Annotated in this window: 52 protein-coding genes and 1 tRNA gene (1 of these 53 cut by a window edge); 31 read left to right on the top strand and 22 right to left on the bottom strand. The window is 65.0% G+C overall.

What is annotated here, in order from left to right; genetic code table 11:
- Positions 1–1313, top strand: the 3' portion of a protein-coding gene (locus tag I6F09_RS23445) for a hypothetical protein (RefSeq protein ID WP_225189138.1). It extends 226 nt beyond the left edge of the window; 1313 of the gene's 1539 nt are visible here — the last part of the coding sequence; its start codon lies off the left edge, out of view; its stop codon occupies positions 1311–1313.
- Between the two features lie 79 nt (positions 1314–1392).
- On the top strand, positions 1393–1557 hold the full coding sequence (locus I6F09_RS23440) for a hypothetical protein (RefSeq protein WP_167361650.1): 165 nt from the start codon (positions 1393–1395) through the stop codon (positions 1555–1557).
- Positions 1558–1754: 197 nt separating this feature from the next.
- Here I6F09_RS23440 and I6F09_RS23435 read toward each other — a convergent pair whose 3' ends face one another.
- The 3 genes from I6F09_RS23435 to putA all read right to left on the bottom strand — a co-directional run bounded on the left by I6F09_RS23435 (position 1755) and on the right by putA (position 6880).
- Positions 1755–2402 (bottom strand): glutathione S-transferase family protein, encoded by a 648-nt coding sequence (locus I6F09_RS23435; RefSeq protein WP_225189137.1) that lies wholly within the window; start codon positions 2400–2402, stop codon positions 1755–1757.
- Between the two features lie 157 nt (positions 2403–2559).
- Entirely contained in the window at positions 2560–3765 is a 1206-nt protein-coding gene (locus tag I6F09_RS23430) for a CoA transferase (RefSeq protein ID WP_225189136.1), read from the bottom strand.
- Between the two features lie 115 nt (positions 3766–3880).
- Complete coding sequence (putA, locus tag I6F09_RS23425; RefSeq protein ID WP_225189135.1) at positions 3881–6880, bottom strand: bifunctional proline dehydrogenase/L-glutamate gamma-semialdehyde dehydrogenase PutA; 3000 nt, start codon at positions 6878–6880, stop codon at positions 3881–3883.
- Positions 6881–6993: 113 nt separating this feature from the next.
- On the opposite strand from putA, the gene I6F09_RS23420 reads away from it, so the two are divergent.
- Positions 6994–7455, top strand: coding sequence for an Lrp/AsnC ligand binding domain-containing protein (locus I6F09_RS23420; RefSeq protein WP_036009699.1), 462 nt, complete (start codon positions 6994–6996; stop codon positions 7453–7455).
- A 172-nt stretch (positions 7456–7627) separates the two neighbouring features.
- On the opposite strand, the gene I6F09_RS23415 is transcribed toward I6F09_RS23420, so the two are convergent.
- The 4 genes from I6F09_RS23415 to I6F09_RS23400 all read right to left on the bottom strand — a co-directional run bounded on the left by I6F09_RS23415 (position 7628) and on the right by I6F09_RS23400 (position 11505).
- On the bottom strand, positions 7628–7828 hold the full coding sequence (locus tag I6F09_RS23415; protein ID WP_008563500.1) for a cold-shock protein: 201 nt from the start codon (positions 7826–7828) through the stop codon (positions 7628–7630).
- A 208-nt stretch (positions 7829–8036) separates the two neighbouring features.
- A complete protein-coding gene (locus I6F09_RS23410; protein WP_036009702.1) occupies positions 8037–8345 on the bottom strand; it encodes a cytochrome c in 309 nt (102 codons plus the stop codon).
- Between the two features lie 12 nt (positions 8346–8357).
- Positions 8358–9557: a molybdopterin-dependent oxidoreductase gene (locus tag I6F09_RS23405; protein WP_225189134.1), complete on the bottom strand. Its 1200-nt coding sequence runs from the start codon at positions 9555–9557 to the stop codon at positions 8358–8360.
- Between the two features lie 220 nt (positions 9558–9777).
- Positions 9778–11505: an adenylate/guanylate cyclase domain-containing protein gene (locus tag I6F09_RS23400; RefSeq protein ID WP_225189133.1), complete on the bottom strand. Its 1728-nt coding sequence runs from the start codon at positions 11503–11505 to the stop codon at positions 9778–9780.
- Between the two features lie 192 nt (positions 11506–11697).
- Here I6F09_RS23400 and I6F09_RS23395 point away from each other — a divergent pair, with 192 nt between their 5' ends.
- Positions 11698–13260, top strand: coding sequence for a glycosyltransferase family 39 protein (locus tag I6F09_RS23395; RefSeq protein WP_225189197.1), 1563 nt, complete (start codon positions 11698–11700; stop codon positions 13258–13260).
- An 8-nt stretch (positions 13261–13268) separates the two neighbouring features.
- On the opposite strand, the gene I6F09_RS23390 is transcribed toward I6F09_RS23395, so the two are convergent.
- Entirely contained in the window at positions 13269–14396 is a 1128-nt protein-coding gene (locus I6F09_RS23390) for a threonine synthase (protein ID WP_225189132.1), read from the bottom strand.
- Positions 14397–14720: 324 nt separating this feature from the next.
- Here I6F09_RS23390 and I6F09_RS23385 point away from each other — a divergent pair, with 324 nt between their 5' ends.
- From I6F09_RS23385 to I6F09_RS23370, 4 genes are all read left to right on the top strand, one after another.
- Positions 14721–15977 (top strand): GTP cyclohydrolase II, encoded by a 1257-nt coding sequence (locus I6F09_RS23385; RefSeq protein WP_036009713.1) that lies wholly within the window; start codon positions 14721–14723, stop codon positions 15975–15977.
- Between the two features lie 5 nt (positions 15978–15982).
- A complete protein-coding gene (locus I6F09_RS23380) occupies positions 15983–17221 on the top strand; it encodes a URC4/urg3 family protein (RefSeq protein WP_225134813.1) in 1239 nt (412 codons plus the stop codon).
- 167 nt (positions 17222–17388) lie between these two features.
- A complete protein-coding gene (gene upp, locus I6F09_RS23375) occupies positions 17389–18018 on the top strand; it encodes a uracil phosphoribosyltransferase (RefSeq protein WP_036009715.1) in 630 nt (209 codons plus the stop codon).
- A gap of 68 nt (positions 18019–18086) precedes the next feature.
- Positions 18087–18299 (top strand): hypothetical protein, encoded by a 213-nt coding sequence (locus I6F09_RS23370; RefSeq protein WP_036028638.1) that lies wholly within the window; start codon positions 18087–18089, stop codon positions 18297–18299.
- A gap of 18 nt (positions 18300–18317) precedes the next feature.
- Here I6F09_RS23370 and I6F09_RS23365 read toward each other — a convergent pair whose 3' ends face one another.
- Together I6F09_RS23365 and I6F09_RS23360 are read right to left on the bottom strand one after the other, a co-directional pair.
- A complete protein-coding gene (locus I6F09_RS23365; protein ID WP_225189131.1) occupies positions 18318–19427 on the bottom strand; it encodes a M48 family metallopeptidase in 1110 nt (369 codons plus the stop codon).
- 3 nt (positions 19428–19430) lie between these two features.
- Positions 19431–20576, bottom strand: a complete 1146-nt coding sequence (locus tag I6F09_RS23360; protein WP_193374982.1) for a DUF898 family protein — start codon at positions 20574–20576, stop codon at positions 19431–19433.
- 309 nt (positions 20577–20885) lie between these two features.
- Here I6F09_RS23360 and I6F09_RS23355 point away from each other — a divergent pair, with 309 nt between their 5' ends.
- Both I6F09_RS23355 and I6F09_RS23350 read left to right on the top strand, forming a co-directional pair.
- Complete coding sequence (locus I6F09_RS23355; RefSeq protein ID WP_225189130.1) at positions 20886–22151, top strand: cytochrome P450; 1266 nt, start codon at positions 20886–20888, stop codon at positions 22149–22151.
- Positions 22152–22175: 24 nt separating this feature from the next.
- A complete protein-coding gene (locus I6F09_RS23350; RefSeq protein ID WP_225189129.1) occupies positions 22176–23450 on the top strand; it encodes a cytochrome P450 in 1275 nt (424 codons plus the stop codon).
- Between the two features lie 230 nt (positions 23451–23680).
- Here the strand turns inward: I6F09_RS23350 and I6F09_RS23345 are convergent, their stop codons facing one another.
- Positions 23681–24601, bottom strand: a complete 921-nt coding sequence (locus I6F09_RS23345) for a LysR substrate-binding domain-containing protein (RefSeq protein ID WP_225189128.1) — start codon at positions 24599–24601, stop codon at positions 23681–23683.
- 126 nt (positions 24602–24727) lie between these two features.
- On the opposite strand from I6F09_RS23345, the gene I6F09_RS23340 reads away from it, so the two are divergent.
- The 4 genes from I6F09_RS23340 to mdlC all read left to right on the top strand — a co-directional run bounded on the left by I6F09_RS23340 (position 24728) and on the right by mdlC (position 29641).
- Complete coding sequence (locus I6F09_RS23340) at positions 24728–25897, top strand: acyl-CoA dehydrogenase family protein (RefSeq protein ID WP_225144228.1); 1170 nt, start codon at positions 24728–24730, stop codon at positions 25895–25897.
- Between the two features lie 10 nt (positions 25898–25907).
- Entirely contained in the window at positions 25908–27008 is a 1101-nt protein-coding gene (locus I6F09_RS23335) for a CaiB/BaiF CoA-transferase family protein (protein WP_225189127.1), read from the top strand.
- A gap of 15 nt (positions 27009–27023) precedes the next feature.
- On the top strand, positions 27024–27875 hold the full coding sequence (locus tag I6F09_RS23330; protein ID WP_225189126.1) for a MaoC family dehydratase N-terminal domain-containing protein: 852 nt from the start codon (positions 27024–27026) through the stop codon (positions 27873–27875).
- A 143-nt stretch (positions 27876–28018) separates the two neighbouring features.
- Positions 28019–29641: a benzoylformate decarboxylase gene (mdlC, locus tag I6F09_RS23325; RefSeq protein WP_225189125.1), complete on the top strand. Its 1623-nt coding sequence runs from the start codon at positions 28019–28021 to the stop codon at positions 29639–29641.
- Positions 29642–29737: 96 nt separating this feature from the next.
- Here mdlC and I6F09_RS23320 read toward each other — a convergent pair whose 3' ends face one another.
- Positions 29738–30514: a glucose 1-dehydrogenase gene (locus I6F09_RS23320; RefSeq protein WP_057027781.1), complete on the bottom strand. Its 777-nt coding sequence runs from the start codon at positions 30512–30514 to the stop codon at positions 29738–29740.
- Between the two features lie 75 nt (positions 30515–30589).
- Here I6F09_RS23320 and I6F09_RS23315 point away from each other — a divergent pair, with 75 nt between their 5' ends.
- The gene (locus I6F09_RS23315; RefSeq protein ID WP_109145220.1) at positions 30590–31048 is read left to right on the top strand and encodes a MarR family winged helix-turn-helix transcriptional regulator; all 459 of its coding nucleotides are present in this window, start codon (positions 30590–30592) and stop codon (positions 31046–31048) included.
- Positions 31049–31211: 163 nt separating this feature from the next.
- Here the strand turns inward: I6F09_RS23315 and I6F09_RS23310 are convergent, their stop codons facing one another.
- On the bottom strand, positions 31212–32006 hold the full coding sequence (locus tag I6F09_RS23310; RefSeq protein WP_036009739.1) for an SDR family oxidoreductase: 795 nt from the start codon (positions 32004–32006) through the stop codon (positions 31212–31214).
- A gap of 41 nt (positions 32007–32047) precedes the next feature.
- On the bottom strand, positions 32048–32743 hold the full coding sequence (locus I6F09_RS23305; protein ID WP_036009743.1) for a hemolysin III family protein: 696 nt from the start codon (positions 32741–32743) through the stop codon (positions 32048–32050).
- 185 nt (positions 32744–32928) lie between these two features.
- Between I6F09_RS23305 and I6F09_RS23300 the strand changes: the two genes are divergently transcribed.
- Both I6F09_RS23300 and I6F09_RS23295 read left to right on the top strand, forming a co-directional pair.
- Positions 32929–34398: a YcjX family protein gene (locus tag I6F09_RS23300; RefSeq protein ID WP_225189124.1), complete on the top strand. Its 1470-nt coding sequence runs from the start codon at positions 32929–32931 to the stop codon at positions 34396–34398.
- Complete coding sequence (locus tag I6F09_RS23295; RefSeq protein ID WP_225142092.1) at positions 34395–35423, top strand: TIGR01620 family protein; 1029 nt, start codon at positions 34395–34397, stop codon at positions 35421–35423. Before I6F09_RS23300 ends, I6F09_RS23295 begins: the two co-directional genes overlap by 4 nt.
- 19 nt (positions 35424–35442) lie before the next feature.
- Here the strand turns inward: I6F09_RS23295 and I6F09_RS23290 are convergent, their stop codons facing one another.
- Together I6F09_RS23290 and I6F09_RS23285 are read right to left on the bottom strand one after the other, a co-directional pair.
- Positions 35443–36258 (bottom strand): DUF2927 domain-containing protein, encoded by an 816-nt coding sequence (locus I6F09_RS23290; protein ID WP_225189123.1) that lies wholly within the window; start codon positions 36256–36258, stop codon positions 35443–35445.
- A 71-nt stretch (positions 36259–36329) separates the two neighbouring features.
- On the bottom strand, positions 36330–36908 hold the full coding sequence (locus tag I6F09_RS23285) for a L,D-transpeptidase (protein ID WP_036009766.1): 579 nt from the start codon (positions 36906–36908) through the stop codon (positions 36330–36332).
- 255 nt (positions 36909–37163) lie between these two features.
- Here I6F09_RS23285 and I6F09_RS23280 point away from each other — a divergent pair, with 255 nt between their 5' ends.
- The 6 genes from I6F09_RS23280 (at position 37164) to I6F09_RS23255 (ending at position 41874) form a co-directional block, all read left to right on the top strand.
- The gene (locus I6F09_RS23280; RefSeq protein ID WP_225148004.1) at positions 37164–38711 is read left to right on the top strand and encodes an acetolactate synthase large subunit; all 1548 of its coding nucleotides are present in this window, start codon (positions 37164–37166) and stop codon (positions 38709–38711) included.
- A 152-nt stretch (positions 38712–38863) separates the two neighbouring features.
- On the top strand, positions 38864–39382 hold the full coding sequence (locus I6F09_RS23275) for a hypothetical protein (protein ID WP_036009755.1): 519 nt from the start codon (positions 38864–38866) through the stop codon (positions 39380–39382).
- Positions 39383–39558: 176 nt separating this feature from the next.
- Complete coding sequence (locus I6F09_RS23270; RefSeq protein WP_225189122.1) at positions 39559–39897, top strand: hypothetical protein; 339 nt, start codon at positions 39559–39561, stop codon at positions 39895–39897.
- A gap of 136 nt (positions 39898–40033) precedes the next feature.
- Complete coding sequence (locus tag I6F09_RS23265; protein ID WP_225144323.1) at positions 40034–40537, top strand: hypothetical protein; 504 nt, start codon at positions 40034–40036, stop codon at positions 40535–40537.
- Positions 40538–40592: 55 nt separating this feature from the next.
- A complete protein-coding gene (gene greA / locus I6F09_RS23260; protein WP_036009784.1) occupies positions 40593–41075 on the top strand; it encodes a transcription elongation factor GreA in 483 nt (160 codons plus the stop codon).
- Positions 41076–41199: 124 nt separating this feature from the next.
- Entirely contained in the window at positions 41200–41874 is a 675-nt protein-coding gene (locus I6F09_RS23255; protein WP_225126682.1) for a hypothetical protein, read from the top strand.
- A gap of 48 nt (positions 41875–41922) precedes the next feature.
- Here the strand turns inward: I6F09_RS23255 and I6F09_RS23250 are convergent, their stop codons facing one another.
- A complete protein-coding gene (locus tag I6F09_RS23250; RefSeq protein ID WP_225189121.1) occupies positions 41923–42696 on the bottom strand; it encodes an SDR family NAD(P)-dependent oxidoreductase in 774 nt (257 codons plus the stop codon).
- 288 nt (positions 42697–42984) lie between these two features.
- Between I6F09_RS23250 and I6F09_RS23245 the strand changes: the two genes are divergently transcribed.
- The 5 genes from I6F09_RS23245 to I6F09_RS23225 all read left to right on the top strand — a co-directional run bounded on the left by I6F09_RS23245 (position 42985) and on the right by I6F09_RS23225 (position 50416).
- Positions 42985–46017: a GAF domain-containing protein gene (locus I6F09_RS23245; protein WP_225189120.1), complete on the top strand. Its 3033-nt coding sequence runs from the start codon at positions 42985–42987 to the stop codon at positions 46015–46017.
- 14 nt (positions 46018–46031) lie between these two features.
- On the top strand, positions 46032–46421 hold the full coding sequence (locus I6F09_RS23240) for a response regulator (RefSeq protein ID WP_036009791.1): 390 nt from the start codon (positions 46032–46034) through the stop codon (positions 46419–46421).
- A 118-nt stretch (positions 46422–46539) separates the two neighbouring features.
- On the top strand, positions 46540–47379 hold the full coding sequence (locus tag I6F09_RS23235) for a universal stress protein (protein WP_225189119.1): 840 nt from the start codon (positions 46540–46542) through the stop codon (positions 47377–47379).
- 298 nt (positions 47380–47677) lie between these two features.
- Positions 47678–49597 carry a diguanylate cyclase gene (locus I6F09_RS23230; RefSeq protein ID WP_225189118.1) on the top strand — a complete coding sequence of 640 codons (1920 nt, stop codon included), beginning with the start codon at positions 47678–47680 and terminating at the stop codon, positions 49595–49597.
- A gap of 276 nt (positions 49598–49873) precedes the next feature.
- Positions 49874–50416, top strand: coding sequence for a 2'-5' RNA ligase family protein (locus I6F09_RS23225; protein WP_225189117.1), 543 nt, complete (start codon positions 49874–49876; stop codon positions 50414–50416).
- Between the two features lie 59 nt (positions 50417–50475).
- Here the strand turns inward: I6F09_RS23225 and I6F09_RS23220 are convergent, their stop codons facing one another.
- From I6F09_RS23220 to I6F09_RS23205, 4 genes are all read right to left on the bottom strand, one after another.
- Positions 50476–50880, bottom strand: coding sequence for a hypothetical protein (locus I6F09_RS23220; RefSeq protein WP_225189116.1), 405 nt, complete (start codon positions 50878–50880; stop codon positions 50476–50478).
- A 297-nt stretch (positions 50881–51177) separates the two neighbouring features.
- A tRNA-Val gene (locus tag I6F09_RS23215) sits at positions 51178–51252 on the bottom strand.
- Between the two features lie 159 nt (positions 51253–51411).
- Complete coding sequence (locus I6F09_RS23210) at positions 51412–52710, bottom strand: hypothetical protein (protein WP_225134796.1); 1299 nt, start codon at positions 52708–52710, stop codon at positions 51412–51414.
- A gap of 120 nt (positions 52711–52830) precedes the next feature.
- Positions 52831–53436 (bottom strand): DUF1134 domain-containing protein, encoded by a 606-nt coding sequence (locus tag I6F09_RS23205; protein WP_036009799.1) that lies wholly within the window; start codon positions 53434–53436, stop codon positions 52831–52833.
- A gap of 139 nt (positions 53437–53575) precedes the next feature.
- Here I6F09_RS23205 and I6F09_RS23200 point away from each other — a divergent pair, with 139 nt between their 5' ends.
- The gene (locus I6F09_RS23200) at positions 53576–54061 is read left to right on the top strand and encodes a YHS domain-containing (seleno)protein (RefSeq protein WP_036009801.1); all 486 of its coding nucleotides are present in this window, start codon (positions 53576–53578) and stop codon (positions 54059–54061) included.
- Positions 54062–54071: 10 nt separating this feature from the next.
- On the opposite strand, the gene I6F09_RS23195 is transcribed toward I6F09_RS23200, so the two are convergent.
- The gene (locus tag I6F09_RS23195) at positions 54072–54902 is read right to left on the bottom strand and encodes a 3'(2'),5'-bisphosphate nucleotidase CysQ (protein WP_225189115.1); all 831 of its coding nucleotides are present in this window, start codon (positions 54900–54902) and stop codon (positions 54072–54074) included.
- Positions 54903–55100: 198 nt separating this feature from the next.
- On the opposite strand from I6F09_RS23195, the gene I6F09_RS23190 reads away from it, so the two are divergent.
- Together I6F09_RS23190 and I6F09_RS23185 are read left to right on the top strand one after the other, a co-directional pair.
- Positions 55101–55754: a histidine phosphotransferase family protein gene (locus I6F09_RS23190; protein ID WP_036009803.1), complete on the top strand. Its 654-nt coding sequence runs from the start codon at positions 55101–55103 to the stop codon at positions 55752–55754.
- 196 nt (positions 55755–55950) lie between these two features.
- On the top strand, positions 55951–56797 hold an 847-nt coding region (locus tag I6F09_RS23185; RefSeq protein ID WP_225189114.1), incomplete at its 3' end, for an Hpt domain-containing protein.

The following is a 56797-nucleotide window of genomic DNA, read 5'->3' as shown; positions in this document are numbered from 1 at the left end:
CGCAGCTGAAAGACATTCTGCCCGCGATCGATGCGGAATTCGACCGCTATATCGCATGGTTCAGGGCGACCTATCCGGGCGAGACCATCGGCGTCGGCGAGGGTTTTGACGCGCAATTGTTCGATCGGGCCAATCTGAAATCGCGCGAGGCGCGGTTCGTGCTGGCCGGCATCGTCAATCGCATGGACCGTGCCTATGTCTCGGAAGAATCCTGTGGCGAGATCCGGCTGATCTATCGTCTGGCGCGCTTCGACAGCGGGCCGAATGGCGGCAAGACCGCAACGCGCCTGCCGATGACGTTCAACCTCGTGCTGAAGGCGCGCGATGGGCGCCAGACGGATGCGAACGGCAAGCCGATCAGCTGCGCCGAGATCGCGCGGCGCTGGCTCGACAATGGCGACTGGCAGGGCTTGATCGGCGGTCGCGCTCCGCCTGACGACGCCATGCTCGACAGCATCGAGACCAACATCCAGGTCTCGGTCGCGCCGAAATCGGCGCTGCACGATTTCCGCTCCGACTATCTTCTCAAGGTGTTCAAGTACAATGCCGCCACCAGGACATTCGTGGAATCGACGCTGGAGAACCAGATCGACCGCGATCGCATTCTTGCTGACGATGCGCTGCGGCGCGACTTCAAGGCCTGGCTGCTCGCGCCCGAGAACTTGCGTGAATTCGATCGCGGCACGGTGTTGATCCCCGAGAAATTCCTGGCCAGGGCCGCAATTGTGCCGACCCCCGCCGGCCTCGACGCCTCGACCTTGCAGCCGGAGTTCGGCATGATGCAGGGGGAGGGCAAAGGCGATCCCGTCTTCACCGACAATGACGTGGTCGGCGCGCTGAAGCGGGCGGCGGCACGCGGCCTCGACATGCAGAACGTCCGTTCGGTCGCAGGCTTCCAGCGCCGGCTCAACGACGTCACCTGCACCGGCTGTCACCAGACCCGTGGCATCGGCGGCTTCCATTTCCCGGGCGTCGATTGGCTTGCGGACAGACCGTCGAATGCCGCCATCGTGGCGGCCTCGCCACACTTCTTCGGCGACCAGCTCCGCCGCCGCGACATCCTGACCGCGTTCGCGGCCGGAAAGATCCCTGATTTCTCACGCGGATTTGCCAGTCGGCCGCAGACCCGCGGCAGTCGCGAGCTCGCCGGCAGCGAATATCAGGACGGCTGGGGCGCGCATTGTTCCCTGCAAGATCCGGGATCGGGAACGCCGGACAGGAGTTTTACGTCATGGAGCTGTGCTAGCGGTCTGACCTGCCAGGCCGCCGCGGCCTCGCGCCGCATCGGCATGTGCTTCATCAAGACGCGTTAGCGCGCGATCCAGGAAAAGTGTGGAGCGGTTTTCCGAAGGATCACGCGCAAGATAAAGTCTCAAGCGATTTGGATGACCCATGACGGATACCGGCAACGCCAACAAGGCGCGCAATCGCGAGATCGCGCGGAACGAGGAAGTCAAGCAGGTCACCGGCAGCGCCCGCGTCAGCATCTGGGCCGTCGCGGTGGCCGTCATCATCGGCGGAATTCTGTTCACGCTGGGCTGGCTGTCGCTGAGATAGCTTCGAAAACTCTTTCGATCGAAGGCCCGGAGCGAGCCGCGGGTTTACCTCTCCCCGCTTGCGGGGAGAGGTCGGATTGCATCGAAGATGCAATCCGGGGGAGGGGGTACAGGTCTCACGATAATCTCAGGTGTGGAGAGAAGCCCCTCACCCAACCCTCTCCCCGTAAGAACGGGGAGAGGGAGAAGAGAGAGTCCTCACGTCGCGTAGTTGGTCATCCGTTTTCCCGGCAGCAGCTCGTAGGCCGGCTTCCAGCCCGGCAGCGCGGCCATGCGGCCGAGCCAGGCATGAATGGCGGGATGGCTCGCCGCGAAATCAAAGCCATGCTCGTCGCTCGGATAATGCAGATAGGCCATCATCGAGATGTCCGCGACCGTCGGCCTTGCGCCGATCGCGAAATCATTGTGCTGGAGATGGCCGTCGAGAATGCCGAGAAAGTCCTCGAGCCGCCGGCGAAAATGCTTCAGCACCTGCGGATCGTTCTTCTCGGTGAAGGCGCGCATGAAGCGGTAGGTCGCCATATAGCCGGTGAGCTTGTGGTTGTCCCAGAACAGCCAGCGCAGCAGCTCGAACTTCTCGTCCTCCGTCTCGGCGCCGAAACGGCCGTATTGCTCGGCCAGCTTCAGCAGCAACGGCGCAGTCTGCGTCATCTTCACGCCGTCGATCTCGAGCACGGGAATCTCGCCCATCTCGTTGACGGCCTTGCGCCACTCCGCCGTGCGCGTGACGCCGCCGGCAAAATCGGTCCAGACCGGCTCAAACGTCTCGCCGCAGAGCGTCAGCATCAGCGCCAGCTTGTAGCTGTTGCCGGATTCGGGGAAGTAGTGCAGGCGGTAGCTAGGCATAGGACCTCGCGGCATCGGTGTGTTGCCGATCATTATAGCGAGATAGTCCGGCATCGTCATTGCGAGCGCAGCGAAGCAATCCAGCAATGCATCCGCGGGCAGACTCTGGATTGCTTCGCTGCGCTCGCAATGACGGAGTTTGTGGATCGACCGCGACTTACCCCACAGCTCCCGACCCCCGCAGCGCCTTGATCGCCGCCTCGTCAAATCCCGCCCCGCGCAAAATCTCGTCACTGTGCTCGCCGACGGCTGGCGGCTTGCGCGGCTGCACCTTCTTGGCGCCGTCGATCCAGATCGGACTGTTGATGGTGAGCATGGTGTCGTTCTCGAACGGCACCAGCACCTCGTTGTCGAGCATCTGCTTGTCGTTGGGGATGTCGTCCAGGATGGCGACGACGCCGAACACGAGGCCGTTGCCGTCGAGGATTCTCCGCCATTCGGCGAGATCTTTCGTGGCGAAGGTTTCGTCCAGGATCCTGATCAGCTCGACCGAGCGGGCGTGACGGTCGGCCTTGGTGACGAAGCGGGGGTCGTTGATCAGATCCTCACGGCCCAGGCATTTGGCCAGCGTCGGAAACTGCTTCTCCTCATTCAGCAGCGACAGGATCAGCCAGCGGCCGTCCTTGCACTGGTAATGATTGGCGACCGCGTTGAGCGCGCGCTCGCGCGGGCGCCGCTCGCCAAACTTGGCGCCGCAGAGTTTTGCCTGGGCCAGCACGCTCGCGGCCCACACCCCGTTCGCCATCAGGTTGGACGCGACGTGCGAGCCCTTGCCGGTCTTCTCGCGCTGATAGAGCGCGGTGACGATCGCGCCGTAGAATGCCATGGCGCAAGGGTGGTCGCCCATGCCCGCGACCGAGCGCGCTGGCGTGGTGTCAGTGTCGGCGCGGACGAGGTCCATCAGGCCGGAGCGCGCCCAATAGGCATTGCTGTCGAAGCCGGGCTTGTTGGCTTCCTCGCCCTTTTCGCCATAGCCGGTGAAGGAGGCGTAGATCAGCCGGTCGTTGAGATGGGCGAGGTGGTCATAGGTGATGCCGAGCTTGGCCCGCACCGGCGGCGGCATGTTGGTGATGAAGACGTCGGCCTCCGCCACGAGCTTGTAGAGCACGGCTTGCGCCTCCGGCTTCGACAAGTCGAGCGCGATGCTCTTCTTGTTGCGCGCCTCCAGCAGCCAGGCGAAATTGTGCTCGCCTGAGGGATAGCCCGGCAGGTTCGGCAGGTTGCGATAGGGGTCGCCAGTGCCGGGCGGCTCGATCTTGATGACGTCTGCGCCGAAATCCGACAGCACGGTCGCGGCCGCGGGCGCTGCGATGAAGCTCGCGCAGTCCAGCACCTTCAGGCCTGCAAAAATGCCCTTCTCCATCGCGGCGTCGCTCCCTCGCTTCAGTCGTTTCCCGCGCGCTGGAATTGGCGCGGGCGCGTGATGAGAGCATTAGACCGATGTTTTGCCGGGATGCAACGGCGCCTGGCGCAGGGCCTCACTCCTCCCCCGCAAGCAACGCAGCATTGCCGCCGGCCGCAGCCGTGTTGATCGTCACGGTCTGCTCGGTGGCAAAGCGCGCGAGGTAGTGCGGGCCGCCGGCCTTGGGGCCGGTTCCGGACAGGCCGCTGCCGCCGAACGGCTGCACGCCGACCACGGCGCCGATCATGTTGCGGTTGACGTAGATGTTGCCGACCTGGACGCGGTCGACGATGGCCTCGATGGTGTCGTCGATGCGCGAATGGATGCCGAGGGTGAGCCCGTAGCCGGTGCGCGCAATGGATTCCAGCACACGCGCCAGGTTCTCGGCGCGATAGCGCACGACATGCAGGATCGGGCCGAACACCTCTTCGGTGAGCTGACCGGCCTCCTTGAGCTCGAAGATATGCGGCGCGACGAAGCAGCCGTCCGGCGCGGTGCCCGCAAAATGCAGCCGCGCCTCGCGCTTCATCCGCGCGATATGCGCATCGAGGCGCTGCTTGGCCTCCTCATCGATCACCGGACCGACATGGGTCGCGACATCCGCGGGATCGCCGATCTTCAGTTCGCGCGCGGCGCCCGCGATCATCTCGACCATGCGGTCGGCGACATCCTCCTGCGCGAACAAAAGCCGCAAGGCCGAGCAGCGCTGGCCTGCGGAGCGGAACGCAGAGGTCACGACGTCGTCGGCGACCTGCTCGGGCAGTGCGGTCGCATCCGCGATCATGGCATTGATGCCGCCGGTCTCCGCGATCAGCGGCACGATCGGCCCGTCCTTGGCCGCCAGCGTCCGGTTGATCTGGCGCGCGACCTCGGTCGAGCCGGTGAAGACTACTCCGGCGACATCAGGATGCGCGGTGAGGACGCCGCCGATGCGGCCGTCGCCGGTGACGAGATGCAGCGCGCTTCTGGGGATGCCGGCCTCGTGCAGCAGGGCAACGGCCTCGCGCGCGATGCGCGGCGTCTGCTCGGCGGGTTTCGCCACCACGCTATTGCCGGCCATCAGCGCCGCGGTCACTTGGCCAAGGAAGATTGCGAGCGGAAAATTCCACGGCGAGATCGCGACGAACACGCCGCGGCCGCGCAGGCTAAGCACATTGCTCTCGCCGGTCGGGCCGGGCATGGCGGCATCGTTTCCGAACAGCTTGCGGCCCTGCGCGGCATAGTAGCGGCAGAAGTCAGCGGCTTCGCGCAGCTCGGACAGAGCGTCGTCGAGCGTCTTGCCGCCCTCGGCTTGCAGCAGCGCGATGAAACGGGCGCCGCGGGTTTCCAGGAGATGCGCGGCCTGCTCCAGCGCCGCCGCGCGTGTGCCTGCAGGTGTCCGGCTCCAGGCAGTAAAGCCGGCGCGCGCAGTCGTCACCGCCGCGTTGGCCTGATCCCGTGTTGCGTCAGCGACAGGCTTGAGGTCGGCCGCCGCGGCCTTCACGTCCGTCAGCAGCTGGTCGAGGGCGGCACGCTCACCGAATTCGACGCCGCGCGAATTGCGCCGCTCCGGCGCGAACAGATCTGCCGGCAACGGAATCTTGGCATGAGGTGCCTGCAATGCCTGGCCGATGGCATTCGCCGGGCGCTGCAGCAGCGCCGAAACCGGCACGCGATAATCGGCCGCCTGCGCCACGAAGGACGAGTTGGCGCCGTTCTCCAACAGGCGCCGCACCAGATAGGCGAGCAGGTCGCGATGGCTGCCGACCGGCGCATAGGTGCGATAGGCGATGTCAGGATGATCCTTTGCGAGTTGCTCGTAGAGCGCTTCGCCCATGCCATGCAGGCGCTGGAACTCGAAGCCGCCGCCATCTGCTGCGAGCTCCAGCACGGTCGCGACCGTCAGCGCGTTGTGGGTGGCGAATTGCGGGAAGATGCGCGGCCGCAAGGCGAGAAGCTTCGTCGCGCAGGCGACGAAGTTCAGATCGGTCATCGCCTTGCGCGTGAACACGGGATAGCCGTCGAGCCCGCGCTCCTGGGCGCGCTTGATCTCGGTGTCCCAATAGGCGCCCTTGACCAGGCGCACCATCAGCTTGCGGTCATGCGCGCGGGCGAGTTCATCGACATAGTCGATCACCGCGCTAGCACGCTTCTGATAGGCCTGGATCGCGAGGCCAAATCCGTCCCAGCCGGAAAGCGAGGGATCGGCGAGCGTCGCCGCGATCACGTCGAGCGACAGCTCCAGCCGGTCGGCTTCCTCAGCATCGACGGTGAAGTTGAGGTCATGCGTCTTGGCGCGCTGCGCAAGGTCCAGCAATAGCGGCACCAGCTCGGCCATCACGCGGCCGCGGCTGATCGCCTCGAAGCGCGGATGCAGGGCCGAGAGCTTGACCGAGATGCCGGGCCGGTCGGGCAGGGGATGGTTGCCCGAAGCCTTGCCGATCGTGTCAATCGCGCTGGCATAGGCGTCGAAATAGCGCTTGGCATCGGCGGCCGTGCGCGCGCCTTCGCCGAGCATGTCGAAGGAATAGCGCGGCTTCTGGCCCGAGCGCGGCCGAGCCCGCTCCAGCGCCTGCTCGATCGTCTCCCCTAACACGAAATGGTTGCCCATCAACCGCATCGCCTGGCGCGTCGCGGTGCGCACCGCCGGTGCGCCGAGCCGCTTCACCAATCGGCCGATGGTGCCGTCGGGCGTCTCGCCGGGCTGGATCACCCGCGCCGACAGGCCGAGCGCCCAGGCCGAAGCGTTGACCAGGAACGCGGTGGACTTGGTCTCGTGATGGATGAAATCGCCCTCGCCGAGCTTGTCCTCGATGAACTGGTCGGCCGTGCGCGCATCGGGCACGCGCAGCAGCGCTTCCGCCAGCACCATCAGCGCCAGCCCCTCCTTGGTCGAGAGCGCGAACTCCCGCAGCATGTCCTCGACCCCGCCGAGCCGGTCGTCGCGCTTGCGGATCGCCTCGATCAGCCGCGTCGCGATGCGGTCGATCCGGGCATCCCGTGCCGGCATGAGATGCGAGGCCGGCAGAACCTTTGCGGCGATCTCGGAATCATCGGGGGCGTAAGGCGCGGAGAAGGGGGGCGGGATGTTCGGCATGGCGTGTCCTGTGGCTGAAATCAGGATAAGGCCCGCGTGACCGTAGTTCGATAGACAATTTAGCCAGTTTGCCTTAGAAAATGAAGAGGGTTAGCCCTTTGGCCGGATAAGATATGGAACTCGATCGAACAGACCGGAAAATCCTCTCGATCCTGCAGGAGGATGGGCGCATCGCCAATGTCGAGCTCGCCGAGCGCATCGGGCTGTCGCCGACCTCGATCGGCGAGCGGTTGAAGCGCCTGCAGCGCGAGGGCTTTGTCGAAGGCTATGGCGCGCGGCTCAACCCGCACCGGCTCGGCCTTGGGCTCCTGGTGTTCGTCGAGGTGCTGCTCGACAAGACCACGCCCGACAATTTCGAGCGGTTCGCCCGAGCCGTGAGGCTCGCCCCTGAAGTGCTGGAGTGTCACATGGTTGCCGGCGGCTTCGACTATCTTGTGAAGGCGCGGCTTGCAGACATGACCGCCTATCGACGCTTTCTCGGCGAGACCCTGCTGTCGATGCCGGGCGTGCGCGAGACGCGAACTTATGCGGTGATGGAGGAGATCAAGCGCGACGCACCGCTGCCGGTGGGTTAGCGAAGTGCAGTCGCGATTGTCATTGCTGTGGTTCGATGAGCGGTCTTCACAAGGAAAAAATAGCTATCCTTGTGCAATCGCAACGCCTGTCGTCGAATGCACCGGCCGTCTTCTTAAATTTTCTTGGCCCGCTCCCGGACAAATCCGGGAGGCAGCAAAGGCTGGCGCGGGCTTATACTTTGAGGTTTTCCGCGGAGGTCTTGCCCCGGTTTGCGATCTCTTCGTATTCCACCGTCTGTCCCTCGTTGAGGGTCGACAGACCGGCCTTCTGCACTGCCGAGATATGCACGAACACATCCTTGCCACCCGACGCAGGCTGGATAAATCCATAACCCTTCGTCGGGTTGAACCACTTGACCGTACCTTTAGCCATCACGACTTCTCCGCGGGTCTTCCTCCGAGATCTCGAACCGCCAGTCCCCGCCAACCGGCCGGTTCGGTCCTAACAGGATACGCGGAATGTGGCAGGCTTGGTAGCTCAAACCACATCGCCATTTCGCCGAATTCCGCTCAACTTCGCGGCGTTTTTGCCGGTTTTGCCCGTTTCGCGGTCAAATGGCAGGGGCGCGTGATGCCATCCGTCAGTAGGTCGCGGTCAGATAATCGACGATCTTGCCGACATCGGCATCGTCGATCGGTGCGCCATAGACCTTGATCATCTTAGTCACCTCGGCCTGCCAGAACGCCCTCTTGTCCTTCATCGGCGGCTGCGTGGCGACGTAGTCGGACGAATGGCAGGCGCTGCAATTGCCCTGCACGACCTCGAGATTGGGACCGGGCTTGAAGGCGGCGACTTCGTCGGGGGTCTTGTAATTGACGGGCGCTGCAAGTGACGAGCCCATCAATGCGGCGACGGCGAGCGTGATGGCGAGGAGAACGATGCGCTGCATGATCAGTCTCCTTCAGGCCACGCTGACGCGAACGGTTTCGACGACGTTGCGCAAGTAACCCGCCGGGTTCCAGCGCGGCATGTCCGGCTGGGTCTCGCCGCCATTGCCGGTGGCGCGGACCTTGAGCTCGTGGCTGCCGGCCGCGAGCTTCACCGGCAGCTTCCATTCGCGGAAGGCGTACTTGCCGAGATCCTTGCCGAGCTTGGCGCCGACCCAGCTCTTGCCGCCGTCGGTGGAGACCTCGACCTGCTTGATGCCCTTGCCGCCATCGAACGCGATGCCGCGCAGGGTCACGGCTCCCGCCTTCAGCTTGGCGCCATCGGGGACGCTGGTGATGAAGGAGCGGATGGTGAAGCGGTTGATCGGGATCGTCGCCTTTGGCGCGGTGCCCGGCTCGACCGCATTGTTCGGCGTGTCGGGGATGCGGTAGGCCGACTTCATCCAGAAGCCGTCATAGACGTTGTCGATGACGGTGATCTCGTTGAGGTGCTTGACCCAGTAGGTGCCGAAATAGCCGGGCACGATCAGGCGCAGCGGAAAGCCGTTGAGGAACGGCAGGTCCTCGCCGTTCATGCCATAGGCCAGCATCACCTCGCCGTCAGTGGCGTGATCGATGTCGAGTGCCTTGATGAAATCCGGCGTCTTGTCGTTGACCGGTCCATCCATGCCGTTGAAGGTGACCTGCCTGGCGCCGCTGTGCACGCCGGCCATCTCCAGCACGTTCTTCAGCGGCACGCCGCGCCAGCGCGCGCAACCCATCGCGCCGTTGGCGAGCTGACCGCCGGCGACGCGCGGCTCGAAGAAGCCGCGGCTGTTGCCGGAGCACTGGTTGACGGCGACGATCTCCGTCGCCTTCATCTTGCGGATGTCCTTCAGCGACAATTTCAGCGGCTTGTCGACCTTGCCCTTGACCTCCAGCGTGACCTTGTCGGGGTTGAGATCGTAGGGCAGGTCGGAGAGGTGGTAGCGCACGAAGAACGCGTTGTTCGGCGTGATCGGGCCGTCGTTGAACACCGCAAACGGGGTCTCGAGCTGCGGCGGCCGGCTGGTCAGGCCGATCATCGGCCGCTTCTGCGGATATTTCACCAGCGGCCGTTCGCCATTGGCGAAGGGCAGGGTCACCGTGTCGAGGGCCAGCGCCTTGGTGGAATTCAGTGTGGCCGCCATGGCGGCAAGGCCTGCTCCCTTGAGCAGGTCGCGTCGATCGAACATTCTTTCTCCTCCCGGAGCTTCTCGTTGGATCGGCGGTCATCAGCACGATCCTGCGCTCATCTGTCGCAACCATTTGCGTGAAGTCAATTCGCGCTTTCGCAGCAAGCCCATGCCGCTGCGTTGCAGCAGGCCGGTGTTGTGCTCGTAACGAGATTGACGAGCAGTAGGCCGCGACGACGGTGCGCTCCCTCGCCCCGTTCTTACGGGGAGAGGTAAAGAATCACGCCGCCACGCGCTTGCTGCGATCGACCAGCGCCGCCAGCTCCCTCGCATTCGCCACCACGCGCACTGCGAGCGGCTGGTCGCGGCCGCGGATGGCGACCTCCTGCTGCGGCAGTGCGTCGTCGGCAATATCAGCGGTACGGCGCACTTCGTCCGAGACGATCGCCTCGCAGGCCAGCGTCTTGGTCATGTCCTGCAGGCGGGCGGCGACGTTGACGGCATCGCCGAGCGCGGTGAAGACGATGTGATCGCGATAGCCGATGTCGCCGATGATGACCTCGCCGCCGTGGATGCCGATGCCGAAGCGGATCGGCTGGCGCAGATCGTGGCTCAGGAGATCGTTGAGCTCGTCGATATGCGCAGCGATTCCCGCGGCGGCCTTCATCGCCTGCCGGCAGGCGGTTTGCGGGTCGGCCGCGAGTCCGAACAGCGCCAGCATGCCGTCGCCGACGAACTGGTTCGGCTGGCCGCCGTTCTCGATCACCGCTTGCGACACCGCGCCGAGGAAGCGGTTGACGATGAAGACCGTGTCGAACGGCAGGCGCTTCTCGGCCAGCTGCGTCGAGCCGCGCATGTCCACGAACAGGCTGACGAGATAGCGCTCCTGGCCGATACTGGCCGATGTCGAGGCTCCGTCCGTTGCATGCGTGTGAGCTGCGAAGAGCTGGAAGAACGAGAGATCGGAGGTCGGACGCAGCTGACAGGCCAATCTGATCGAGGGATCGGCGGTGCCGACGCGGGTGAGCACGAAAGCCTCGCGCTGCGACGGGGTGGGCAGGGCATCATGATCGCCGATGATGCGGATGCGGCAGGTCGAGCAGCGGGCGCGGCCGCCGCAGACGCTGGCATGCGGCACGTTGTGGCGCAGGCTCGCCTCCAGCACCGACAGGCCCTTGGGGACCCGCACCGTCTTGCCGTTGCCGTAGGACAGCGCGATCATTCCGCCGCGCCGTTCGCGTAAGGCGCGCACGCCGCGCGCCGCCAGCACCAGTCCCAACAGACCGAAATAGCCCATGGTGAGACCGCCCGCGATGCGTTCGAGCGTGTTGCCTTCCGCAACCGTGCCGACTTGGCGGCGGGTGAGATGCTGCTTGCGCCATTCGCTATCGTCACTGTCGACGGCGACGCTGCGGCCGCCCTGGTAGACGCCGAGCAGCGATAGCGTCGGGATCAGCACGGCGGCCGCGAGCAGATAGGGCGCCGCGCGCGTGAAGAACGGCTTCAGCCGAAGCCAGAAATAGACGCCGATGCAGCCGTGCACCCAGGCGATGAGAAGCAGGATCGTCATCTGCCAGATTAGGCCCGGTGCCGCGACGAAGAACAAATAGAGCTCCTGCGGATACAGCTTCTCGTGTCCGAACAGCGTCTGCGCGAGCCGTACGCCGATGACGTGGCCCATGACGAGGACGGGGATGCTCAAGCCGAGCACGAGCTGGAGCGGCTCGATCGTTCGCCAGCGGAACTGGCGGCGCTGATACAGCGCGTAGACGCCGAGCCCCATATGGGTGAGGGCGGCTGTATAGAACACGATCGCGACCGGGAGGAACTGCCAGAACAGCGTGTGGTAGTAGACCCCGGTCTCCATGGCATCGACCGAGATGTTGCCGAGCGCGTGGTTGAGGAAATGACTGACCACAAAGGCGAACAGGATGATGCCGCAAACGAGTCGCACCTGCCGCACGCCGGCGGCGCGGACGACTGACATCTGTGTGGGAGCGGTGGCCATGATTCGGTTGTGTCAGGTCATGGAGGAGACCAGCCAGCGTAGCCTTTAATTCCCGATATGGACAGCCAGCAGGATCGCCGAGACGACAGCCCCACATTGACTCCCCCTTCCAAGTCGGGGAAAAGCGCCGCCGTGACGATCGCTCCCGACATCTCTGCGCAGCCAGCCGGCGCCGAACGCCGTCTCATTCTCATGGCCGCAGCGATCATCGCTGCGATGACGCTGCTCCGCATCGTCTACGCCTCGGCCATCGAGCTGCGCACCGACGAGGCCTATTACTGGACCTGGTCCAAGGAGGCTGCGCTCAGCTTCCTCGATCATCCGCCCGGCATCGCCTGGCTGATCCGCTTCGGAACCGCGATCTTCGGCGACACCAATCTCGGCGTCCGCTTCGGCGGCATCGTCGCGATGCTGGTGACGCAGCTATTGCTCGCCGACATCGTCCGCCGCCTCACCCATGATGCGCGCGCGATCGTGTTCGCGGTGCTGATGCCGGAGGCCGCGCTTTATTACGGCCTGTTGATGGCCAAGGTTGCGCCCGATGTCGCGATGATCCCGTTCGCGGTCGCGATGATGTGGTCGCTGGTGCGGCTGGCGCAATGCGGCGACGGCCGCTGGTGGCTGGCGGCCGGCCTGTTCGCGGGCCTCGCGATGCTGTCGAAATTTACTGTGATCATGTTCGCGCCGGCGGTCGCCGCCTTTCTGCTGGTGCCGGATTGGCGCTGGCGCTGGCTGCGCAGTCCTTACCCGTATCTCGCCGTGCTGGTCGCGCTAGTGGTGTTCTCGCCGGTGCTGATCTGGAACGCACAGCACGACTGGGCCTCGTTCCGTTTCCAGGGCGTGCGCGCCACCGCCAATTACGGCGTCTCGCTGCGTACGATCGGCGATTACATCGGCCTGCAATTCGGCCTGGTCGGCTTCGTCTTGCTGCCGGTGGTGCTAACGGGCCTGGTGCTGACGGCGTGGCGCGGCTATCGCACGCGCGAGCCGGTCGCGATCCTTTTGTCGAGCGCGGTGCTGGTGCCGTTCGCCTACTTCTTCTTCAAGTCGCTGACGCTGCGCGTCGGCGACACCTGGCCGATGTTCATGTGGCCGGTCGGTTTTGCCGCCACCGCGGTCAACCTCGTCACGATGAGGAAAGAGGGATGGTCCGCCCGGATGCTGAGGTCCTCGCTGTTCTGGGCCAGGACAGCGATCGTCTTAGGCATTCCCTTCGTCATCATCGTGTTCCTCTACTACGTTGCCGCGCCCTGGAATCTGCTCGGCAAGATCGACCCGATCGGCGCCGAGGCCGGCTACGAGCAGGTCGCCGCGCGGACGCAAGCGGCCCTCGACGTAACAGGCGCGACCTGGATCGCAACCACGGACTACCGCACCTACGCCATGATGCGCTGGCTGTTCCGGGGCCGCGTGCCCGTGATTGAGATCAACGAGCGCGGCCGATTCCAGGACTTCCGCGATCCCGGCATGGACAGGATCAAGGGCCATGCCGGCATCTATGTCGGGCGCGAGCCGGACAACCGCGCATCACTGTGGGAGCACATTCCGGCGCAGCGCGAGCAACTCGCCACGGTCGAACGCCGCTGGCGCGGCGTCGTGGCTGATACTTATGTGATCGAAAAGCTCACCGGCTGGACCCCGCAGCTCTCGCCGCCAAAGGACTCGCCGCTGTTCCAGTGGAAGGTGCTGGCGGACGCCGGCGGGCGCTCGCGTTCTCTCTCCAAGCCTCTCCAGGAGCCTGGAGCGGGAGGGTAAGCGCGAGACTACTGCACGAGGTCAGCGACGGTGGTTGCGGCCTTGAGGCCGGTGCCGGTGAGAACGGCGACCGTTGTCTCGTTCGCATTGATGGCGCCGGTTGCGGCGAGCTTGTCGAGCGCCGCAGCCGCGCTGGCGCTGGTCGGCTCGGCAAACAGGCCCTGGCGCGCGAGGCGGCGCAGGGCGGCGACGATCTCGTCCTCGGTGAGCGCGATGGTGGCGCCGCCGCTCTCGCGCAGGGCGGCGATGATCTCACGCAGGCGGAGGGGAGTCTTGATCGCGGTGCCCTCGGCAACGGTCTTGCTCACCCCGCGCGCGACGGGCGTATCGACACCGGCCTTGAAGCTTGCATCGATCGGCGAGCAATTGAGCGGCTGCGCCGCGAACAGGCGCGGCAGCTTCGAGATCTGCCCGGCCTTCATCAGCTCGCGGAAGCCGAAGGCGCAACCCAGCAGACTGCTGCCGGCGCCGACGGGAATGATGACGTTGTCGGGCGCGCGGAATCCCAGATCTTCCCAGATCTCGTAGGCCAGCGACTTGGTGCCTTCGAGGAAGAACGGCTGCCAATTGTGGCTGGCGTAGAAGGTCTGGCTCGACTGCCGGATGGCCTCGGCCTCGGATTCCTCGCGCGGGCCCTCCACGAGCTGCACGGTCGCGCCGTAGGCGCGCACCTGCGCGATCTTGGCCGGCGACGTCGAGGCCGGCGCCAGAATCTTGACGCGCATGCCGCCGGCCGCACCCAGCCCCGCCATGGATGAGCCGCCGTTGCCGGAGGAATCCTCCAGAATGGCGTCGACACCGATCTGTCGCAGGAACGACAGCATCACCGCCGAACCGCGGTCCTTGAAGCTGCCAGTGGGGTTGAACCATTCGAGCTTGAACAGCGGGCGCAGCGCGCCCCAGTCCTGCTGGACCAGCGGCGTGCAGCCCTCGCCGAGCGTGATCGGGTTCTCGATCTCGACCGGCAGCGCCGCCCGGTAGCGCCAGAGCGACCGCGTCCGGCCATCGATGTCCTCGCGTGAGATGCCCGCCCCCGGCGTCACCAGCAGCGGCGTGCGCTCGTCCGAGCACCAGCGCGGCTGGTCCAAGGGATAGAGCTTTCCGTTGCGGGGATCGATGTAGCTGGCGGCAGGCATAGCAGTCTCCAGGGCGGGGGCGGCGCAGTGCACCGGACTTGAAGCCGGCCGCACGAAGCAACGCCTCCTTGAAAACACGAAAAACGAAACTACTTCAATTCCTTAAACCGGCCTCACCGGCAGGCGGCGAGCGCGATGAGCGGCGTCGGCAGGCCCGATGACGGGAATTTGGCCCCGAACGGCCCCTGCGCCCGGCCACGATTAACTTGTCTGTCGTCGCGGGCCGCTACAATATGTTGGATTGAGCTTGCGCCGCCGGTTCGGCGTCGCAAGTGAGCCAGGCCCGTCCGAGCGGCGGGCCGTTGGCTTTTTGGGAGCCTGGACATGAGCCGTGCCAACCGTACCGACCACATCCGCCTGACCTCCCATCCGGAGCCGGGCAGGAAGGCCGCCTTTCCCATCCATTGGGGCGCCGCTGATGCGCGCGCGCGCGGGCCGATCATCGGTACGGTGTCGCGCGCCGGGGATCGCAACGTGATCGGCAGCCATGGCGGGTCCTACGCGATGTACCGCGCGCTCGCGGTCTCCGCCGGGGCGCTGGACCCGATCAGGCGTCCTGACCTCACCAATACCTTTCCGGCCGCCACCATCGGTCCGTTCGAGCAATGGACCGATCCCACAAAAATCGTCGCGCTCGATCCCTGGGGGCATCTGGTCGCCGAGAACTTTCGCCAGGAGATCGCCGAGGGCGCGGACATCCGCCCGAGCATCGCGGTGACTCGGGCGCGGCTCGACCTGCCGGAGATTCGCGATGCGCTCGCCGCAAAGCGGCTGCGCGCCGATGGCGAGGTCGTGCACGCCAATGGCAGCGTGTCGGTGGTGAAGATCGCGATCGATCCGGTGTGGTACCTGCCGGGCCTTGCGGCGCGCTTCGGCACCGGCGAGACCGAGCTGCGGCGCACGCTGTTCGAGCAGACCGCCGGGATGTTCCCGGAGCTCGTGACGCGCCCGGACATGAAGGTGTTCCTGCCGCCGATCGGCGGCACCACGGTCTACCTGTTCGGCGACGTGACGAAACTGCCGGACCATCGCACCAGGATCACCTGCCGCGTGCATGACGAGTGCAACGGGTCCGATGTGTTCGGCTCCGACATCTGCACCTGCCGGCCCTATCTGATCCACGGCATCGAGGAATCCGCGCGCGGCGCGCAGGAGGGCGGGCTCGGGCTGGTCGTCTACAACCGCAAAGAAGGCCGCGCGCTCGGTGAGGTCACCAAATTCCTGGTCTACAATGCGCGCAAGCGGCAGGAGGACGGCGATGCGGCCGCCGCTTATTTCGAGCGCACCGAGTGCGTGGCTGGCGTCCAGGACGCGCGCTTCCAGCAATTGATGCCGGATACGATCCACTGGCTCGGCCTCAAGCGCATTGACCGCTTCCTGTCGATGAGCGACATGAAATACGACGCGTTGACCTCGCAAGGCATCGACATCGTCGAGCGTGTGCCGATCCCGCTGGAGCTGATTCCCGCCGACGCCCATGTCGAGATCGCCGCCAAGAAGGCCGCGGGCTACTACTCGACCGACATCGCACCGGAAAAGGACGTGAACGGCGTGGTCGGGCGTTCGCTGGAAAAATACTGATCGCGATGGCGGACGCTTTGGAATCGCAGGCACGCGCGCTGCTCACCGCAAAGGCGGTGCGCGCGCGCGCCGGGCAGATGCTCGAGCTCGGCCTTGCCGGCGGGCTCACCCATTTCACGGTCGATCTCGACCGCATCGATGGCGTTGCCGATGCCGTGCTCGCGGTGACCCGTAAAGCCTATCCGACGCTTGACATTCCCTTCCATGCGCGCTGGCGGCACTTCGTGCTCGGCGGCGTCGACCGCTGGGCCCGGCTTGCCGATGCTGCGTCCTGGCCGGATCGCGCGGCGCAAGCGCGCGCCGAGTTCGACCTCGCCATCGTCAGCGTGCTGCTCGATGCCGGCGCCGGCGCAGCTTGGCGCTATCGCGACAGCGTGACGGGAGCAGACGTAGGGCGATCGGAAGGGCTCGCGATCGCGAGCCTCGACATGTTCGCGAGCGGGCTGTTTTCGCGCGATGCGCGTGCGCCGTTCAGGGCCGATGCGGAGGTGCTTGAAAGACTGCCTCTTGGCTCACTCACCTCCGCCTTTCAGGTGACCGAGGCCAATCCGCTGCTCGGCCTGGAGGGACGCACCGACCTGCTGCGGCGTCTGGGCAGGCAGGTCTCGGAGCGTGCGGACGTGTTCGGCTTGCACGATACGCCGCGGCCGGGCGGGCTGTTCGATCATATCGCAGCGCATGCGATCGGCGGCGCCGTCGCTGCGCCCGCGATCCTGTCCGCGGTGCTGAACCGGCTCGGGCCGATCTGGCCGTCGCGACTTGAGCTTGCGGGCGTGCCGCTCGGCGATTGCTGGCGACATCCGGCGATCAAGGCGGACGACGGCACGGCAGGCCTCGTGCCGCTGCACAAGCTGTCGCAATGGCTGAGCTATTCGCTGATCGAGCCGCTGCAGCGCGCCGGCTTTGAGGTGACCGACATCGATGGCCTGACCGGGCTCGCCGAATACCGCAACGGCGGTCTGTTCGTCGATCATGACGTGCTGCGCCTGCGCGATGCCGCCGATGCCGCGCGTGCGCATGAAGTGGATTCGCTGCTCGTCGTGGAGTGGCGCGCGCTGACAATTGCATTGCTCGACAGGTTGGCGGAGCGCATTCGCGCCAAGCTCGGCCGCACCCCTCGGACCTTGCCGCTTGCGAGCATCCTCGAAGGCGGCACGTGGGCGGCGGGCCGCGCCATCGCATTTGCACGCCGTCCCGATGGATCGCCGCCGCTCAAGGTGATCAGCGACGGCACGGTATTTTAAACCCTCTCCCCTTGTGGGAGAGGGTGGCTTCGCGAAGCGAAGCCGGGTGAGGGGTTGTCGCCGCGGGCACATCTCTCAGTTGGAGTTCGCGGAGAGATACCCCTCATCCGGCGCTTCGCGCCACCTTCTCCCACAAGGGGAGAAGGGAAAAGCAAGAGCATCTCATCATGGAAGGCGTCACGATCGTCGATCATCCGCTGGTGCAGCACAAGCTGACGCTGGTGCGGGACAAGTCCATCTCGACCAAGTCGTTCCGCGAGCTGATCAAGGAGATCGGCATGTTGCTGTGCTATGAGGTGACGCGCGACCTGCCGCTCACCGACACCGTGATCGAGACGCCGCTGGCGACGATGCACTCGGCCAAGATCGCCGGCAAGAAGCTGGTATTCGTGCCGATGCTGCGCGCCGGCACCACCTTCGTCGACGGCATGATGGATCTGGTGCCGACCGCGCGCGTCGCCCATATCGGACTCTACCGCGAGCCGCACAGCTTTGCCGCCGTGGAGTACTTCTTCAAATCGCCCTCCGACCTCAGCGAGCGCCTCGCCATCGTGGTGACGCCGGTGGTCGCCACCGCCAACACCGCCGTCGCCGCCATCGACCGGCTGAAGGAGCGCGGCGCCAGGGACATCCGCCTCGCCTGCCTGATCGCCGCACCGGAAGGGCTCGAACGGCTGCGCGGATTGCACCCGGACGTGCCGATCTGGACGGCGGCGGTGGATGAAGGGCTCGACGACAACGGGTTCATCCTGCCGGGCCTCGGCGATGCCGGCGACCGCGCCTACGGAACGCGGTAAGTGCTGGGCGCGTTTTAGGAACAGCTTCCACCGCGCGAGGTTCTCCTGCTTTGCGATGGAGAGCAACGATGACCTATCAGAATGAGGACCGCAGGGCCGACAGAGCGCGCCGCAACAGCCCGGTCGGCTGGGCAGTCGGCGCGATCTTCGTGATCGCCGTGGTCGCGGCCGTCTTCTTCTACAATGGTCGCGAGTTCGGTCCCCAGACCACGACCTCGAACCCGAACACGGCGCCGAACGTCACCACCGGATCGAATCCACCGGCTGCGCCGGCGAAGTGATGCGCCAGGAGCGGGCCGTCACACCTTCCCGCTGCCGCAAATGCCCTTCAGTGCCTGCCACTCCTTGTCGGTCAGCAGCGGCGGGCCGCTGGCGGGCCGGTCCTCCTTCGTCATGCGCGCGAGGCGGTCCTCGGTCAGCGGATGGCTGGCGAGGATATTCGTCAGGCCGGAGCCGCCCTCTTTGCCGGTGATGCGGAACATCAGCTGGGCGGCGGGCTTCGGCGACCGGCCGAGCGCATGCATGATCTCGATCGCGAAAGTGTCGGCGCCGGTCTCGGCTTCGCGCGAATAGGACGCTTCGACCAGGCTGCGCGAGGCGAAGATCACGGCCGAGGAGCCGGTGATGTCGCCGAACAAGAGGCCGATCAGGAACGAGGTGCCGCCATTGTAGATCAGGCCGCGCATGTTGTCGTAATGCTTGAGATGGCCGAGCTCGTGGGCGAGGATGCCGGCGAGCTCGTCGGGACTCTCGGCCTTGTCGAGCAGGCCCTTCAGCACGAACACCTTGCCGCCGGGCAGCGCGAAGGCATTCGGTATCGAGCTCGGCAGCACGCCGGCCGTCATTGTGTCGTCGAGGCCGGCCGCATCGCGCAGGCGGTTGACGATCTTCGTGAACGCGGCCTTGCCCGCGGGGTCTTCGCACACGCCGCGGCCGAAGATGGTCTTCATCTGCACTTCGGCGGCATCGCCGATGCGCCGTTCCACGGGCTTCGGCACCAGCGGCGCGAGTCGGTCGGCGGCGAGCGGAACGCCGAACAGGACGACGCAGACGATGGAGACGGTGGCGGCAACCGACCAGCCCACGATTTTCGCGACGCCGCTGCGCGTCGTCTGGTGCTCGTCGAGGCGCGTGCAGCGCGCGGCTATGTCCGCGGCGAGCACGGCATCGCGGATCTCCAGCCGCGCCAGAGGCGGTGCGGACGTCGCAGCCAGGCGCAGGATTCCGGGGGGACTGTCGGCGCGGCGAACGTCGGCATAGGCCCAGCGAACAGGCGTTGCGCCGTCCTCGGCGATCTCGAGCGCATCACTGAGCGTCAGCGTCACCTGCCGTCTGCGGCTCGACACGCCGTCGAAGAAGATGGTCGGGCTCTCCGACTGCGCCGGGGTCTTTGCAAACACGTCACTCACAGCTCAGAATCCCGCGACATCGAGTCCGTCGGCAAAGCCTTCGCCGAGCGCGCCGGCAAGCTGACCGCTGCCGCGCACGTCCGCCGCGGCCCAGATGTTGTGCACCTCGACGGTCTCCAGCACCTTGGCCCAAAGATCGCGTTGAAGATAGACCCGCATGACGATGTTGATGGCAAGAGCGAGCGCGAAATAGCCGATCACCATCATCGCCACCATCGGGATGCTCTTCGTCGCATTGTCGCCGGCGAAGATCTCCTCGGCGGAAACGCCTGTGAGCGAGACGACCAGGAAGGCGCTGCCGCCCATATAGGCTGCGAACGCGACCGTGAGCAGCATCCACCAGCCGATCACTTTCCAGTACAGGCCGTAGAAGGCATCATGAGGCAATTCCGAGGACAGGCTGACGCCACCGATGCGGATGCCATCGAGCCACCAGCGCCATTCGCGCGCCTTGAACTCGGCATAGAAGAACGGTGCGAGCGGGAAGATGATCAGCGCGATCGGGCTGAGCAGCCAGAGCCACCAGCCGCGCTTGAAGAAGGTCCAGCCGTCGGCGTCGAAATCGCCGCGGAGATCGCCGTAATGGGTGTGCCGCATCTTGTAGCGTTCGAGCGCCGCCGCGCGCCAGGGCAGCGCGAGACCGAGCGTCAGGAGCACCAGCAAGCCCCATAGCATGGCGCGAAACGCGTAAGCCCAGCCGGAGCCGTCCATCCAGAAGCGGACGCCGCGCCAGACCGTGCGGGTCAGGCGGTAGCGCCGCGCGCGAAAAATCGCGAACTGGCCGAAGGCGTAGAAGGCGATGAATAGCGGCGTCGAGGCAAAGGCCTGCCAGCGCTCGAACTCGATGCCAATGAGAAAATAGGCGAGATAGATCGGCACCAGGATCGCGAGCGCGAACAGGAAGCCGACCAGGAGCTCCTTGGCCCGTCCGGTGTATTCGGCCGCATCGCCATCGATCGCGGTGTGCGTCCACAGATGACGGCGGATGTCGGTGACGAGCCAGAACCGGTAGAAGCCGAAGGTCACGAGCTCGAGCATGGCACCCTTGGTGACCATTTTGCGGAACTCGGAGCGGCTGCCGGAGAAATCGACCCGCGTCGCCGGCAGCGGCGGGGGCAAGGGTTCGGACCCGATCGGGGTCCATTGCATGTCGTTCACGGCGGCAACCTCGGGATGCGGATCTGTTCCGGCCAAACTATAGATCAGAGATTAGTCGATCCCCAAGATGAGCGGGTTCGATTTAGCTCGATTCCAGCGGGTTTCTCGCACGATTCTCTGTCGTTCGGCGTGCGGGAGGTCACGTTCTCGTGGCGCCGTGACGATCGTGCAACGCGCTCGTGAAGGCTGGATGAGGCAAAACTCTCCCTTGCCCCGGCGCAGACAACCGGCTGTAATTGCAAATCAAATACCGCAGCGCAGAATTCAACGACGCGCGGTTCATATTCAGGGAGAACGGTCATGCATGGGACCATCGAAAGCGCGGCCAAGCTCGACGCCTTGCGCGAGCGCGCGATGTCGCTGCCGCTGGAGCAGTTCGATCCCGGCGACCCCGAATTGTTCAGGACCGATACGTTCTGGCCCTATTTCGACCGGCTGCGCCGCGAGGATCCCGTGCATTACTGCAAGGACTCGATGTTCGGGCCGTACTGGTCGGTGACGCGCTACAATGACATCATGGAGATCGAGACCAACCATGCGGTGTTCTCCTCGGCCTCCGCGCTCGGCGGCATCACCATCCGCGACATCGATCCGGATCTACGCCGTGAGAGCTTCATTTCGATGGACCCGCCGCGCCATGCCGCCCAGCGCAAGACCGTGGCGCCGATGTTCACGCCGACGCATCTGGACAATCTCGCCATCAACATCCGCAAGCGCTCGGCCGAGTGCCTGGACAACCTTCCCCGCGGCGAGGTGTTCGACTGGGTCGACCGCGTCTCGATCGAGCTCACCACGCAGATGCTTGCGGTGCTGTTCGATTTCCCCTGGGAGGATCGCCGCAAGCTGACGCGCTGGTCCGACGTCGCCACCACGATTCCCGGCCCGGACGGTCTCGTCGCCACCGAGGACGAGCGGATGGCCGAACTCGCCGAATGCGCGGCCTATTTCTCGAGGCTGTGGAAGGAGCGCATCGAACAGCCGCCGAAGAGCGACCTATTGTCGATGATGGCGCATGGCACTGCTACGCGCGACATGGATGCGAAGAACTTCCTCGGCAATCTTATCCTCCTGATCGTCGGCGGCAACGACACCACGCGCAACACCATGTCGGGCTCGCTTCTCGCGCTGAGCCAGCATCCGGAGCAATATCGCAAGCTGCGCGAGAACCCTGACCTGCTCGACAGTTTCGTGCCGGAGGTGATCCGCTGGCAGACACCGCTGGCGCATATGCGCCGCACGGCGCTGTCCGATTTCGAGTTCCGCGGCAAGCAGATCAAGAAGGGTGACAAGGTCGTGATGTGGTACGTCTCGGGCAACCGCGATGAGGAGGCGATCGACAGGCCCTACGAGTTCATCATCGACCGCGCCCGCCCGCGTACGCACCTGTCCTTCGGCTTCGGCATCCATCGCTGCGTCGGCCTGCGGCTCGCCGAGCTCCAGCTCAAGATTATTTGGGAGGAAATTCTCAAGCGGTTCGACCATATTGATGTGGTCGGCGAACCCACTCGGGTCTATTCGAGTTTTGTAAAGGGTATCGAAACGCTGCCGGTGAAGATTGCTGCGTGAGTCGAACGCAACGGAGCCACGATCATGAACATCCAAGCGCCGGTTAAAGTGGACAAGGCCGAACGCATGCGGAAGGCGCGCGAGGAGGCCTATGCGACGCCGTTGTCGCAATTCCACCCCGGCGCGCCCCGGCTGTTCCAGGACGACACGCTGTGGCCCTGGTTCGAGCGGCTGCGTAAGGAAGAGCCGGTGCATTACTGCACCAATGCGCCGATCGAGCCGTATTGGTCGGTGGTGAAGTACAACGACATCATGCATGTCGACACCAATCACGGCATCTTCTCCTCGGATTCCAAGCTCGGCGGCATCTCGATCCGCGACGTGCCGGAAGGCTACGACTATCCGAGCTTCATCGCGATGGACCAGCCCCGGCATTCGGCGCAGCGCAAGACGGTGTCGCCGATGTTCACGCCGACACACCTGAACGAGCTGGCAAAGCTGATCCGACAGCGCTCGCAGACCGTGCTGGACAATCTGCCGCGCAACGAGACGTTCAACTTCGTCGAGCGCGTCTCCATCGAGCTGACCACGCAGATGCTGGCGACCCTGTTCGACTTCCCCTGGGAGGAGCGGCGCAAGTTGACGCGCTGGTCCGACGTTTCCACCGCGCTGCCCAAGAGCGGCATCGTCGCCAGCGCCGAAGAGCGCCGCCGCGAGATGGACGAGTGCTACGCCTACATGTCCAAGCTCTGGAACGAGCGTGTCAACTCCGCGCCGCGCAACGACCTGTTGTCGCTGATGGCCCACAACGAGGCCACGCGCCACATGGACCCCGACAACCTCATGGGCAACATCATCCTGCTCATCGTCGGCGGCAACGACACCACGCGCAACACCATGACCGGCTCGGTGCTGGCGCTGAACGAGAACCCGGAGCAGTACGACAAGCTGCGCGAAAATCCGGAGCTGATCGATTCCATGGTGCCGGAGGTGATCCGCTGGCAGACGCCGCTGGCGCATATGCGGCGTACTGCGCTCCAGGACACCGAGATCGGCGGCAAGCACATCAGGAAGGGCGACCGGGTCGTGATGTGGTACGTCTCCGGCAATCGCGACGAGGAGATGTTCGACAAGCCGAACGAGTTCATCATCGACCGCCCCCGCCCGCGCACGCACCTCTCCTTCGGCTTCGGCATCCACCGCTGCGTCGGCATGCGGCTCGCCGAGCTGCAGCTCAAGATCGTCTGGGAGGAGATGCTGAAGCGCTTCGACCGCATCGAGGTGGTCGGCGAGCCCAAGCGGATCTATTCGAGCTTCATCAAGGGATATGAGACGCTGCCGGTGCGGATTCCGGGCTGAGCTCTCTCCTACCGTCATTGCGAGGAGCGAAGCGACGAAGCAATCCAGACTGTCACCGCGGAGGGATTTCTGGATTGCTTCGCTGCGCTCGCAATGACGGGGTCCTGGACACACCTGCTCGTCACGCCCGCACCGGCAGGCACGGCACTCCCCAGCTATAAAATTCCGGCATGACAGCTCGCGCCAGATGCGAAGGCACGACCGCGCGCGGCTGTTCTACCACACGCCATCTAACTCAGCCTGATGTCCCACACGCCGTCCTTGCGGCAGGCGGCGACTTCCTCGCGCAGCAGCGCGGTGATGGCGAGCGAGGCCGTCGAGGCCGGGCGGTCGATTGGAGAGGCAAAGATGAGCTCGCGCGTCATCGGCTTGGATACGGGGGCGGTTTCCAGCCGCCCGTCCGCGACCTCGCCGTGGACCGAGGACGGCGGCAGCAGCGCGAAGCCGAGGCCCTCCTCGACCAGGCTCGTCAGCACGCGAAACGAATCCGCCTCCAGTTGGACGTCGAGCTTGATTTTGCGCTGGGCCGCGGCGTGCTCGATCAGCGCCCGAAGGCCGTGGGAATGAGAGGGCAGCACCAGCCGTTGCCGCAGCAGCCAGCCGATGTCGACGCTCTTCTTGCGCGCCAAGCCGCAGCCGCGCGGACCGACCGCGACGATGTTGTCGCGCCCCAGGCTCTGCACGTTGAGATGCAGGTCGGCCGAGCGGCCGTACAGGATGGCGAGATCCATCTCGCCGCGATGCAGCCATTCGACCAGATGCCCGCTGTAGCTCTCGACGATGCGCAGCGAGATGCCGGGAAATTTTTCGACACAGCGCCGTGCAAAGCGCGCCGACAGCACGCAGCTCACGGTCGGAACCAGGCCGAGCACGACATGGCCGGACGGCGGCCCCTTGGCCGACTGGATGTCGTCGCGGATCTGGTCGATCTGCCGCACGATGCCGGAGGTGCGTGCGAGCAGCAGGCGGCCGGCCTCGGTCAGCACCATGCCGCGGCCGTTGCGCGTGAAGAGTTCGGTGCGCAGCTCGTGTTCCAGGAGCTTGATCTGCCTGGAGAGCGCCGGCTGCGCCACGCGCAACGTGTCGGAGGCCTTGGACAGGCTGCCGAGCTCCGCCACGCAACTGAAGGTCCTGAGCTGCCGGAAATCCATGCTTGCCAATCCTGGAAGGCTACTCCATACGCTATAACAAATGAGCATAGGGGGCGGGCATTGTTTTCACAACGCCCGTGGGTTGGCCGGCGTTATCTTTAACTGCCGCTGAGAATTGGAAACGCCATGAGTCAAGAACACCACGCCGAAGATTACGCCGACATCCGCGAGGCCATAGCCAAGCTCTGCGCCCAGTTCCCCGGCGAATATTGGCGCAAGCTCGACCGCGAGATGGCCTACCCCAAGGCGTTCGTCGATGCGCTGACCGAGGCCGGCTATCTCTCGGTGCTGATTCCCGAGGAATATGGCGGCGCGGGCCTGAAGCTGTCGGCGGCCGCCGCGATCCTGGAAGAGATCCAGCGCGCCGGCTGCAACGGCGGCGGCTGCCACGCCCAGATGTACACGATGGGCACGGTGCTCAGGCACGGCAATGCCGAGCAGAAGGCAAAGTACCTGCCGAAGATCGCGAGCGGCGAGTTGCGCCTGCAGGCGTTCGGCGTCACCGAGCCGACCAGCGGCACCGACACCTCCTCGCTGAAGACGTTCGCGCGCAAGGACGGCAACGACAGCTACATCGTCAACGGCCAGAAGATCTGGACCAGCCGCGCCGAGCATTCCGATCTGATGGTGCTGCTGGCGCGCACCACGCCGAAGGACCAGGTCAAGAAGCGCACCGACGGCCTGTCGGTGTTCATCGTCGACATGCGCGAGGCCAAGAACAACGGTCTCGAGATCCGCCCGATCCGCACCATGATGAACCACGCCACCACCGAAGTGTTCTTCACCGACATGAGGGTGCCGGCGGAGAATCTGATCGGCGAGGAAGGCAAGGGCTTTCGCTACATCCTCTCCGGCATGAATGCCGAGCGCATCCTGATCGCGGCCGAATGCGTCGGCGACGCCAAGTGGTTCATCGCGAAGGCGACGAACTACGCCAAGGAGCGCGCCGTGTTCGGCCGGCCGATCGGCCAGAATCAAGGCATCCAGTTTCCGATCGCCAAGGCCTACGCCTCGATGCGCGCGGCCGAGCTGATGGTGAAGGAAGCCACGCGCAAATACGAGGCCGGGCTCGATTGCGGCGCGGAGGCCAACATGGCCAAGATGCTGGCGGCGGATGCGTCCTGGGAAGCGGCGAACGCCTGCATCCAGACCCATGGCGGCTTCGGCTTTGCCGAGGAATATGACGTCGAGCGCAAGTTCCGCGAGACGCGGCTCTACCAGGTGGCGCCGATCTCGACCAACCTCGTGCTGTCCTTCGTCGCCGAGCACGTGCTCGGCATGCCGCGCTCGTACTGAGGTTGCGGTCATGGGAGCATTGGACGGGATCAGGGTGATTGCGGTCGAGCAGGCGGTGGCGGCGCCGTTCTGCTCGTCGCGCCTGGCGGATGCCGGCGCGGAGGTGATCAAGATCGAGCGGCCCGAAGGCGATTTCGCCCGCGGCTATGACGCAGCGGCCAAGGGCCAGAGCAGCTACTTCGTCTGGCTCAACCGCGGTAAGCAATCGCTCGTGGTCGATCTCACGACGAAGGAAGGCCGCGCCGAGCTGGAGAAGCTGATCGCGAGCGCGGACGTGCTGATCCAGAACCTGAAACCCGGCTCGATGGACAAGCTCGGCTTCTCGCGCGAGCGGCTCCTGAAGGACTATCCCAAGCTGATCTCGTGCACCATCACCGGCTATGGTGACGAAGGTCCCTATGCTCATCGCAAGGCCTATGATCTGCTGATCCAGGCCGAGAGCGGCCTCGCCTCGATCACCGGCAATCCCGACGGCGCCTCGCGCGTCGGCATGTCGATCGTGGACGTCGCGACCGGCGCCACCGCGCATGCCGCGATCCTGGAGGCACTGATCGCGCGCGGGCGCACCGGCAAGGGCGCCGACATCCGCATCTCCATGTTCGACGTGATGGCGGACTGGTGCACCGTGCCGCTGCTCAATGCCGAAGCCGGCAATCCGCCCAAGCGGATGGGCCTGCGGCATCCGTCGATCGCACCGTACGGCGTTTTCACCTCCAAGGATGGCAAGGACATCCTGATCTCGATCCAGAGCGAACGCGAGTGGAAGACGCTGTGCGCGAAGGTTCTGGATCAGCCGGACCTGCCGGCCGATCCCCGCGTCGCCAACATGGTCGAGCGCGTGCGCAACCGCGACTTCACCGACACGATTGTGGCCGAGATCTTCGGCAGGATGACGCGCGACGAGCTGTTGAAGCGGCTCTCGGACGCCGACATCGCATTCGCCGAGGTCAACACCATGGCCGACCTCGCCAACCATCCGCATCTGCGGCGGATCGAGGTCGACACGCCGAACGGCCGCGTCAGCTATCCCGCGCCGGCGCCGATCATCGTCGGCGAGACGCGCAGCTACGGCGCCGTGCCCGCGATCGGCGAGCGTCCCCAGTCCAAATAAAGAGAGCGAGGCGTCATGACCGAGAAGCTCGACATCGATCATCTCAGGCAATGGATCGGCCGCAGCCAGGAGGCCACCGACATCGTCACCGCGCAGCTTGTGAAGGGCCTGCGCGCGACATTGTTCCAGGAGGTCGGCGAGCCCAAGACGGGCGATGCTGCGCCGTTCACGGTGCATTGGTGCCTGGCGCAGCCGGTGTTCCCGATGTCGATGCTCGGGCCCGACGGCCACCCGACCCGCGGCGGCTTCCTGCCGCCGGTGCCGCTGCCGCGCCGGATGTGGGCGGGCGGCGAGATCGAGTTCTTGCAGCCCTTGCGCGTCGGCGATGAATCGACGCGGACCTCGCGCATTGCCGACGTGCAAGTGAAGACGGGCTCGACCGGCACGCTGTGCTTCGTCTCGGTCGAGCACAGCATCTCCTCACCGAGGGGCACGGCGATCCGCGAGCGGCAGGACATCGTCTATCGCGAGATGACCGGCGGCGCGCCGGCTGGCGGCAAGGCGTCGCCTCCGCCGCCGCAGGCGCAGCATCGCGAAACGCATGTGTCCGATCCCGTGCTGCTGTTCCGCTACTCCGCGCTGACCTTCAACGGCCACCGCATCCATTACGACCGCGACTACGTCACTGAGGTCGAGGGCTATCCGGGCCTGATCTTCCACGGTCCACTACAGGCAGCGCTGATCGTCGAGATGGCGGCCAAGCTTCGTGGCGGCAAGGCGCCGAAGAAGTTTTCGTATCGCGGCGTGCAACCGCTGTTCGAAGGCACGGAGTTCTCGGTCAACGCCAACGAGACCGAGGCGGGCATGGAGCTGTGGACCGCGAATGCGGAGGGGCAGCCGACGATGAAGGGCACGGCGGTGTGGTGATAGTCTCTCCTCGTCATTGCGAGGAGCGAAGCGACGAAGTAATCCAGACTGGCTCTCTGCGGAGAGATTCTGGATTGCTTCGCTTCGCTCGCAATGACGGGTGGGGCTGCTACGTTCAATCAATAAACGCAGGGACGGAACCAATGGCCAGGAACGGCAAGACCGGCAGCAAGCCCGTCACCGTGAAGCAGGCGACGCTCGATCTCTTGCGTGCCTTCGGCATCGACAGGGTGTTCGGCAACCCTGGTTCGACCGAGCTGCCGTTCCTCAGCGACTGGCCCGACGATCTCGACTACGTGCTGGCGCTGCAGGAAGCTTCCGCCGTCGGCATGGCCGATGGCTATGCGCAGGCGACGCGCAATGCCGGCTTCGTCAATCTGCATTCGGCGGCCGGCGTCGGCAACGCGCTCGGCAACATCTACACCGCGCATCGCAACCAGACCCCGCTAGTGATCACTGCAGGCCAACAGGCGCGCTCGATCCTGCCCTTGCAGGCGTTTCTCTATGCCGAGCGCGCCTCCGAGTTTCCGCGACCTTATGTGAAATACAGCGTCGAGCCGGCAAGGCCGGAGGACGTGCCCGCCGCGATCGCGCGGGCCTATTACACCGCGATGCGGCCGCCGTGCGGGCCGACCTTCGTGTCGATCCCGATCGACGACTGGGCCCATGCCTGCGCGCCGGTCGAGGCGCGCAGGGTCAGCCGCGAGATCGGCCCTGAGCTGGAGCCGATGAAGGCGCTGGTTGCGGCGCTCGCCTCAAGCAAACACCCCGCGCTCGTCGTCGGCCCGGGCGTCGATCGCGCCGGCGCGGTGGATCTGATGGTGCGCGTCGCCGAGAAGAGCAAGGCGAGCGTCTGGGTTAGCCCGTTCTCGGCACGCTGCTCGTTCCCCGAGAGGCATCCGCAATTCGCAGGCTTTCTGCACGCCTCGCCGGCGCAGTTGTCCGATGCGCTGCGCGAGCACGATGTCGTCGTCGTCATCGGCGCGCCGGTGTTCACCTTCCATGTCGAGGGCCATGCCGCGATCTTCGACCGCGGCGCGACCATCTTCCAGATCACGGATGACGCGGATGCCGCCGCAGTGACGCCATCGGGCACCAGCATCATCGCGACGATGAAGCCAGCGCTCGGCCTGCTGCTCGACCTGCTGCCGGAGAGCAAGCGCGCGGCGCCAAAAGGCCGCACACTGCCGCCGGCGCCGCAGCCCGCCGATCCGCTGCCGGTCGAATTCCTGCTGCATTCGCTGTCGCAGGCGATGCCGGATGACGCATCACTTGTCGAGGAAGTGCCCTCGCACCGGCCGGCAATGCAAAAATTCCTGCCGATGCGCGGCCAGGACAGTTTCTACACCATGGCGAGCGGCGGCCTCGGCTATTCTCTGCCCGCCGCCGTCGGTATGGCGCTCGGCAAGCCGAAGCAGCGCACGGTGTGCCTGATCGGCGACGGCTCGGCGATGTACTCGATCCAAGCGCTCTGGACCGCCGCGCAGCGCAAGCTGCCGCTCACAATCGTCGTCATCAACAATTCCGGCTACGGCGCGATGCGCTCGTTCAGCCAGGTCATGCAGGTGCGCAACGTGCCGGGGCTGGAGCTGCCGGGGATCGATTTCGTCCGGCTTGCCGAGGGCATGGGCTGCCGTGCGGTGCGGGTGACGAAGGCTGCGGAGCTGGGCGAAGCGCTGAAGCGCGGCATGGCGTATGCGGGCACGAGCCTCGTTGAGGTCGTCGTGGATTCCGCAGTGCCTGTGCTGTACGGGCAGAAGCATTGACCGTGTCGTAGCCCGGATGGAGCGCAGCGTAATCCGGGAATCCTGCCACAGGCGAGTCGGCCCTGGATTGCGCTGCGCTCCATCCAGGCTACGACATCACGACGCCAAAAAACCTCCGTCGGCCGCGAGCACATGCCCGACGACATACGACGACGCATCCGACGACAGCCACACCACGGCCTCGGCGACCTCCTCCGGGCTGCCCATCCGCCGCAGCGGCAGGCCTGCGCTGACCGTCGCCACATCGCCGACGCCGGCGCGCAGCATCATGTCTGTGACGACGCGGCCGGGCGCGATCGCATTGATGCGAATGCCGCGCGGCGCGTTCTCCATCGCCGCCGAGCGCGTCAGCGAGATCGCGGCGGCCTTTGAGGCCGAGTAGAGCGAAAAGCCTGGATTGGGATTGCGCACCCCGCTGACGGAGGTGTTGACGACGATGCTGCCGCGCCCCTGCGCCAGCATCGCCGGCAATTGATGGCGCAGGCAGAGGAACAGCGCGCGGACATTGGTGTCGAACACGCTGTCGTAGATCTCCGTGCCCTGCTCCTCCAGGGGCGCGCGGCGCTCCTGGAAGCCGGCATTGTTGAAGGCAACGTCGAGCCGGCCGCAGCGCCCGACGGCTGTGCCGACGAGGCGCGCGACCTCGTCTTCCTTCGTGATGTCGGTCTGAAGCGCGATCGCCTCCGTGCCGAGCTCGCGGCACGCGGCGGCGGTGGCCTCGATCTCGGCCTCGCGCCGGCCGGCGACGACGATCGCTTCCGCCCCTTCGGCCGCCATCCTCAGCGCCGTTGCGCGCCCGATGCCGCTGCCGCCGCCCGTGATCAGGCAGACCTTGCCGCTCATGCGCTGACCGGTCGGCAAGGCTTCGCTCATGGTCCACTCCAAACACTTGCGCGCGCCGTTGCGCCCATATAGTTGTATGATACAACTATATGGTCGAGTCAAGCCATGGCCGAGCTTTCGCTGATTGACGACATCCGCGCCGCCTCGCGCCTGATGGTGCGCGAACTCGGCTTCATGGACGCCACGGTGGCGGCCTCGGGCTATCCGCCCTCGGCGGTCCACACCATCCTGGAGATCGGCATTCGTGGCCCCATGACGTCGGGCGAGCTCGGCGATTTCCTGCGGCTGGAGAAATCCAGCGTCAGCCGTCTGGTGCGCAAGCTCATCGATTGCGGCGAGCTCAAGGAGACGCCGGACGAGGCGGATGCGCGCAGCAAGCTGCTGTCGCTGACGGCGAAGGGCCGGCGCACGCTGGAGGCCCTCCACGCGTTCGGCCGGCAGCAGGTCCGCGGCGCGCTGGCGGCGCTGACGCCGGCCGAGCAGCGCACGGTGTGCGAGGGCATGATGCTCTATGCGCAGGCGCTGCGCGCGAGCCGGGTGGGGGAGACGGTGGCGGTGGTGTGATGCGCGAGGTTGCTGAAGCTGCTTCTACACGCTCGGTGTCATCGCCCGCGAAGGCGGGCGATCCAGTACTCTGAGACGGTTGTGGTTGAGCCGACAGGGGCGGCATACTGGATGCCCCGCCTCCGCGGGGCATGACAGCGTCTAGCGTGGGAGCACCTAACGGTCACTTCCCGAACTCCTCCCGCATCTTCGCCTGGATCTTGGCCATGCCGCCGATCCAGCGGTCGTAATTCTCGGTCTTCTTGCGCATGTAGCCGAGCACTTGCGGGTGCGGCAGGATCAGGAACGTCTCCTGCTCGAGGCCGGCGAGCACGTCTTTCGCCACTTGCTCGGGCGTCAGGTCGCCGTCGCCGGATTGCGGGCCCTTGGGAATCGAGCGCAGCATGTTGGTGTCGACACCCTGCGGACACAGGATCGAGACCTTGATGTTGTGGGCCTTGTGCGAGATCGCGAGATTCTCGGCAAAACCGACCGCCGCGTGCTTCGTCGTCGAATAGGCCGGGCTGCCGACCTGCGACAGCAGGCCCGCGGCCGAGATGGTGTTGAGGAAATAGCCGCCGCCGCGCGCCCTCATCCGAGGGACGAGATGCCGCGCCGCATAGACATGCGCCATGACGTGGATCGCCCAGCTGCGCTGCCACGGCTCGTCGGAAGCGCCGCCGGCATTCTCCGACATCGGGTCGAAGCCGCCGCCGATGCCGGCATTGGAACAGAACAGCGCGATCGGGCCGAACTGCCGCTCGGTCTCCTCGATGACGTGGACGATGTCCTTTTCCTGCGCGACGTCGCATTTGAACGCGGCGCCATCGACCATGGCCGCGACCGCTCGCGCATTGGCAGCGTCCATGTCCGCCACCACGACCTTGGCCGCACCCGCATTGTGAAAGGCCTCGCACAGCGCCTTGCCGATGCCGTTTGCGCCGCCCGTGACGACCACGACCTTGCCGGTCACCTGCATGCGACGTCTCCTCTCGTCTTATACCGCTTCGCGGAAACTTCTCAGCTCAACACGAGGTCGAGCACCGCGGTATAATGACATGCCGCGCCGGCCAAGACAAAGCCGTGCCAAATCGCATTCTGAAAGCGCAGCCGCCGCCAGGCGTGGAAGATCACGCCGAAGCTGTAGAGCAGGCCGCCGGCAAGAATGAAGCCCAGCACCAGCGTGGGCAACGCCCTGACCACGGCATCGTAGAGCATCATGCCGCTCCAGCCCATCGCGAGATAGATGCCGACCGAGACGCGGTCGAACCGGCCGGGATAGAGCAGCTTCAGCACGATGCCGAGGATTGCGACGCACCAGACGCCGGCCAGCAGCACCAACGCGAACACGCTGTCCTTCAGCTCCAGGATGAACGGCGTGTAGGTCGCGGCGATCAAGAGATAGATCGCGGAATGGTCGAAGCGGCGCAGCAGCCATTTGGCCGGCGAGACCGGCCAGAGATTATAGGTCGCCGACAGCACCAGCATCGAGAGCAGGCCGGCGACATAGACGGAGACGCCGACGATGTCGGTGGCGTCGGCATAGACCGCCGTCAGCACCACCAGCACCGTCGCGGCAATGATGCCCGCGAGCACGCCGATCCCGTGGACGATGCCGTCGGCGATCAGCTCGGCGCGATCGTAGTCCCAGCCGATCGCGTCGGCTGCGGCGTGGACGGAAGAGGATGCAAGCTGCTTCAACTGGAAGACGGTCATGGCAATCCGCAAAGGCTCGAGGCAATGCCCTCTAGATGGGTGTTTCAGGACCGGCGGGTCGTTCAAACGGCTGATTTGCCGAGAAAGGCGGTGGAAGTATGAAAGCTTGAATTTCTTCAGGCAATTGCCACTTTTGTGACTAATCCGTTTTGCGTATCCCTCGCCCGAGATCCCCTCACGTTCATATGGCATTCAGTTTCCAGGATATGGTCGAGGAAGCGCGGCTGTCGGCGCGGGCGCTGATCGACTTCGGCGAGCACTTCTTCAACCCGACGGTGCGGCTTGGTGTCACCGGTCTGTCGCGCGCCGGTAAGACCGTATTCATCACCGCGCTGATCCATGGACTGACGCGTGGCGGCAGGTTTCCGGTGTTCGAGGCCTACGCCTCGGGCCGGATCGCGCGGGCGCACCTGGCGCCGCAGCCGGACGATGCCGTGCCGCGCTTTGCATATGAGAGCCATCTGCGCGCGCTGATGGAGGAACGGCGCTGGCCGAGCTCGACCGTGGATATCAGCGAGCTCAGGCTCGTGATCGACTACCAGCGCCCGAACGGCGCCGACCGCACGCTGACGCTCGACATCGTCGACTATCCCGGCGAATGGCTGCTGGACCTGCCGCTGCTCCACAAGAGCTACGAGCAATGGTCGGCGGAGAGCCTGGCGCTGTCGCGCGAGGCGCCGCGCGCGCATCTCGCGGCCGAGTGGCACAGTCATCTCGCGACGCTCAAGCCCGAAGCGCGCGAGGACGAGCAGGCGACGCTGACGGCCGCAAAGCTCTTCACCGACTATCTGCGCGCCTGCCGCGACGAGCGGTTTGCGATGAGCCTGTTGCCGCCCGGTCGCTTCCTGATGCCCGGCAATCTCGCCGATACGCCGGCGCTGACCTTTGCGCCGCTGGACGTGCCTGCGGGCGGGCAGGCGGGCGAGGGATCGCTGTGGGCGATGATGGTGCGGCGTTTCGAAGCCTACAAGGACGTCGTGGTGCGGCCGTTCTTCCGCGATCATTTCGCGCGGCTCGACCGTCAGATCGTGCTGGCCGATGCGCTCGCCGCGTTCAACTCAGGCCCCGAGGCGCTGCACGATCTCGAAGCCGCGCTCGCCGGCATTCTCGACTGCTTCAACACCGGCCGCAGCACGATCCTCTCCAGCCTGTTCCGGCCGCGCATCGACCGCATCCTGTTCGCCGCGACCAAGGCGGATCATCTGCATCATTCCAGCCACGACCGGCTCGAGGCGGTGCTGCGCCGCGCCGTCTCGCGCGCGGTCGCGCGCGCGGAAAACACCGGCGCGGCGATCGACGTCGTCGCGCTCGCCGCCGTGCGCGCCACGCGCGAAGCGCAGGTGGCGCATGGCCGTGACAAGCTGCCGTCGATCCTGGGAACACCCGCCGCAGGCGAAAGCGCCGGCGGCGAGTTCTTCGACGGCAACACCGAGGTTGCGACCTTTCCGGGCGATCTTCCGCTCGATCCCGAACCGCTGTTCAATGGGACGGATGCGTTCCGCGGGCTCGCGTCGGAGGCGGCCGGGAACAGCGATTTCCGCTTCCTGCGCTTCCGCCCGCCGAAGCTCGAACGCGAGGGTGCCGACGAGCCGACGCTGCCACACATCCGCCTCGACCGTGCCTTGCAGTTCCTGATCGGAGACAAGCTGTCATGACCGAGCGATCGAAGCCACGGCGGCCGGCGACGTTCCGGCTCGACGATCCCGGCGTCGTCGTCGCCGAGGCCGACGAGACCGGCCGTCTCGGTCGCGCCACCATCCAGATCACGCCGGAGCCCGACCCGGCGATGCTGCCGGTGCCGGTGCACGCCGCAGTCCCGGCGCGGCGCGGCTTTCCCTGGGGCACGCTGTTCTGGTCGGGGCTCGCCGGATTGACGCTGCTCGGTACCGGGCTCGGCGTGGTGCATCTGGTCGAGGATCTGTTCGCGCGCAGCCAGACGCTCGGCTTCGTTGGACTTGCCTTCGCCGCCGTCACCGCGCTGGCGCTTGCGGTGGTGATCGGGCGCGAGGCGTTCGGTCTCGCGCGTCTTGCGACCATCGAGAAGCTGCATCAGCGCGCAGCTTCCGTGCTGGCCAGCGACGACCGCAAGGAGAGCCGCGTCATCGTCCAGGACCTGCTCAAGATCGCGCACCAGAACCCGCAGCTGGCGCGCGCCCGCGCGACGCTGGAGAGCCACGCCGGCGAGATCATCGACGGCGCCGACATGATCCGCCTCGCCGAGCGCGAGCTGATGTCGCCGCTGGACGCCGAGGCGCGGCGGCTGGTGTCGTCGGCGGCGCAAAAGGTCTCGATCGTGACGGCGGTGAGCCCGCGCGCCGCCATCGACGTGCTGTTCGTGTTCGTGGCGGCACTGCGCCTGATCCGCCAGCTCGCTTATCTCTATGGCGGTCGTCCCGGCGCGCTCGGCATGATCCGCCTGCTTCGCCACGTCATCGCTCATCTCGCCATCACCGGCGGCATGGCTGCGAGCGACAGCCTGGTGCAGCAGATGCTCGGCCACGGCATTGCGGCGAAGCTGTCGCAGCGCTTGGGTGAAGGCGTGCTGAACGGGCTGCTGACGGCGCGGCTGGGATTGGCCGCGATCGATGTGACGCGGCCGCTGCCGTTCGCGGCTCTGCCGCCGCCGAAGCTGTCGGATCTGGCGACGGATCTGCTGCGGAAGAAGGACGCCGACGAGTAGATCGCTCCCTTGGACCGCCTCACTCCTTCAGATTATTCGCCCGCTTCACCCAGGCGCGCACGTCCTTGAGGACGGCGGGAAGCACGGTCTTGACCTCCGCCACGGTCATGCCCGCCTTGATGCGGGGATCGTACAGCAGGTTGAGGATGTACTGGTCGTAGACGTCGAAATAGCCCATCGAGACGTTGTCGTTGAACATGGTCCAGGGCACGCTCGTGGTGTCGTTGATCGGCCCGAGCGATTGCAGCAGCTCCTCATAGGCGCAATCGAGGAAGGTGAAATCGCCGTTGTCGACGGTGAGGATGACGTCGGAATGCTCGATCTCGAAATTGTCGTTCTTGCGGAAGCCGGACAGGCATTGCGGATCGAGCGAGGAGCGGATCTCGCGTGCCTTCTCGGCGCCGTAGAAGCTCGAGATGGTGCGGAACAGATCGCGGTCGCGCACCAGCTTCACGCGCACATTCGCCGCTTCGTTGGTGTCGATCATGGCGATGTCGAGATGCTGCACGCGCTTGCCGATGTCGGCCACGACCTTGGCGAGCTGCGTCTTGCGATCCTCGCGGTCGCTCTCGGCGTAGACGCGTACCGGCCCGTCGAACTTGCGGATGCGGTCGACGCGGCCGGCAAGATGGTATTCGGCGCCGAATGCCGTCTTCAGGAAGCCTTCAATGATCTCGCCGTCGGTGAAGCTCTTCTTCTCGGCGCGCTGGCGCGAGGACACCGCGGGCAGCTCGCCGGCGGCAGCCATGGGTGCGATGTCAGGCGCGCAGGCGAGCGTCGCGAGGGCCAGCAGGGCGAAGCGAAAGCCGGGCGAGGGCGGGACGAATGCGCTCATCGTGCTGTGACGCTGCCGCATTCGCCCCGCGTGCACAAGAGCGCAAATTCACGCGCCGCGCGGGTTCCTGGTCAGTTGTTCAGCACCACCACCGGGGTGCCGATCGAGACGCGGCTATAGAGGTCGGTGACGTCGTCGTTGGTCATGCGGAAGCAGCCCGAGGAGACGGCCTGACCGATCGTCTCCGGCTCGTTGGAGCCGTGGATGCGGTACAGCGTCGAGCCCAGATACATGGCGCGGGCGCCGAGCGGGTTGTCGATGCCGCCCTTCATGTGGCGCGGCAGGTCCGGCCGGCGCGCCAGCATCTGCGAGGGCGGCGTCCAGTCCGGCCATTCCCTCTTGGCGGTGATCCTGTGCACCCCGGCCCAGCGGAAGCCGTCGCGGCCGACGCCGATGCCGTAGCGCAGCGCCTGCCCGTTCCCGAGCACCAAATAGAGCCGCCGCTCGGCGGTGTTCACCACGACGGTGCCCGGAGCGTAGCTGCCGTTATACATGACGGTGGTGCGGGGGATCGGGCTCGCGCCGCCGCGGCCGATATAGCTGGTGGAACTGGTGCCCGTGAAGTCTATCATCCCCGTCGCGGACGCGTCGGCTGCGCCAGCCAGCAGCAGCGCCATTGCGGCCATCGGTGCGGCAAAAAACCGGATCATCATCTCCCCCAGAAAAAATCGATTCAACCGGACCCAGAGGCCATATTTGCGCACGTTTCGCAAGCCACGGGCCCGTGACCGCATCGTTAACGACTGACGTTACCAAATCGCAACTGCGCCAATTTGCTGGAAAACGTTAGCCAAATCCGTGCGTCGTCACGCGGGGCAGGGCCGCAATGCCCGCTATTGCTTTGACGCGCCGCGCGAACAATGATTGACCGAACGGATCACTGGCCGGTTGCGGGAGCAGACAGAATGAACGGTGCGGAAAGCCTGGTGCGGACGATGGTCAAGGGCGGGGTGGACGTCTGCTTCACCAACCCCGGCACCTCCGAGATGCATTTCGTCGCGGCGCTCGACCGTGTCCCCGGCATGCGCTGCGTGCTCGGCCTGTTCGAAGGCGTGGTGACGGGCGCGGCCGACGGCTATTTCCGCATGAAGGGCACGCCGGCCTCGACCCTGCTGCATCTCGGCCCCGGCCTCGCCAACGGCCTTGCCAATCTGCACAATGCCAAGAAGGCCAATTCCGGCATCGTCAACATCGTCGGCCAGCACGCCGTCTACCACATCGGCTACAACGCGCCGCTGACCTCCGACATCGAGGGCCTGGCCCGGCCGATGTCGTCCTGGGTCCGCACCTCGCCGGATGCCAAATCGGTCGCCGCGGACGGCGCCGCCGCCATTGCCGCCGCGAAAAGTGCGCCGCCGCAGATCGCGACCCTGATCCTGCCCGCCGACACCGCCTGGAACGAGGCCGACGGAATCGCCGAGGTTCCGGCCGAGCAGCAGCGCGCCGGCTATTCGCCGCAGGCGGTCGAGCAGGCCGCAAAGATCCTGCATGGCGACGGCGAAGGCACGCTGCTCCTGATGACCGGCAGCGCGCTGAGCGCGCAGGGTCTGGCGCTGGCCGAGCGCATCGCCGGCAAGACCGGCTGCACCGTGATGGGCCCGACCTTCCGTCCGAAGATGGCGCGCGGCCGTGGCCGTTTCTCGATCGACCGCATCCACTACGTCATCGATCAAGCCCTGCCGATGCTGGCGAAATTCCGTCACATCGTGCTGGTCGAGTCCGACGACCCCGTGGCGTTCTTCGCCTATCCGAACAAGCCGAGCATGCTCAAGCCGCAGGGCTGCGAGGTGCATCGCATGACCTCCTGGGGCGAGAATTCGGTCGCCGCGCTCGAGGCACTCGCCGGCGCCGTGAAGGCCAGCGCCAGGGACGTCAAGCCGCAGGCTCTGGCTGAGCTGGTCAAGCCGACCGGCGCGCTCACCTTCGCCTCGATCGCGCAGGCCATTGCCTGTGCGATCCCCGAGAACGCGATCATGGTCGACGAATCCCTCACCACCGGCCGCGGCTTCTTCCCGCCGACGGCGGCGGCCGCCCCGCACGACTGGCTGCAGAACATGGGCGGCTCGATCGGCTTCTCGACGCCGCTGTCGATCGGTGCCGCGATCGCCTGCCCGGACCGCAAGGTGATCACCATGGTCGGCGACGGCAGCGCGATGTACACGATCCAGTCGCTGTGGACCCAGGCACGCGAGAACCTCGACATCGTCACCATCGTGTTCGCCAACCGCATCTACCAGATCCTGCGCGGCGAGTTCGACAATGTCGGCGCCGGCGAGCCCGGCCAGCGCGCCAACGACATGCTCCGCCTCGACCGCCCGACCCTGGACTTCGTGGCGCTGGCCAAGGGCATGGGCGTGCCCGGCCGCGCCGTCACCAACGCCGACGAGTTCAACAAGGCACTGGCAGAGGCCGTCGCCGAGCCCGGCCCGCGCCTGATCGAAGTTCAGATGTAGACCGGACCGATTGCGCCGCGAATTCCGGTCTCATGTAGCCCGGATGGAGCGTAGCGTAATCCGGGGCTGGTGTGTTTTGCGAGAGTCCCGGATTGCGCTACGCTTCATCCGGGCTACCAACTTGGCGCGCACGTGATGGGCCCGGAGGCACGATGCAGACCGAGCTGAATAAGGTGATCGCGGCTGTCAGGGACTTCTACGCCCACGAGGGTTTCCTGTTCGAGAAGGACGTCGGCGAGCGGGCGGTCACGCACCGTTTCGCGGTGCATCTCGAAAAGCAGTTCTCGGGCTGGTCGGTCGACTGCAATTACGACCGGCTCGGCGAGCGCACGCTGCATCTGCCGCACGGCACCATCATCTCGACCGACGACCATCTCGGCAAGTCGATCTACCCCGATGTCGTCGTGCATCAGCGCGAGATCCCGAACAATCTGCTCGCCGTGGAGATCCGCAAGGCGAGCAACCACACGCCGCTCGATCACGACCAGCACAAGCTGCGGGCGCTGACCGACGTCCATGTCTGGTTTCCCTATTGGATCGGCCTGCTCCTGGTGCTGGACAGGCAACATGTGACGATGTCGGAGGTCTATGTCAGCGGTGCCGTCGACGAGCCGCTGTCACGCTGGTTCGCCTCGCGACTGGAGGAGACCGGCCGCGCAGCTCGCGCATAGCCGAGCGCGCCATTGCGCACCTGCGCACGCTGCGAGGTCGTGAAGGCAGACCATGCCGGGAGTGTGACCCCCACCACAGTTCCGGCGTGCGATCGGGCCTATCGTGGGCGGACTTGCACGCGTCGATGCCGTAGGCCTACGCTGGCTCATTCGGATCAGGCATTTTGGAGGTTCTGATGCAGAAATCGTATTTGCTGGCTGCGACGTCAGCGCTGATGCTCATGATGGAATCGCCGCTCGCGCTGGCGCAGGGCGCGCCGGCCGCGGGCGGAACCGCTGCGCCTGCCGCGACAAGCACTGCGCCGGCTGCGACGACCACAGCGCCAAGCGCGACCACCGACACGTCCAGCCAGCCTACTGACGGCAAGAAGAGCGCGTCGAAGAAGCCGGCGAAGAAGAAGATGACCCGCCAGCAGGAGATCGATCATTCGGTCGACACCGGCACCGTGCCGGCGCGCTATCGCAGCTCGGTGCCCAAGCGGTACCACCAATACATTCCGTTCGCTAAGCAGTAACGGATCGCACCGTGGCGCGACGTGATCGAACGTGGTGCCGCCGATCATTCGGCGGCGCCCGGCCCTCCATTGCGCCACATCGCCGGTGGCGGTCTGCGCGAGCGGTGCTAGAGTAGGCCGAAGCCCGGGGGGAATGATGAGCGACGAGGTGAAGGATGCCGGCCTTGTGGCCATGATCAGCAGCATCCTGGGAAGCAACAAGCGCGCAGACCCTGTTGCACCGCCTCCGCTCGCCGAGGTCCCGCCGATCGTGCCGGCGGATCCCGTGGAGCCGGCCGCGACGTCCAGGTCCGAGTCCAAGTCCGAGTCCGGATCCGATGCGGCCGAAGCCGAGAGCGCGCCCGATGCCGCAGCGGCGGCCGCCGAGCCGGCCGAGCCGCCCGCGCAAATCGCAACCACGCGGGACGGCAAGCGGCTGCTGCCGGCGGAGGCGATCGCCGATCTCGTGCTCGGCGAGCTGCGCAAGCTGGACAACTTCCCGAGTTCCGGCGTCTCGGTCACGGTCTACGGTTACCGGCACTGGAACGCGATGCTCACTTTCGCGCCGTTCTCCACCAGTTTCCAGAACGCAACCCGGTTCCGCCAGGCCGTGCCGGACCTCGTCTTCAAGCTCCGCCGTTTCGTCGAACTTGAGATATAATCTCGGTCGTCGGCGCCATGGCGTCGCAAGCGAAACAGTTCGACAGGATCTTCAATTGAGCGTCGCCTTCACCAAGGAAGAGAGCGCCGAAACCGCGTCCGAGACGCTGTTGCCGGACCGCCCGATCTCGCCGCATCCGAACCTCGTGACGGAAGCAGGCTTCAACGCATTGCAGGCGCAGCTCGCCGAAGCGCGGGCGGCCTATGAAGCCGCGCAAGCCATCGAGGACGTCAACGAGAAGCGACGGCAGTCCGCCGTGCCCCTGCGCGATCTCCGCTATCTCACGGAACGCTTGCGTACGGCGCAGGTGATGCCCGATCCTGTCGCGACCGAAATCGTTGCGTTCGGCAGCACCGTGAGCTTCAGCCGCGCTGACGGCCGCGTCCAGACCTACCGCATCGTCGGCGAGGACGAAGCCGATCCCAAGGCCGGCTCGATCTCGTTCGTCGCGCCCGTCGCGAGGTCGCTGATGGGCAAGGCGGTCGGCGACGTCGTCGGTTCAGGTGCGCAGGAGATCGAGATCCTGTCGATTGCGTAGGGGTGCGCAAGCCGAGGTGAGTTGCGTGGCAAAGAGCGCCATCGACAGCCTCAATCCCATTCGCCTAAAGCAGATCCGGAACAGCGCGAGGCCGTCGTCTCCGCCAAACGAAGTTGATGATTGGATGAGACGGTTTTTGTCTGGAGCCTTGCCGTTCTATGCGCTGGCGGGCCTCGCCATGTGCATGTACCTCGTTCTCTACAGGACGAGCCTGTTCGACCTGAACGCCATCGTCCATGGCGCGGCCGGGTCGGCATGGTTTCCAGCCTTCATGTTCGCCTGCGTGCTGGTGGAAGCGGTCTTCCCGTATTTCGGCTATTTTCCCGGCACCGCCCTCATCCTGATGTCCGTGGCGCTCAGTCCGAAGGCCGTGGATGGCTCCGTCTTCCTCGCGGCGTGGCTCGCCATCATCCTGGGCGCCGTTCTCAGCTATGGACAAGCGCGTTTCTTCAGGCCGTTTCTGCAGCGGGTGGCCTCGAAGGCGGCCTTGCGCCGATGCGAGTCCCTGTTCGACGCCTATGGCCGCTATGCGCGCATTGCCTTGTTCGTTCATCCCAACGCCTGTTCGATGTATTTCACGGCCCTCGGACTGCTCGGCCGCAGCCTGACGCGCGAGCTCGCTTATCTCTGCGTGGGTGCCGCGGCCGCAGTGGGCATTCTGTTCGTCATCGTATCCCGGCTGGTGTCGTCCATCGGCCCCACCGACAACGGCGAATTGCAGGTGCTGCTGGCAGCCGCGCTGGTCGCCATGGGGACACTGATCGGTCTCTACACGGCCTGGCGGCCGAAGGCCGCCTGAAGCCTGCTTCGTCATTGCGAGTCTGCAATGACAACGAATCGTAGTGCGTCACTCCTCCGGCAGCTCGACGCCCGTCAGCTCGGTCAATTTGCCGATGAGCCGGTCCTGAAACCTCGGATCGGTCGCCTCACGGGCCGGCTCTTGCTGCTCGAGATGATGCGAATAGCGGCCGCTCACGAGGGCCGCAGGATCCTCGCTGACTGGCAGCCAGGTCTGGGTCCGTTGCCCGGTGTCGATATCGACAGGGGCGCCCGCGCCTCCCATCTTCGTGCGCACCCAACCGGGATCGACGGCGTTGCAGAGGACGTTGGGCCACCGCCGCGCCAGCGCGTAGGCGAGCGCGACGACGTGCAGCTTGCTCTCGGCATAGGCCGTGGCGGCGTTCCAGGCCCGCTTGGTCCAATCGAGGTCGTCGAGCGAGCCCTCTCCGCCGCGGTGCAATCCGCTGCTGAGATAAATCAATCGAGCGGGCCGCGCGATCAGAGCCGTCAGCATGAACGGCGCAAGCGTGTTGATGGCCAGCGTCTCGGCATGGCCTTCCGGCGTCGCGCCGCGGCTCGGCCGCGTGTAGACGCCGGCATTGTGAATGACCGCATCCATGCGCCCGATCGCGTTGATCTGGTCCGCGATGCTCCGCGTCTCCCCCGCGCTCCTGAGATCGCCGATCACCAATCCCTTCGCACGCGAAGTGAGGCCGCCGAGAGCCGCGGCACGATCGGCTGAACGCGCGTGCAGCACCACGCGGTGCCCCTGATCGAGCAGCGATTGGGCCGCCGCCCGGCCGAGGCCATCGGTGCTGCCGGTGATGAATATGGTCGCCATGGGGCTCTCCTAGGTGTTTCGGGACGCAATCTACGGCGCTCGCGGCACGTGGGTCCCGCGATCCCCCTGGCGCCAGCACCAGGCGGACCCGAGGTAAATCGGCCTCCAGCGGCATTGTGTGAAACTTGCCGCTTCGGTCGATCACGAGGACGAATTGACGCGTAGTCGATCGAAAATCAACTCACGGTATGTCTGGTCGGAAGCACCTGATGGTGAAATAATTCCCGGCGCTTTCTTGATTAAATTTTGACGTCGGCCGCGAACCGGCTGCCGACACGGATTTTCATCATGGCCGCGCTTCCTCAGGGCGTTGTGGCGGAATTGCAGCAGGAGAACGCGCGGCTCCTGGCCGAGTTGCGCGCCGCACAAGATCGCGAGACCGCCACCGCGGACATTCTCAAGATCATTGCCAGCTCGCCATCGGAGGTGAAGCCGGTATTCGATGCAATCGCGAGGCGCGCAAATGCCTTGCTCGGCGGCTTTTCGACGACCGTATTCCGCTTCATCGACGGCAATGCCCACTTGGCGGCGTTCACGCCGACGAATTCTGCCGCCGATGAAGCTTTGAAGAAGATGTTTCCGCGTCCGATCACCGATTTCGAGAGTTTTGCGAGGACACAGGCGGGCAAGGTGGTGCCGACCCCCGATACGGAAGCGTTGACGAACGAGATCAAATTCATCGCGCGCGCCCGCGGCTTTCGCAGCATGTTGTTCGTTCCGCTCGCGACTGGCGGCGTGGTGATCGGCATGATCAGCGTCACGCGGGCAGAGCCGGGGGCCTTCGCTCCGCATCACGTGCAGCTTCTGCAGACCTTCGCCGACCAGGCCGTCATCGCCATAGAGAACGTGCGGCTGTTCGACGAGGTGCAGGCGCGTACCGACGACTTGCGGGAATTGCTGCAGCAGCAGACCGCGACCGCCGATGTGTTGAAAGTCATCAGTCGCTCCGCGTTCGATTTGCAAACGGTTCTCGACACGCTGACGGAATCGGCGGCGTCGCTGTGTGGGGCCGACATGGCGGCAATCCTCCGGCAGGACGCCGATGGCTCCTTCTATCACGCAACTCGGTACAATTTCTCGCCGGAGTGGGCCAAGGTCTCGGCGGGCGTTCGGCTCAATGCTGGACGCGGTAGCCTCGTTGGGCGCGTCCTGCTGTGCGGCAAGGCTGTTCAGATTCCGGATGTCCTGGTCGATCCCGACTATGCCTATCCCGAGCAACAGAGGGCCGGCGGTTACCGCACCCTTCTGGGCGTACCCCTGCTGCGGTCCGGAGGAGTGATCGGCGTGCTATTCCTAGGCCGCAAGACCGCGAACTCGTTCACGGACAAGCAGATCGACCTGGTCTCCACTTTCGCTGATCAGGCAGTGATCGCGATTGAGAATGTGCGGCTGTTCGATGAGGTACAGGCGAAGACGCGCGATCTCGCCGAATCGCTCCAGCAGCAAACCGCGACCGCCGACGTGCTGAAGGTGATCAGCCGCTCGACCTTCGACCTGCAAACCGTGCTCGACACGCTGGTCGATTCGGCGGCACGGCTGTGCGAGGCGGAGATGGCCTTCATCATGCGCCGCGAGGGCGATGAATATCAGGCGGGAGCAGCGGTCGGGTTTTCCGAGGACTACATTGCCTTTCTGCGGGCTCATCCGATCGCTCCCGGCCGGGGCACGGTCACGGGTCGAGCCGTCCTCGAACGCCGTCCGGTGCAAATCCTCGACGTCGCTGCCGATCCCGAATACGGCCTGGAGGCGTCGATCACGATCGCTGGTCAGCGCACGGCGCTCGGTGTTCCCCTTCTGCGCGAAAATGAGCCGATCGGCGCGATCGTGGTCGCCCGCAAGCGCGTGCAGCCCTTCACCGAAAAGCAGATCGAACTCGTCGCCACCTTTGCCGACCAGGCGGTGATCGCCATTGGCAATGTGCGTCTGTTCGAGCAATTGAATGAATCGCTGGCGCGGCAGACGGCAACGTCGGAGGTGCTGGAGATCATAAGCGCTTCATCGGGCGCGCTCGCTCCGGTCTTCCACAAGATGCTGGAGAATGCGACGCGAATTTGCGGCGCCGGCTTTGGCACCATGAATCTGTACGAGGAGGGCGGCTTTCGCACGGTCGCATTGCACAACGCGCCGCAAGCTTATGTCGATACCCGGCTCTACCAGAACATTCGCCCACATCCCGCGAGCGGGCTCGGCACCGTCGAGAAGAGTCATCAGACCGTTCATATCGACGACATCAGGACGCAGCCGCCCTATATCGAAGGCAACCCCAATGTTCGCGCGCTCGCTGACCTTGCCGGCGCAAGGACCCTCGTCATCGTTCCCATGCTCAAGGAAGATGAGCTGATTGGCACGATCACGATCTTCCGCCAGGAAGTGAAACCCTTCACAGACAAGCAGATCGAGCTCGTGTCCAACTTCGCACACCAGGGCGTGATCGCGATCGAGAATGCACGCCTGCTGAATGAACTGCGCGAGCGCACCATGGAATTGTCGCAATCGCTCGAGGAATTGCGAAATACGCAGGATCGGCTGGTCCAGACCGAGAAGCTTGCCTCGCTCGGGCAACTCACCGCCGGCATTGCGCACGAGATCAAGAACCCGCTCAATTTCGTCAACAATTTTGCTGCGCTATCCTCCGAACTGACCGACGAGCTCGGCGACGCGCTGCGCTCAGCCGGCCTCGGCGAGGTGGAAAGGCAGGACATCGACGCGCTGATCCACATGCTGCAAGGTAACCTGGAAAAGATCGTGCAGCACGGAACGCGCGCCGATTCCATCGTCAAGAATATGCTTCTGCACTCCCGCGAGGGGTCCGGCGAACGCCGCGCGGCGGAGATCAACGCCATCCTCGAAGAAAGTCTCAACCTGGCCTATCACGGAGCCCGCGCTGAAAGAGCCGGCTTCAATATCACGCTTGAAAGAAAACTCGATCCGTCTGCGGGAGCCCTCGAGCTGTATCCGCAGGAAATCACGCGGGTGTTCCTCAATCTGGTTTCAAACGGTTTCTACGCGGCCAGCAAACAAAAGGAGGTCGTCGGTGACGGCTTCGAGCCAAGGCTGCGTGCGACGACCACAGACCTCGGCGGCGCCGTCGAAATTCGCATTCGCGACAATGGCACCGGCATCCCGGCCGACGTCAGAGAGAAGATATTCAATCCATTCTTCACGACCAAGCCGGCCGGCGAAGGAACTGGCCTTGGGCTTTCGATCTGCCACGACATCATCGTGAAGCAGCACGGCGGCAGCATCGAGGTCGATACCGAGCCGGGCGAATATACCGAGTTCATCATTACGCTGCCGCGTACGCGGGCGGCACCATTGTAGAGCGGAGGCAGAAATTGAGCGTCTATATCATGGTGGTCGACGACGAGCCCGATGTCGAGGCGCTGTTCCGCCAGCAGTTTCGGCGCGATCTGCGCGCCGGTCGTTTTCTGATGGAGTTTGTATCCTCGGCGCCCCTGGCATTGCAGCGCGCGGCCGAGATTGCGGATGCCACCCTGATTCTGATCCTGTCCGACATCAACATGCCCGGAATGAGCGGACTGGAGATGCTGCCTATCGTGCGCTCGGCCCGCCCCGATGTACCGGTTATCATGATCACGGCCTACGGTGATGCCGAGACCAAGCGCAAGGCGCTGGAGAAGGGCGCCGCCGACCTGTTGACCAAGCCAATCGACTTCGCCGCGCTGCGCCAGGAGATCGATGCGAGGCTTGAGCAGGCCGCATGATTGCAACCGTTGACGGTGGCAAACCAGAGCGGCTCGCAAAGTGAAGCTGTTGCAGACGCCGCCCCAATTGAGAGCATGCATCCACCGTCAATCTTCGTCAGAAAATCGGAGATTCGAAATGAAGACGCTCCTGGTCCCGCTTCAGAATATTCCGATGATGACAGCTACGCTCGCTGTGGCCGTAGGCCTAGCGCGCCGCTCCGGCGCCTATATCGAAGGCTTTCCACTCCGGTTCGGCATCCCTCAATATGCGGCCGCCGAATTGGCCACCGGCATTCTCCTGGACACGTATCAAGTGAAGAGCGAAGCCGAACTGAACGACATGCGCAACTTTTTCGAAGCATTCATGCTGAAGCATGATGTTCCCCGCGCCACCGCAGGGTCGAACCCGCCATGCTTCGGCTGGCTGGAGACCGCGCCCGAGGGCGAAGACTTTGTCGGAAGTTATGGGCGCGCTTTCGATCTGATCGTGATGGCGCGGTCTGACATTGATGCGGTGGGCCCTCACCGCCGCGCGATTGAGTCCGCGCTGTTTGAGAGCGGCAGGCCCGTTCTACTGGCGCCGTCGAATGGACCAAGAAACGTCGCAACAAACATTATGATCCACTGGAACGGGAGTACCGAGCAAGCTCGGGCAAACGCATTTGCCATGCCGTTGCTCCGTCTGGCCGAAAGGGTATCGGTCCTAACCGTTGTCGGCGGCCAAGCGGTGCCAGGACCGTCTGCCGGTCAGATCGCTCGGCAACTCCAATACAATGGCATTGCGGCCAGCTTGATCAGCGTTGAGCTGGACGGGCGCGAAACTGGTGAGGCGGTCCTCGATGCCGCCAGGGCACACGGTTGCGATCTATTGATCAAAGGAGCCTTCACCCGCACGCGGCTACGGCAGATGATATTCGGTGGAGCGACCAGCTATATCATGGAGCACGCGGATATCTCCGTCCTTATGGCTCACTAGCGCGCAAAAGGCCTGGTTTTATCGCCATTGGTGAGGCAAAAATCATTTCATTAACGTTTGTCCGCGGGGCGCAAAGGATCGTGTTGTTCAGGCGCATTGCATTGATCTACGGCAAGTGGTGTATGAAATTGGTGTCGAGCTACCGTAGTGCCACGGCCGCTGCCGGATTCCGCCAGCATTCTCAATGACGTGTTAGCCAATATCCTGCACTTGCTTGAATGTAGTCCACGCCCGTTAGCGGCTTGGTAGCGGAAGATGACGATCATCATCCCACGTGCAGCCGAACAGGTGAATGGTCATGGCGTCATTGCATCAGTCGATACACCGCAAGCCCCAAGCGGTCGTTGGCGCCTTCCTGGCCGTCATGCTGGCGTGCGTCCTTGGCCTGGTTGCCTGGAAGGCATCGGTTGCCCGTAACGCGACCCTGGTCCGGGCACAGGAGGACCTGAGCAATCTGGCCCACTCGCTGGCCCGGCACGCGACCAACACCTTCAAGGCCCCTGACGTGGCTATGACGGGAATGGTGGACCTGCTGAAGTACCAGAATCCGTTGCCTGAGCGGTTCAATGCGCACCTGGTCGCGGCGACGCGCTCCATGCCGCAGATCCGCGAGATTGGCGTGCTGAATGCGGAGGGCAGCTGGCGCTACTCATCGTTCGAGCGTCTGCCAGGCCACAACAATTCCGATCGCTCGTACTTCGTTCATCATCGCGACAATCCCGGTTCGAAGATGCTCGTGAGCGGGCCGATTATCTCCAGGACGAGTGGCCGCCCCTCCATCATCCTGTCAAAGCGGATTAGCGCCGCGACCGGCGACTTCGCAGGCGTGGTGCTCGCCGCCGTCGACTGCGACTACTTCAGCAGCTTCTACGCCACATTCGGCGTCGGCAGTCAGGGCGGCATCAGCCTTCTGTCCACCGATGGAACGTTGCTCGCACGCTGGCCGGTGGTGGAAGCTGGTCGAAAGATCGCCGACACCTCGCTGTTTCAGAAGCGCCTGAACGAGAGCCCCTCCGGGTCCTACAAGATCACCTCGCCGTTCGACGGTCTCGCCAAATACATCGCATACGAGCAAGGTCCTGAATACCCGACCGTCGTGACTGTGGCGCGATCCGAGAACGAAGTGCTCGCCAACTGGCGGACCGACCTCATTTCGGATGGGCTCATAGCGGCCTTGCTAGTGGCCATCATCATTGGGATGGCGGCACTGCTGAGCAGTCAATTCAGGTTTCGGACCGGGCTCGAGCGGACGCTGCGCGATCGCGAGGCGCGACTGCGATTGTTGGCGGACAACATCGCGGACATCGTCATCGTCATGGATCGAAAAGGATGCCTGAGATACGTCTCGGCGTCCGTGACCACTGTGCTCGGGATGACCGAGAATGACTTTCTCGGCCGGTCATGCCTCGACGTTGTCCATGATGACGATCGGGAAAAGGTCATCGCCGCGAGTCGAGAATTGAAACAGGCGAAGGCTTACAGCTCTGTCCGGTTCCGTGTGCGGCGCAGCGACGGGGCCATGGTGTGGCTGGAGGCTCACTTCAAGCTCGCCGAGCACTCTGTGGGTAGCGAGTTGGAGATTGTTGGGGTCCTGCGCGACGTCACCAAGCAGAAGGGGCTTGAGGACGAATTGTCGTCCGCCAACTTGAAGCTGGCGCAGCTTGCGACCACCGATGGGCTAACGAAGCTCGCGAACAGGCGCAGCTTCGATGCCTTCATCCGCGAGACCTATGGCAAGCATCTCGTGCTGTCAGTTCTCCTCATCGACATCGACCATTTCAAGGGCTTCAACGATGCCCTGGGCCATCAGGCGGGCGATGCATGCCTCCAGCGTATTGCTGAGGTGATCGGAGGCGCCACCGCAAATACGGGCGGCCTGTCAGCGCGGTATGGCGGTGAGGAGTTTGCCGTGGTCCTGCCCGGGGTGGACGAGGAAAGGGCGGTCAGGGTGGCCAACGCGATCCGGATGTTGGTCACGCGGTTGCACATCTATCATCCCCGTTCGCCGGGAAAATACGTGACCATAAGCGTTGGGGTCGCCGGCAAGAGCGAGACGACAGCCGATGAGTTGACGCTCACCCGTGAAGCCGACATCGCGCTCTACTATGCCAAGGCGCAGGGGCGGGATACCACGATCGCCAGTTCCACGATCTTGTCTTCCGGTTTGGAGCTGGCCTCACTGGTGCCGTCGATATCCGACCTGGAGCAGGCCTCCTGATGATCTCTACAAGAGACGGGCGCAGCGTCGCTTTCGAGAGACCCATTCCTGCTACGTGATGGCAATCGACGGCACTTGGCGAGGGCCTGCACAGTCAGGGACGTCTCTGACACTGGACCAAGCTGATGGCCCGCGCGTCGGCGCATCACGCATGGAAAACATCGCAAGATCTGGCGGAAGAACATTCCGGGCGGCAAGCGGCTCGACGGGGGGACAACATGGTTTAGTCGCCACTGGCGAGACAGAAATCCCTTGGCTCACGGAGCAACCAAGCGCATGGCTTTGGCGATCAACATCCGGTCCGACGATTCCTCCGCAGAGCGGATCGAAGCCTTGTGGGATGAAGTAGCAGCGTTTGAGAGCCAGCCTTCGATGATCGGTCTCGGCTATCGGCCGCATTTTACATTCGCCATTTATGATGCGCCCGAGATTACCGCCAAGACCGCGTGGGAGGCCATGCTCCGCGCAGTTGGAGGCGAAGGGCCATTGCAGCTCGCGTTCAGGCGAATTTGTTGGTTCGCAGGTCCGCCGCTCGTGCTCTGGGCGGAGCCGGAGTTCGATGAAACGCTCGTCCGGTGGCACGCTTCCATCAGCGCTGCAATCGATCCAGCCTTGTGTCGGCTGCATTATCGGCCGGAAAACTGGCGACCTCATTGCACGCTCGGCACACAAATCGCCGACGCAAAGCGCGATGACGCGATCGCTTTCGTGCAGTCATTCAGCGGCAGCATCAGCATGCTGTTCGACGTCGTGGATTGCGTTTCTTTTCCGCCAGTGCGCGTGGTTGCGGAGCAGAGATTGCCGGCTCGGGCTCCGTGAAGTGGTGATCATTCGTCGAGCCCGCAGATCATAAGTCGATCCGGATCGAGCCGACCTTCTCATCGTGCCGGATGAAGCCTCCCTCGACCCCCTGGCATCATCGCAATTTCGACGACGTTGCTCCCGCGCCAGCTGGGTAGAATCTCCGCGTGACCGGCGAAGCCGAGGAATGCGTGGTTGCGATCAGGTGAAAAGGTCCGGTCCATCGGTGCGATGGTCGCATATGTGGAATCCGGAACCGTTGCGTTGCATTCCTGCCTGAAGACGAACACGGCCTTGGTGCCGTCGGGCGACCGCGTCGAGCTCAGGACCATGTAGCGGCAGCTGGCAAATCCTTCGAGTGCGAACCAGATGAGACCAACCATGGCCGCGATTCCGATGCCGGCCACAGCAAGCACCGCGATCGCGATTCGTATCCAGAGTTTCGAAGGAGGGCGAGGGGAGCGGAGCGTCATCCAGCTCATCCCTGAATCTCTAAGCCGGCGATGCCGTGCGGGCCCTCAGGCGCAGCATGCTCATCAAGCGTGCGCCCCTCCCGATGATGCCATCATGCCCCTGTTTTGCCCGACGGAGCAAGAAAAATTCGGAAAAGTCGCAACCCATTGATCCGACTGAGGTCGGCTACTGTGCATGGGGTTGTTTTCGAGTTTTTGACAGAGCGGAAGCAAGACCCGCAGTCCGGCTACGCTCTTCGAGCTACGCCGGACACGCTTCGCTGCCATTGGGGGTGGCTGCGCCACGCGAAGCCTTTTGGCGAAGCGTGGTGGGCGCACAAGGGATCGAACCTTGGACCTCTCCCGTGTGAAGGGAACGCTCTCCCGCTGAGCTATGCGCCCGGGACCATCATGCAGGCGGCCGCAACCTTAGGCCGGCCGGCACATCGGAGCCCGCGATTTAGAAGTGCCGGCCCAAGGTGTCAAGTTTTCAAGCCGTCGCCGGGGCGGAAAACCTTCGTCAGGTCGCGCCTTCCGCAGGGGAAGCCGGATTTTGGCCGGTTACGCGCCCTGCTGGCGGGCGCGGGAGGCGTGGGCCTGGAGCGCGCGGATGCGCTCGGCCAGCGTTCCACCGCCTTCGGGCAGGCGGGGCGCTGGAGCGCCGCCCGTCGCGGCGTCGTTGGCCGGGCGCGGCGCCGGCTTCGGCGGCTGGCCGGCCTCGGCCGCGAGCAGCGCCTCGATCGGCGAGTTCGGGCCTTCGAGCTGCATCGCGAGTTTTGCCACCTCGGCCGCGATGTCGTTGATGCGCTCGCGCAGAAGCGCGTTCTCCATGCGCTCGGTCGCCCAGGAACTCTCGGCCTGCTGCTGGATCGCGTTGATGTCGCGCTGGAGTTTCGCGCGTTCGTCGCGTGCGCTGCGCAGCTGCTCCTCCAGCGCGGCCTTTTCCGCGCGCAGCTGCTCCATCGCAGCCGACGACTTGCCGCCGCTGAGGCCCGCGATCTCGACGCGCAGCTCCTTGATGGTGCGCTCGTTGGCCTCGTTGGCCTGGCGCAGCTGGTTGTTCTCGTAGTCGCGCTCGGCGAGCAGCTTGCCCTGCGTGGCAAGGCGTCCTTCGAGATCGGCGACGCGGCTCGACAGCATCTCGGCCTCCTTGACCTGCACGATGAGCTGGCGGTCGAGCTCGGTGACGCGCTGGCTCAGATTCTCGACGCGGCCGCGCGCCTCGCCGAGCTCGCGCGAGGCGGTCTCGGATTCGGTGCGCTCCTGTGCGAGGCGCGCTTGCGTCGCGGCAAATTCCTTCTCGGCATCGCCGACCCGGTGCTTCAATTCCTCGATCTGCGCGCGTACTGCGACCAGCTCGACCTGGCGGCTCTCCGCCATCATCGAGCGGTCGGACAGTTCGGAGTTGATCTTGGCGAGCTCGGCCTGCTTGTCCGTCAACGCGATCTCGGCTTCGCGCAAGGACGCCGTCTTGGCGGCGAATTCCTCCTCGGTGGCGCGGAGCTGCTCCTTCACCGCCTTCTCGCGCGCCTCCAGCGCGAAGATGGTGGCGTTCTTCTCGCCGAGCTCGATCTTCATGCGGTTGATGGCGTCGCTCTTCTTGCCGAGCTCGGCGAGCTGGCTCGTGGTCTTGTTCTTGAGCTGCTCGACGCTCATCTCGAGCCGCCGCGCGGACATGGCGAATTCGGCGCGGAGCTGGTCCTTGTCGGCCTGGATCTCGGCCATCGATAGCGGGGTGGCGGCCTCGAGCCGGCGCGTGGTCAGGCGCACCGCGCGGTTATGCACCAGCGGCACGATCGCAAGCCCGCACAGCATCGAGAGCAGGAAACCGATCGCCAGATACATGATCGGTTCGACCATGGGCCAGAACTCCCAAGCTTAAGGAAAAATTCACCAACGACAATGCCATGGCGGGCCGGCAGAAAGCCAGCCCCGCTCTGTCGTTAACCTTGATCGGTGGGCAGTGGGGAGGACGTGGGCCTAGAACGGGTTCCAGGTCGCCCGCGGGGTGTATTTGAGATAGCCGATATTGGCGCCGAGGCGCAGGCCGAGCCCGGAGCGGATCGGCACCAGCACGATGTTGTTGGAGGTCAGCGCCGTCATGCCGAAGCCGCCGATGATGTAGGCCGAGCCGTCGATGCCGGCGAAGCGCTGGTAGATCGCGTTGGTGGCCGGCAGGTTGTAGACCAGCGTCATGGTGCGGGCGCCGTCGCCGCCCCAGTCGAAGCCGAGCGAGGGGCCCTGCCAATAGACGCGCAAGTCGCCGGCGTTCTTGGTGTAGAGCGTGCCCTCGCCGTAGCGCAGGCCGGCGACGAAGGCGCCGGAGCCTTCCTCACCAAGGATGTAGCCGTTCGGCAGGCCCCATTGGCTGACCGCCTTCTCGATGATCGAGGCGAGCCCGCGCGAGACGTTGCCGAAGAAGCGATGGCCGGCGGTGACGAGCTCGTCCGGCCCATAGGTATTGGGCGTCGGGGTCCGCTGCGGCGGCGGCAGGTCAGGCGGCGGCGCCTGCTGGGCGGAGGCCGGCACGATCCAGCCGATCATCGCGGCAAGCGCGAGCGCAGCAAGGCGTGATGCGAAAGTCATAAAAGAACCCCTGGTACCGAATCCGGTCGCTTCCTTAACCTCACGCCAACAGGCATGGCCCTAGGTTGCGCCGGATGTCCCCTCGACTCGGATGTTATCCGCAGCAACTATGACGGCACAACGGCAGGAAGATAGCCCTTTGCGCCCCGGAATTGCCTTGATCGCCCGCCGCCTCTGCCTGCTGGCGGGCATTTGGATCCTCGGTGCCGGCGGACCGACAGGCGCCGCCACCACCGAGCGGATCGTCGTCAACCGCTTCAGCGGCGTCGCCATTGAGGGCTTCGACCCCGTCGCTTATTTCGTCGCCGGCGCGGCCGTGCAGGGGACGGCGGAGTTCGAGGCGAACCTCTGGGGGGCCGTCTGGCGCTTCCGGAACGAGGGCAACCGCGCCTCTTTCCAGGCCCATCCCGAAATCTACGGACCGCAATTCGGCGGCTACGATCCGGTCGATATCGCCCGCGGCGTCACCGTCCCCGCCAATCCGCATTTCTTCGCGATCGTGGCGCAGCGGCTCTATTTGTTCAGCCGGGAAGACAATCGCGACGCCTTCGTCGCCGATCCCGAGCGCTTCCTCTATGAGGTGGGCAAGCGCTGGCCGGCCCTGCAGGAGAAGCTCGGGCAGTAACGAGCCCTGGTCAGTCGCAGCCTACCGCCTGCGGGTCGCCCCACGCGATGAATTCCGGGATGATGAAGCCGGTATCGCTGCGCTGGCCAAATCGGAGCTCGCCGCCCTTGCCGTCGGTCACCTTGCCGCCGGCCGCGGTCACGACCGCGCAGCCGGCTCCGACGTCCCATTCCGAGGTCGGCCCGAAACGGGGATAGATGTCGGCGCCGCCTTCCGCGATGCGGCCGAATTTCACGGCCGAGCCGCACGTCATCCTGACGGCATTGGGCCTGTCGGCGATGAACGCCTCGCTTCTGGCATCGCCGTGCGAACGGCTCACTGCGGCGATCCAAGGCTCCCCGCGCGCCGGCAGCTTGCGGGTGCGGATCGGCTCGGCGGCGGCGATCGTCGCGCCGTTGAACCTCACGCGCTCGGCACCGCGGCCGACGGTGCCGCGCCAGAGCAGGCCGAGTGCGGGTGCGGAGACGATGCCGAGCAGCGGCACGCCGTCCGTCACCAAGGCGAGGTTGACGGTGAACTCGTCGCGGCCGGCGACGAACTCCTTGGTCCCGTCGAGCGGATCGATCAGGAAGAAGCTGCCCTGGAACGGCGGGGAGGCGAGCTGGGTCCGCTCCTCCGACAGCGTCGGAACGTCGCCCGCGAGCTGCGCGAGTCCGTCCGCGATGATGCGGTCGGCGGCAAGGTCGGCCTCGGTCACCGGCGAGCCATCCTGCTTGCCGTCGATCCGCATGGCCGCGCGGTTGACGGCGAGGATCGCCTCGCCCGCCTTCACCACCAGCGCAGTCAGCGGCTCCATCAGGCCGGCAGCGGCCGCTCCGTCAATGATCCGTTTCACCTGCATGCCTCATCTGTCGGCAATATCGTTCCTCGTCCACTGATTCGCCCCGATCGATTCGCCCGGGCTTATGGCCGCCTCTAACCGATCGCAAGCTAGCTGCCGCGGGGTTGCGAATGTTAGAACCCGCAGCATCCGTCAAGCATGCGTGATTCGCGGCGTCCAGCGCCGTGCAATTCCAGGAACCCTCCAGGACCCCATTATATGTCTGACGCTTCGTCGCCCGCGACCACTGCCGCTCCCGATATGCTCGAACTCGCCGCGCTGCTGTGCTCGCGGGTCTGCCACGATCTCATCAGCCCCGTCGGCGCCATCGTCAACGGGCTCGAAGTGCTCGACGACGATCCCAAGCCCGAGGACCGCGAGTTCGCGCTCGACCTGATTCGCAAAAGCGCCAAGACGGCCTCCGCCCGGCTGCAGTTCTGCCGCCTTGCCTTCGGCGCGGCCGGCTCCTCCGGCGCGCAGATCGATCTCGGCGATGCCCACACCATGGCGAAGGGCCATATCGAGGACGGCAAGTGCTCGATCACCTGGAATCTGCCGCGGCTGCTGCTGCCGAAGAACCGCGTCAAGCTGCTGCTCAACATGCTGGTCGTCGCCCAGCACACGATCCCGCGCGGCGGCATGCTGACGGTCGATCCGGTCGGCGAGGGCGAGGTGATGAGCTTTCGCATCACCGCGACCGGACACAATGCACGCCTGCCGCAGAACATCTCCGAGCTCCTGAGCGGCGAGCGCGGGCCGGCTGCCGATGCGCATGCGATCCAGCCTTATTATACGCGGCTGCTCGCGCAGGCCTGCGGGCTCACCGTGACGCTCAAGCCGGAAGGCGAAGCCATCATCGTTACCGCTTCGTAAACGGCGCGTCGCGCCCGACCTCTTAATCGATTCTTTACGAGGCGCTTCGGCTTGTTCGGAGCGCCTTATCTCTTTGTTGGTGCCGTTCTTTTGCACATACTCAACCAATATTAAACGCTTTGCGGTGAAGCTGGCCCCATTCCGAAATGGCGCATCACGCCTCGTGCGCGCCCTTCCTGTATGAAGGCCTGTTTTCATGGATGATCTGTTGCGGGAGTTTCTGACGGAGACCAGCGAGAGCCTGGACACCGTGGACAATCAGCTGGTGAAGTTCGAGCAGGAGCCGAACAACGCCAAGATCCTGGATAACATCTTCCGCCTGGTCCACACCATCAAGGGCACCTGCGGCTTCCTCGGCCTGCCGCGGCTGGAAGCGCTGGCCCATGCCGGCGAGACCCTGATGGGCAAATTCCGCGACGGCATGCCTGTGACCGCCGAGGCGGTGACGGTGATCCTGTCCTCGATCGACCGCATCAAGGAGATTTTGGCTGGCTTGGAGGCGACCGAGGCCGAGCCCGAGGGGAACGACCGCGATCTCATCGACAAGCTGGAAGCAATGGTCGAGCAGGGCATGGCGGCGATGTCCGGCTCGGCGCAGCCGATGCCGAGCGGCGCTGCTCCCGTTGCCGATGCGCCGCCGCTGGTGCCGGAAGCGCCCGCCGCTGCAGCCGCCCCCGCCAAGGAGATGACCATGGGCACGCTGGTCGATCAGACCCTGGAGCGTCCGCTGCGTCCGGGCGAGGTTTCGCTCGACGAGCTCGAGCGCGCCTTCCGCGAGACCGCGATCGAAGCGCCGGTGCCCGTTGCTCAGGCTGAGGCAAAGGCCGAGCCCGCGGCTGAAGCCCCCGTGGCGAAGGAAGCCGCAAAGCCCAAGGAGAAGGCCGCGCCGAAGAAGTCGATGGCCGACGAGATGGCGGGCGAGGGCGACCGCATCGCCAACCAGTCGATCCGCGTCAACGTGGATACGCTGGAGCACCTGATGACCATGGTCTCCGAGCTGGTCCTGACCCGCAACCAGCTCTTGGAGATCTCCCGCCGCAACG

It is taken from the genome of Bradyrhizobium sp. IC3195, assembly GCF_020193585.1.
Lineage (GTDB): Bacteria > Pseudomonadota > Alphaproteobacteria > Rhizobiales > Xanthobacteraceae > Bradyrhizobium > Bradyrhizobium yuanmingense.
The sequence above is the reverse complement of the archived record's forward strand: the minus strand, read 5'-3'. Positions and strand labels throughout refer to the sequence as shown.

Coding starts and splice junctions, on each gene's coding strand:
- I6F09_RS23440 (WP_167361650.1), top strand. CDS start 1,393: ATGACGGATACCGGCAACGCCAACAAGGCGCGCAATCGCGAGATCGCG.
- I6F09_RS23435 (WP_225189137.1), bottom strand. CDS start 2,402: ATGCCTAGCTACCGCCTGCACTACTTCCCCGAATCCGGCAACAGCTAC.
- I6F09_RS23430 (WP_225189136.1), bottom strand. CDS start 3,765: ATGGAGAAGGGCATTTTTGCAGGCCTGAAGGTGCTGGACTGCGCGAGC.
- putA (WP_225189135.1), bottom strand. CDS start 6,880: ATGCCGAACATCCCGCCCCCCTTCTCCGCGCCTTACGCCCCCGATGAT.
- I6F09_RS23420 (WP_036009699.1), top strand. CDS start 6,994: ATGGAACTCGATCGAACAGACCGGAAAATCCTCTCGATCCTGCAGGAG.
- I6F09_RS23415 (WP_008563500.1), bottom strand. CDS start 7,828: ATGGCTAAAGGTACGGTCAAGTGGTTCAACCCGACGAAGGGTTATGGA.
- I6F09_RS23410 (WP_036009702.1), bottom strand. CDS start 8,345: ATGCAGCGCATCGTTCTCCTCGCCATCACGCTCGCCGTCGCCGCATTG.
- I6F09_RS23405 (WP_225189134.1), bottom strand. CDS start 9,557: ATGTTCGATCGACGCGACCTGCTCAAGGGAGCAGGCCTTGCCGCCATG.
- I6F09_RS23400 (WP_225189133.1), bottom strand. CDS start 11,505: ATGGCCACCGCTCCCACACAGATGTCAGTCGTCCGCGCCGCCGGCGTG.
- I6F09_RS23395 (WP_225189197.1), top strand. CDS start 11,698: ATGGCCGCAGCGATCATCGCTGCGATGACGCTGCTCCGCATCGTCTAC.
- I6F09_RS23390 (WP_225189132.1), bottom strand. CDS start 14,396: ATGCCTGCCGCCAGCTACATCGATCCCCGCAACGGAAAGCTCTATCCC.
- I6F09_RS23385 (WP_036009713.1), top strand. CDS start 14,721: ATGAGCCGTGCCAACCGTACCGACCACATCCGCCTGACCTCCCATCCG.
- I6F09_RS23380 (WP_225134813.1), top strand. CDS start 15,983: ATGGCGGACGCTTTGGAATCGCAGGCACGCGCGCTGCTCACCGCAAAG.
- upp (WP_036009715.1), top strand. CDS start 17,389: ATGGAAGGCGTCACGATCGTCGATCATCCGCTGGTGCAGCACAAGCTG.
- I6F09_RS23370 (WP_036028638.1), top strand. CDS start 18,087: ATGACCTATCAGAATGAGGACCGCAGGGCCGACAGAGCGCGCCGCAAC.
- I6F09_RS23360 (WP_193374982.1), bottom strand. CDS start 20,576: ATGCAATGGACCCCGATCGGGTCCGAACCCTTGCCCCCGCCGCTGCCG.
- I6F09_RS23355 (WP_225189130.1), top strand. CDS start 20,886: ATGCATGGGACCATCGAAAGCGCGGCCAAGCTCGACGCCTTGCGCGAG.
- I6F09_RS23350 (WP_225189129.1), top strand. CDS start 22,176: ATGAACATCCAAGCGCCGGTTAAAGTGGACAAGGCCGAACGCATGCGG.
- I6F09_RS23345 (WP_225189128.1), bottom strand. CDS start 24,601: ATGGATTTCCGGCAGCTCAGGACCTTCAGTTGCGTGGCGGAGCTCGGC.
- I6F09_RS23340 (WP_225144228.1), top strand. CDS start 24,728: ATGAGTCAAGAACACCACGCCGAAGATTACGCCGACATCCGCGAGGCC.
- I6F09_RS23335 (WP_225189127.1), top strand. CDS start 25,908: ATGGGAGCATTGGACGGGATCAGGGTGATTGCGGTCGAGCAGGCGGTG.
- I6F09_RS23330 (WP_225189126.1), top strand. CDS start 27,024: ATGACCGAGAAGCTCGACATCGATCATCTCAGGCAATGGATCGGCCGC.
- mdlC (WP_225189125.1), top strand. CDS start 28,019: ATGGCCAGGAACGGCAAGACCGGCAGCAAGCCCGTCACCGTGAAGCAG.
- I6F09_RS23320 (WP_057027781.1), bottom strand. CDS start 30,514: ATGAGCGAAGCCTTGCCGACCGGTCAGCGCATGAGCGGCAAGGTCTGC.
- I6F09_RS23315 (WP_109145220.1), top strand. CDS start 30,590: ATGGCCGAGCTTTCGCTGATTGACGACATCCGCGCCGCCTCGCGCCTG.
- I6F09_RS23310 (WP_036009739.1), bottom strand. CDS start 32,006: ATGCAGGTGACCGGCAAGGTCGTGGTCGTCACGGGCGGCGCAAACGGC.
- I6F09_RS23305 (WP_036009743.1), bottom strand. CDS start 32,743: ATGACCGTCTTCCAGTTGAAGCAGCTTGCATCCTCTTCCGTCCACGCC.
- I6F09_RS23300 (WP_225189124.1), top strand. CDS start 32,929: ATGGCATTCAGTTTCCAGGATATGGTCGAGGAAGCGCGGCTGTCGGCG.
- I6F09_RS23295 (WP_225142092.1), top strand. CDS start 34,395: ATGACCGAGCGATCGAAGCCACGGCGGCCGGCGACGTTCCGGCTCGAC.
- I6F09_RS23290 (WP_225189123.1), bottom strand. CDS start 36,258: ATGAGCGCATTCGTCCCGCCCTCGCCCGGCTTTCGCTTCGCCCTGCTG.
- I6F09_RS23285 (WP_036009766.1), bottom strand. CDS start 36,908: ATGATCCGGTTTTTTGCCGCACCGATGGCCGCAATGGCGCTGCTGCTG.
- I6F09_RS23280 (WP_225148004.1), top strand. CDS start 37,164: ATGAACGGTGCGGAAAGCCTGGTGCGGACGATGGTCAAGGGCGGGGTG.
- I6F09_RS23275 (WP_036009755.1), top strand. CDS start 38,864: ATGCAGACCGAGCTGAATAAGGTGATCGCGGCTGTCAGGGACTTCTAC.
- I6F09_RS23270 (WP_225189122.1), top strand. CDS start 39,559: ATGCAGAAATCGTATTTGCTGGCTGCGACGTCAGCGCTGATGCTCATG.
- I6F09_RS23265 (WP_225144323.1), top strand. CDS start 40,034: ATGAGCGACGAGGTGAAGGATGCCGGCCTTGTGGCCATGATCAGCAGC.
- I6F09_RS23255 (WP_225126682.1), top strand. CDS start 41,200: ATGAGACGGTTTTTGTCTGGAGCCTTGCCGTTCTATGCGCTGGCGGGC.
- I6F09_RS23250 (WP_225189121.1), bottom strand. CDS start 42,696: ATGGCGACCATATTCATCACCGGCAGCACCGATGGCCTCGGCCGGGCG.
- I6F09_RS23245 (WP_225189120.1), top strand. CDS start 42,985: ATGGCCGCGCTTCCTCAGGGCGTTGTGGCGGAATTGCAGCAGGAGAAC.
- I6F09_RS23235 (WP_225189119.1), top strand. CDS start 46,540: ATGAAGACGCTCCTGGTCCCGCTTCAGAATATTCCGATGATGACAGCT.
- I6F09_RS23230 (WP_225189118.1), top strand. CDS start 47,678: ATGGCGTCATTGCATCAGTCGATACACCGCAAGCCCCAAGCGGTCGTT.
- I6F09_RS23225 (WP_225189117.1), top strand. CDS start 49,874: ATGGCTTTGGCGATCAACATCCGGTCCGACGATTCCTCCGCAGAGCGG.
- I6F09_RS23220 (WP_225189116.1), bottom strand. CDS start 50,880: ATGAGCTGGATGACGCTCCGCTCCCCTCGCCCTCCTTCGAAACTCTGG.
- I6F09_RS23210 (WP_225134796.1), bottom strand. CDS start 52,710: ATGGTCGAACCGATCATGTATCTGGCGATCGGTTTCCTGCTCTCGATG.
- I6F09_RS23205 (WP_036009799.1), bottom strand. CDS start 53,436: ATGACTTTCGCATCACGCCTTGCTGCGCTCGCGCTTGCCGCGATGATC.
- I6F09_RS23195 (WP_225189115.1), bottom strand. CDS start 54,902: ATGCAGGTGAAACGGATCATTGACGGAGCGGCCGCTGCCGGCCTGATG.
- I6F09_RS23190 (WP_036009803.1), top strand. CDS start 55,101: ATGTCTGACGCTTCGTCGCCCGCGACCACTGCCGCTCCCGATATGCTC.